This window comes from Pseudomonas sp. yb_9 (assembly GCF_043103635.1).
GTDB classification, from domain to species: Bacteria; Pseudomonadota; Gammaproteobacteria; order Pseudomonadales; family Pseudomonadaceae; genus Aquipseudomonas; species Aquipseudomonas monteilii.
Map to the genome: position 1 here is coordinate 114372 of NZ_JBICKA010000067.1, position 57076 is coordinate 171447.

The window sequence follows — 57076 nt, forward strand, 5'->3', positions numbered from 1 at the left end:
GTCACCACGGTGAAGAATCACCTGATCAAGGCCATGACCCGCTGCCTGCTGGCAGTCGAAGGCTGAACGGCATGGACGTCAAAACCCTGGAAGCCGCTGCCACCTGGTACGTGCAGCTCAACGATGGCGACAGCAATGAAGCCCGCACCCACGCCTGGCGCCAGTGGCTAAAGGCCAGCCCTCAGCATGCCGCTGCCTGGGCGCGCGTTGAAAAACTTCAGCAACAATGGGCCATGGTGCCGCCACACGCGGCGCTGTCCAGCCTGGGCGCGGCGCAGACGCAGCGGCGCGATGTGCTGAAAGTGCTGAGCCTGCTGCTGGCCATGGGCGGCGGTGGCTGGCTGGCAACAGGGCAGGTGCCCTATCGCGCCTTGATGGCGCAACAACGTACCGGTACCGGCGAGCGGCGCGCTGTAGAGCTGGCGGATGGCTCGCAGCTGGAACTGAACGTGGGTACCGCGCTGGATGTGCGCTTTGACAGGAAAGTGCGGGCAATCCAGCTGTACCAGGGGGAGATCCTCGTGCGCCCGGCCAGCGACATTCAGCAGCGCCCGTTCATCGTGCACACCGACGACGGCAGCGTGCTGGCCCGCAGTACCGAGTTCAGCGTTCGCAAACTGGCACAGCAGACACGCGTGGGCGTGTTGCAGGCCAGCGTCGATGTACGCCCGCAGCGCCATCCTGACCGGGTGCTGCACGTGCAGGCCGGGCAGCAAACGCGCTTTGACCAGCAAGACTTCACCCTTGCCCATGCCCTGCCCGCCGACTCCACGGCCTGGCTACAGGGCATGCTGAGCGTGAACGACTGGCGCCTGGGCGACTTCATCGAAGAGCTGGGCCGCTATCGGCCGGGCGTGCTGCGCTGCGCCTCATCAATCCGGGCCATGAGCATTTCCGGCGCATTCCGTGTCGACAATACCGATATTGCGCTGGCCAACCTGCCGAAAACCCTGCCTGTAAGGGTGCGCTACCTCAGCCGCTACTGGGTGAATGTGGAGCCTGCCTGAACGGCTGGTGAAAAAACTTTCGCTCAAATCTTGCTGATTTTTATTCTCGTCCGTCCCTGACAAAAGCCGCGACGACAGCGACTTTCTGCCATGACACGGAAGGATCACCCAATGCCTCACCTGCACCCCACCCCTACCACGCTGAGCCAGGCCGTGCGCCTGGTGCTGTTCGGCATGTCCCTGGCCAGCGCGCCAGGCCTGCTGCTGATGCCTGCCCAGGCAATGGCCCAGAGTCAGACCGCCTACCATGTTGCCGCAGGCCCTCTGGGCAACGCCATCACCCAGTTTGGCGTGCAGGCGGGCGTCACCATTTCGTTCGACACCGAACAAACGCGCAACCTGAACAGCGCAGGCCTGGAAGGCAGCTACAGCATCGAGGAAGCGCTGGTGCGGCTGCTGAACAACAGTGGCTTGCAGGCACAACGCCAGGGTAATGGCGGCTATGTGCTGGTGCCTTCAGACAACGGTTCGGTGATGGAACTGGGGCCACTGAACATCGATGCCAACCGGCTGGATGCGACCAGCGAAGGCACTGAGTCTTACACCGCCCGCGCCGTGACCATCGGCAAGGGTGTGCACACGCTGAAGGAAACCCCGCAGTCGGTCACCGTGATGACCCGCAAGATGCTCGACGACCAGAACCTCAACACCCTGGAACAGGTGCTGGACAAGACCCCGGGCATCACCGTGTACGACTCGCCCATGGGCGGCAAGTATTTCTATTCCCGCGGCTTCAACCTGGACGGCCAGTACCAGTACGACGGCGTGCCGCTGGACGTGGGTGGCAACTACGTGCAGGCCAACAGCTTTTCCAGCGACATGGCGTTCTACGACCGTGTCGAAATCCTGAAGGGCGCAGCCGGCATGATGAAGGGCTCCGGCTCCTCCGCCGGCGGCGTCAACTTCGTGCGCAAGCGTGGCCAGGAAAAGGCCGCCACCACCGTCACCCTGTCTGCCGGCAGCTGGGACAACTACCGCGGCCAGGTGGATGTGGGCGGCCCGCTCAACGAGTCCGGCACGGTGCGTGGTCGGGCCGTGGCAGCGCTGCAGGACCGTCAGTACTTCTATGACATTGCCAAGCGCCAGGACCAGATTCTGTACGGCGCCATCGACTGGGATGTCAGCCCCGACACTACCCTGGGCTTCGGCCTGGCCTACGAGGATGTGGATGCCACCCCGTGCTACCACGGCCTGCCACGCTATGCCGATGGCAGCGACCTGAAGCTGTCTCGCTCCACCTGCCTGGGCGCTAGCTGGAACGACCTGCAAAGCCAGCGCATTACCGGCTTTGCCGACCTCAAGCACCGTTTCAACGATGACTGGACGCTGAACTTCGCCTCGGTCTACACCCACAACAACCAGAACATCGAATATGGCTATTCCGAAGGTTCGGTACCGGTCGGCGCCACCAGCGCCAGCATCGGCCGCTATGCCGGCCGTTTCGACTACGACCAGGACGACTATGGCTTCGATAGCTACGTCGATGGCAAGTTCGAAGCCTTCGGCCTGCAGCACGAGCTGATCATCGGTGCCAACGCCAGCCGGCAGAAAACCCATGACTACTTCGCGCTGATGGGGTTGAGCGGTAGCCAGAACCCGTTCGCCCCGTCGGCGGACTTCCCGCACCCGTCCAAGGACGACTATCTGGTCCTCCCCCTGCGAGGCGGTAGCATTCCCACCGACTCCACCACGACCCAATATGGCACCTACGCCAACCTGCGCCTGAAGCTGGCAGAACCACTGACCCTGGTACTGGGCACCCGCGTCAGCTGGTACCGCAACAAGAGCGATGCTTACACCCAGCGCTATGAGTACTGGGTAAACAATCGCAGCCAGGAAAACGGCCAGGTCACGCCGTTCGCCGCCGTGCTGTATGACCTGAACGACCAGTGGACCGCCTACGCCAGCTACGCCGACATCTTCCAGCCGCAAAGCGACAAGGTGAATGCCGAGCGGCAGTCGCTTCAGCCCAAGACCGGTGCCAACTACGAGGTTGGCATCAAAGGCGAGCTGCTCAATGGCGCGCTGAACACCTCGTTCAACCTGTTCCGCACTGTCGAGAAGCACCGCGCAGAAAGCGACTACAACGAAGCCTGCCCTTCAGGCGACGGCTACTGCTACACCGACAGCGGAAAGGTGCGTGCCCAGGGTTTCGAAGCAGAGATCAGCGGCTCGCCACTCGAGCGCTTGCAATTGCTGGCGGGCTACACCTACACCCAGACCAAGTACCTGAATACCATCGAAGACACCGACCCGACCGAGCTGACCTTCACCTCCAGCTTCATCCCGCGGCACATGCTCAAGGTGTGGGGTGACTACCAACTGGGCGGTGCACTGGAGCGTTTCACCGTCGGCGCCGGCCTGAACAGCCAGAGCGAAAACTTCCGCACTACAGGCACTACCCGTGTCGAGCAGGCCGGCTACACCGTGTGGAACGGCCGCGTGCAGTACCGCGTCGACCCGAACTGGACTGTTGCGCTCAACGGCAACAACCTGTTCGACAAGAAGTACTACGCCACCATCGGTGCGCCGGCCTGGGGCAACTTCTATGGCGAACCGCGCAACTTCATGGTGACCTTGCAAGGGGCGTTCTGAAGTACTTCACAACGTGCGGTCGGGCCGCTCTGCGGCCCGACCGCAGGGCGGTGAAACACCAGCCAAAATCAACATCACCGCATTTTCAGAAAGGCGTGAAATGCAGGCGAAGTTGGACATCCCCTCCCGCTTCATCATCCACGAAACCGTGCACTGGGTGCTGAACCACCGCATGAACAGCGCACTGCCCGGCTACCTGATACTCAGCGCACGGGCGCCGTTCAACTCACTGGCCGCCTTGCCCGTAGAGGCCCAAGCCGAGCTGGGCATTCTCATGGCGCGCACGCAGCAGGTGATGGAAGCGCAGCTGCAACCGGCGCGGTTGTACATGCACACCTCGACGAACTGCCTTACAAAGATTGCCACCCGGTCTTTCAGCGAGCCTTGGCTCACTTGTGCGAAACGCTCGAAAGCAACTTGCGCACCCACTGAACTGCTGCGCAACACCTCCAGCAGCATCAGAAAGCTCGGCACCGACAGGCATACCCGCCGCGCCCTGCCGATACGCGCCAGCGCTTCATCGCTGACACCGTGAAAGGCACCGCTGCCCAGCGAGACGATTGCGTGCGCCAGCGTACAGAAGGTGTCGAGGTCCAGGTACCCGGTGGCTGGGCGCCCAACGCGCATGGCGCAGACGTACTGCTCATCGTGCCCGGCACCACCGAGAACTTTGCCTCGAACAAAATCATCATCGCCGGCCTCACTGCCGAAGCCGTCTGGCAACAACTGGATGACACGCGGGCGTTGCCAACGTACTACCGCAATGCAGCGGACATCCGTTTTCATGATGGCTCCGGCCCGTACCTGAGCAACGGCGCACGCTTTCGCTTCACCACGTTCGGTTTCCCGGTCGAGGCGCAGGTTACCGAGCATATGCCACCTGTTCCAGGCCAACCCGCACGCGTGGCTTGGCATGGCTGGGGGCTGACTTGTCGGCCCGCACTACCCTGCCCTGCAGGGTGCGCAGCACCTTGCGCTTGGCGTTGGCTGGCAGCCCTCTGGTCTGGCTGATGCCAACCGTCACATCGCCTGCTGCCAGCAAATCCGGTATGCGCCAGTAATCCACATGCTGCACAACCACCACCACGTTCGGCGCCTCCACCCGCAGGGCCCGCAGCAGTGGCGGCAGCAAGCCCGACTCCACGTCATCGGACAAACCGATGCGGAACGTCATGTTGCTGGTTGCCGGGTCGAAGTCATGGGACAGACTGAGGGCGATGGACATCGCATCCAGCGCCGGGGTGAGGTACTTGATCACCTCTTCGGCCCTGGCCGACGGTTCCATGCGGTTACCCACACGGAGCAGCAACGGGTCGTTGAACATCGCCCGCAACCTGGCCAGCGCGGCGCTGACCGTGGGTTGGGCGATGAACAGTTTTTCTGCCGCACGGGTGAGGTTGCGCTCTTGCATCAGGGCTTCGAACACCACCATCAGGTTGATATCGGCTTTGCGCAGTTCGTTTCGGTTCATTGGCGCTCCCGGGGCCATGCTTGTTTTGCGGGTCAATTGCAGCATTGACAGTAATCCTGACCGAGTCAAAGGTGCAGACTTGTATCCCCGGTGCTGGCTCAGACAACCCAATCCGGGTACCCTCCTCACTTCCCTTCCGGCCTCCCCTGCCGTGCACCGCCCAGGCGTTGATTCGCGAAGCGGTCATTCATGATGCCGACCCTTGCATGGCCGCCAATCACCGGTGCGCCCACCCGCCATCAATCCACTCAGGATGACCTCATGATCATTCGCCAAGGAAATGCTGCCGACTACCCGCAGCTGCTCGACATCTGGCTGCGCGCCGTGCGCGCTACACACCGTTTTCTGCAACCCGCCGACATCGACGCGTTGCTGCCACAGCTGCGCGATATCTACTTCCCGGCCGTCGAGCTGTGGGTAGCAGTCGACACGGATGACCAGCCGCTGGGCTTCATCGGCTTCAACGAGCAGCATGTGGAAATGCTGTTCGTCGACCCCGACCTTCATGGGCAAGGCATTGGCCGCGCGCTGCTGGACTTCGGCCGCCAATCGCGCCATTCAATGAGTGTCGACGTCAACGAGCAAAACCCGCAGGCTGTGGGCTTCTACCGGCATTACGGTTTCATCCAGACAGGCCGTTCGCCGCTGGATGGCGAGGGCCGGCCATTTCCCTTGCTGCATATGAGCTTGCCCCTAGGGAGTGATTGAGAGGCATACATTGCAAGGGGCGGCCCCTTGTGTCGCAAAAGGGCCGCCATGCGGCCCCGGCAAGGTTGCGGCCATGAGAGAAGCCGTTTAGCGGGTCAGTTCTATTTCGTTCATCAATGCCCTGGCCAACGCTGTGAAGTATTCGGCGGCGCGTGCGCGATGCCGCCGCATCACATACGTCGGACTCGCTGATACGAAAACTCGCATCTCCCTACGCTTCAGCAATTTTATGTCTTATTTAACGCAAAAATAGCAACATAAGAACAATCTAATTCCAATGTGCGGCAACCCTTAGCAATCGAGCATCGCTCAACCACCGTATACTCGGATCCACTATCGAGGATGCCCACATGCAAGCACTGGGAATGGATTACCGGCACGGCGATGAAGTCGCCAGCCACTGCCACGCCGAAGACCAGCTGATCTACGCCGCCAGCGGTGTGATGCGGGTCAGCAGCGAGGGCGGTAGTTGGGTGATCCCCGGCGGGCACGCGTTATGGATGCCCGCCGGAGTCAGCCATGCCATTCGCATGGAGGGCGCGGTCAGCATGCGCACCTTGTTGCTTGAGGCACGCGTCGCGCATTGCCAGGTGATCGTTGTGTCCGGCCTGCTGCACGAGCTGATCCTGGCTGCAGCGCGCCTGCTCGACCTGCGAGACGGCGAACACGTGCGGGCGTTGATTCAGTGTGAGTTGGCCACTGCCAGGCGCATCGATGCCTTTGTGCCACTGCCGCACCAGGCGCGTTTGCGTGCCTGGTGCGAGCGCTTCTTGCAGGACCCGGCTCAGGACCTGACCCTGGAACAATGCGGCGCACAGCTGAACATGAGTGCCCGCAGCGTGGCGCGGCTGTTCCAGCGCGAGGTGGGCATGTCGTATGGCGAATGGCGCGCCCGGGCCCGGGTGATGCTCAGCCAGCAGTGCCTGGCCAACGGCCAGCCCATCCTGAATGTGGCACTGGAACATGGCTACCAGAGCGCCAGCGCCTTTGCCGCCATGTTCAAGCGCATCCTCGGCTACGCCCCCAGCGACTGGCAGAACGGCTGCGCGCGCGGGTACTGACTGACAGGTTGTCCCACTTACGCGCAGGGTTGTCCTGCTTGCGGCAGCGAGGCCTGGCTCGCCATCGTTAACCTCGCATCACCACCCCTGAAGCGACGTGTGTGATGCCTCTACTGCAATCATTCCCTTTTCCTGCCCGGCTTGGCGCCGCCATCGGCATGCTGAGCGTGCTGGCGGCTTGCGCCCGGCACCCCACACCGGCCGAGCCACCCACCGCACTGCAAGCGGACCCGCTGGCCAGCCTGCCGGCTGGCACCCGCAAGCAACCTCTGCCGGAGCGCTGGTGGGCACTGTTCCGGGACCCACAGCTCAACCACTGGGTGCAGCAAGCCCTGGCGCACAATCAGGACCTGAAGCAGGCCGAAGCGAATGTGCAGGCCATGCTGGCGGGCATAGGGGAATTCGATGCCAGGCGCTGGCCGTCCACCTCCGTGGGCCTTGCCGCGACGTACGGCAAGAGCGCCGATGACCAGACCCTGGCCGAAGCGACTGACAGCCACGCGCCATCACAATGGCAATTCAACCCGGGCATCGAGTTGGCGTACCAGGTGGACGTCTGGGGCCAGGTACGCGCCGCCATTGCGCGTGCACAGGTGCAGGCTGAAGCCACCCAGGCCGCGCTGGACCTGGTGCGCCTGCAGGTGGTGGCCCAGACCAGCCGGGCCTATATCGACCAGTGCATCTACACGGCTCGCCTGGACGAAGCCCGCCAGTCGCTGCAAACCCTCGACCACAGCGTGCACCTCAGCGAGCGCCAGCACCAGGCCGGCGTTGCCACGGCCCTGGACAGCGAACGCCTGCTGGGCCTGCGCGAACAGATGCGGGCGCGGTTGCCGATGCTGGAGGCCCGACGGCAGATGGCGCTGTACGAGCTGGGCATGCTCAGCGGCCAGGCCTCTTTGGCCGAGGCCAGCACCTGCACGTCCATCCCTTCGCTGTCGGCGCCCTTGCCGGTTGGCGACGGCTGGCAGTTACTCGCACGCCGCCCGGATGTACGCCAGGCCGAACGGGAACTGCAAGCTGCCACGCTCGAGACCGAAATCGTCCGGGCCGACCTGTACCCGAAGGTCAGCTTCGGCGCATCGCTGACGTCCTCGGACCACCACCTTGCCAACCTGGGCGACAGCCGTGCGGTGATGTTCGGCATCGGCCCGCTGATCCGCTGGGAGTTCCCCAACGTCAAAGCCAACCGCGCTCGGGTCGGCAAAGCCGAAGCATTGCAGCAAGCGCAGGTGGCCCATTACCAAGGTGTGGCGTTGCGGGCACTGAAAGACGTGCGCCAGACGCTGGCTCGTTACGACGGCGAGCGACAGCGGTTGCAGGCACTGGACGCGGCCCTGGCGCACAGCCAGCGCGGCTTTGCCCTGGCCCAAAGCAACTACCGGGCCGGCACCGTGGACGGGTTGGCGTTGCTCGACAGCGAGCGTGAACTGATCCGCTTGCGGGGTAGCCATGTCCAGGCCCAAGGGCGCCTGGCACAAGCACAGGTCAACCTGTTTCGCGCTTTGGGCGGGCGGTGGTAGTTCCAAACATCAAGAATGGATAGAGATCATGAATGTTGCTGTAGAACAAACCGCGTCAACCGCCGTTGAGCAAAAGGGCATGGCCGTATCTCGCCGTCTGGCATACATCGCAGGTGGCAGCCTGGCAGCCATCGCCCTGTTGGCCTTCACCAGCTACTGGCTCACCACCGGCCGCTACCTGGAAACCACCGACGACGCCTACATCCGTGCCGACTGGGTGGCCATGAGCCCTCGTGTGGCCGGCTACGTGGCCAAGGTCGAGGTCGATGACGACCAACCGGTAAAAGCCGGCGATGTACTGGTACGCCTGCAAGCCCGCGACTATCAGGCCCGCCTCGACCAGGCCCAGGCCGGCGTGGCCGAAGCCCAGGCGGCGCTGACCGCCACCCAGGCCAGCCAGCAGGTGGCGGCCGAGCGCATCAACCAACAGCAGCAAGCCATCCTGCAGGCAGAAGCCGCCGTGCAGGGCGCTGCAGCCGAACATCGGCGCAGCGAGCTGGACATGCAACGCTACCGTGGCCTGGTGCGTGACGATGCCGCAACGGTACAGCGCCTGGAAAGCGCCAGTGCCGCTGCCTCGCAGGCCCAGGCCGCACTGCAGGGCGCGCAGGCCGCATTGCGCGAACAGCGCGCGCAGTTGGCCATGGCCAAGGCACGATCCGCCCAGGCCGACGCCACGTTGAAACAGAAAGAAGCAGCGCTGGCCCACGCGCTGGCCCGCCAGCGACTGGCCGAACAGGATGAGCAGGACACCATGCTCCGCGCGCCCATCGACGGTGTGGTTGGCCAGCGCCGCGTGCGCGCCGGCCAGTATGTGGTGCCGGGCCAGCCACTGCTGGCCGTGGTGCCCCTGCAGCAGGCCTATGTGGTGGCCAACTACAAGGAAACCCAACTGGCCCACATGCGCGCTGGGCAACCGGTAGAAATACGCGTAGACACCTTCGCCAGCCAGCCACTGCACGGTCATGTGGCCAGTTTCTCGCCAGCCTCCGGCAATGTCTTCGCCCTCCTGCCGTCCGACAATGCCACCGGCAACTTCACCAAGATCGTCCAGCGCTTCCCGGTGCGCATCCTGCTCGACAAACCGCTGGATGGCCCACAAGTGCTGCCCGGCATGTCGGTGGTCACCACCGTCGACACCCGCCCCGCAGAGGTTATCGATGCGCACTGAGCAACCTGTATCGCTGCGTGCCTGGGTGGCAGTGCTGGGTGGCCTGTTCGGCTGCTTCATGGCCGGCATGAACGTGCACGTCACCAGCGCTGCCCTGCCGGAAATCCGCGGCTCGCTGGGCGCCAGCTTCGAGGAAGGCTCGTGGATTTCCACCGCCTACCTGGTGGCAGAAATCGTGATGATTCCGCTGACCGCCTGGCTGGTGGAGGTGTTCTCGCTGCGCCGGGTCATGTGGACCGGCTCGTTCATCTTCCTGGTGGCTTCGGTGGCCTGTTCCTGGGCTCCAAGCCTGGAGGCGATGATCGTGATCCGGGTAGTCCAGGGGGCTGCCGGTGCAGTGCTGATCCCGCTGTCGTTCCAGTTGATCATCACCGAACTGCCGGCCAGCAAGATGGCCATGGGCATGGCGCTGTTCAGCCTGGCCAACAGCGTGGCGCAAGCGGCCGGGCCGTCGATTGGTGGCTGGCTGACCGATGCGTATTCATGGCGCTGGATCTTTTACCTGCAACTGTTCCCCGGCATTGCGCTGCTGTGCGCCATCGCCTGGTCGATCGAGGCCAAGCCGATGAGGCTCGAACTGTTGCGCAAGGGTGACTGGCTGGGTATCGCGGCCATGGTGGTCGGCCTGGGCGGCCTGCAGATCGTGCTGGAAGAAGGCGGCCGGCTGGACTGGTTTGGCTCGCCATTCATTGTCGGCATGAGCGTGCTCGCCGGTATCGCACTGGTGGTGTTCGTGGTGACCCAACTGTTCGGCCAGCGTACGTTCATCAACCTGCGGCTGCTTGGCCGTTACAACTTCGGTGTCGCCAGCGTGGCGATGTTCATCTTTGGCGCCGCCACATTCGGCCTGGTGTTCCTGGTGCCCAACTACCTGTCGCAGTTGCAAGGTTTCAGTGCGCACGACGTAGGCGTGGCGCTGATTGCCTATGGTGTGGTGCAGCTGCTGCTGGCACCGTTGATACCACGCCTGATGGGCTGGACCAGCGCCAAGTTCATGGTCGCCAGTGGCTTTCTGATCATGGCGCTGGGTTGCTGGCTGGGGGCGAGCCTGAGCGCCGACAGTGCCGACAACGTGATCATCCCGTCCACGGTGGTGCGAGGCATTGGCCAGCCGTTCATCATGGTGGCGTTGTCGGTGCTGGCGGTGGCCGGGCTGGACAAGCGCGAGGCCGGCTCGGCCTCGGCGGTGTTCTCCATGCTGCGCAACCTGGGGGGCGCCATTGGCACGGCCGGGTTGACGCAACTGGTGGCGACCCGGGAGCGCTTTCACAGTGAGCGAATTCACGAACAGGTGACGGTGTTCGAGCCCGCGGTGCAGGAGCGTGTCAACCAGACAGTGCAAAGCTGGCTACCGCACCAGCAGCAGGTGCTGGAAGGGTTGGCAGCCACTGTTCGGCGAGAGGCGTACCTGATGGCCTACAGCGATGCGTTCTACCTTGCGTGCCTGGCATTGCTGGGCTGTGCGGTGGCGGCGTTGCTGCTGCGCGCCCAGCGGGCCGCGTGAGGGGGCTGGTACACTGTGCCTCCACACACTGTGCCCGACAGACCAACCGTATGAACCCGACGCGCTACACCACCGTGGCAAAGGACTTGATGGAAGGCATCGCCAGCGGCCGTTACCCGGTGGGCAGCCTGCTGCCGACCGAGTTCGAGCTGTGCGACCTTTACGATGTGAGCCGGCACACGGTGCGCGCGGCCATCAACCAGTTGCTCAACCAGGGGCTGGTATCGCGGCGCAAGCGCGTGGGTACCCGGGTGGAGGCCAGCAGCCCGCGCGGTGGCTACTCGCAATCGCTGGCCAGCGTGGCCGACCTTGCGCACCTGGCCGAAACCCAGCAGCGGGAAATTCAGGACGTGCGGCACTTCGTTGCCGATTTGAGCGAAGCGGCGCGGCTGGGGCTGGTACCGGGTGAGCACTACTTCTGCGTGTCCAGTATCCGCGTCGACCGCCTGCACAATGCGGCGCCCCTTTGCTGGACCGACGTGTATGCGCAGCGCGACTATGCCGAGGTCATCGAACTGGCCCGCGAACACCCCGACCAGCTGATTGCCGGGTTGATCGAACAGCACTATGGCCGGGCGATCGCGGTGGTCGACCAGCAAGTGCGGGCGGTGTTGCTGACAGCGGAAATGGCCCGGGCGCTGAAGGCCGAGGCGGGTTCACCGGGGTTGAAGATCATTCGCCATTACCGCGAGGAAAACGGCGATTTGATGGCGGTTTCCGAGACGGTGCATCCGGATGACCGCTTTACACTGGTCACCCAGATGCGCCGGGATCGCTCGCCTGTCTGATCTCAGGCACACAAGGCCGCTCCTAGAGGGGCCGCAATTGCTGTTCGGCCTCGATCAATTGCTTGCTGCGCACCGACACCACCCGATGATCCCGCGCCAGCCACCCATACACCGTCGGCAGCACGAACAACGTGAACAAGGTGCCCACCAGCATCCCGCACACAATCACCACCCCCAGCCCGAAGCGGCTGTTGGCCCCGGCACCACTGGCGAACAGCAGCGGAAGCACGCCAAATGTCATCGCCGCCGTGGTCATCAGCACAGGCCGCAAACGTATCTGCGCAGCACGGACGATAGCCGCCGCACGATCAAGGTTGTCGCGCACCTGGATCTCGTTGGCGAACTCCACCATCAGGATGCCGTGCTTGCTGATGAGGCCAATCAACGTCACCAGTCCGATCTGCGTGTAGATGTTCAACGTGGCCCAGCCCAGCGCCAGCGGCAGCAGTGCACCGCAGATCGACAGCGGCACGGTCACCAGGATGATCAGCGGATCCACCAGGCTTTCGTACTGCGCCGCCAGCACCAGATAGATCACCACCAACGCGGCAAGAAACGCCCACATCAGGGCAAAGCCCTCCTGCACGTACTGACGTGATTCCGATTGCCAGTCGTGGTTGAAGCCAGGCGGCAACTCACTGGCCAGTTGCTCAAGCAATGCCACGGCATTGCCCATCGACACACCCGGCGCCGGTATCGCCTGCAAGGTGCTGGCATTCTGCTGATCGAATTGTAGCAGGCGATTAGGCGCAACCTCGATATTCAGGTGCACCACCGTGGCCAGCGGCACCAGGCTGTTGTCCTCGGCGCGCACATACTGGCGGTTGAGCGCCGCAGGCGTCAGGCGCTGGTCCTGAATGCTCTGCGGAATCACGTCGTAGGAGCGCCCGAACAGGGCGAAGCGATTGAGGTACTGCTCGCCCACCAGCACACCCAGCGACTCGCCGATGGCCTGCATGCTGATGCCCAGGCTGGCTGCCTTGGCCCGGTCGATGCGCACCTTCACCACCGGGTTGTTGTAGTCCAGGTCACTGTCCACCACGGCGAACAAACCACTGTCGCGGGCACGCTGCTTGAGGGCTTCCATGGTCTGATAGAGCTCGGGGTAGTCATGGGCACTGCGCAGCACCATCTGCACCGGCAAGCCTCCGCTGGAACCCGGTAGCGAGGCCACCTGGAAGGCGAAAATGCTGCTGCCTTCGATGTCCGCAACTGCCTGTTGAAGCTGCGCCTGCACCTGTCCAGCAGAGCGCTCGCGAGCCTGCCAGGCACTGAGGTTGATGCCGCCGAAACTGGCGGCCGGGCCGTCGGTGCCGTTGATGATCCAGGTGTCGGTGGTTTCGGCAATGGACTTCATCACCTGGTCGAGCTTCAGCGCAAAGCGTTCCGCATACTCCAGGCTGGCATGCTGCGGCGACTTGATGGCCGTAAGCACCGCCGCCTGGTCCTCGGGGGGTGCCAGTTCGCGCTGTGGCAGCAGGTACAGCCAGGGCAGGCTCAGGCACACCAGCAGTGCCACGCCGCCACTGATCCAGCGATGAGACAGGGTGTAAGCCAGCACCCGCCCGTAAGCCCCGGTCAGCGCCCCGAACAACCGGTCCGCCAGGTTGGCCATTGCGCCGTGCTGCTGACCGGGTTGCAGCAGCAGCGAGCTCATCACCGGCGACAAGGTAAGCGCTACCACGCCAGACACGATCACCGCCCCCGCCAGGGTCAGGGCGAACTCGCGGAACAGCGTGCCGGTCAGCCCGCCCATCAGCCCGATGGGTGCATAAACCGCCGCCAGTGTGAGGGTCATGGCAATCACCGGCCCGGCAATTTCCCGTGCCCCGGCCAATGCCGCAGCAACCGGCGACTTGCCCTCCTCGATATGGCGGTGCACGTTCTCCACCACCACGATGGCATCATCCACCACCAGGCCGATGGCCAATACCATCGCCAGCAAGGTCAGCAGGTTGAGGCTGAAGCCGAACAGCAGCATCAGGCCCGCAGCGCCGAGCATCGACAACGGGATGGCCACCACCGCAATCAACACACTGCGCAGCGAACCCAGGCACAGCCAGATCACCAGCACCACGATCAGCATCGCTTCTACCAGGGTGCGCAGCACCTCGTGGATGGAGGCGTCGATGAAGCGTGCGGTCTCGTAGGCCAACGCCACATGCACACCCGGTGGCAGGGTCTGCTGAATCTGCGGCAGCAGCTGGCGAATGCCCTCGACAATCACCAGCGGGTTGCCGGTTGGCGTGGGGAACAAGCCCAGGTGCACGGCCGGTTTGCCATCCATGGTGGCACTGGTCTGGGTGGCCGCCGCACTCAGCTCGACGGTGCCGACATCGCGCAGGCGTACCAGGTCGGTGCCCGCGTTACGGATGATCAGCTCGCGAAAGTCCTCGACCCGGGTGAGGTCGGTGTCCACCTGGATGTCGGCCAGCACGTACTGGCCGCGCACCTGGCCGGGCGTTGCCTGGTAGTTGTTGGCACGCACTGCCTGCGCCACATCGGCTGCCGTCACCCCGCGCCCGGCCATGCGCTCGCTGTCCAGCCACAGGCGCATCGCCAGGCGCTGCCCGCCGAACGACTGCACCTTCGCCACGCCGTCGATGCCGGAGAACTGCGGTTCCACCACCCGCGACAGGTAATCGCTCAGCTCGGGTATCGACAAGGTATCGCTGGCAAAGCCTACGTAGGCGACGGCAGTGGAGTCACCTGCCGACAGCTCCACCACCGGGTCGTAGGCTTTTTCCGGCAGGCGATAGCGCACCTGGTTGACCTTGGCCATGGTCTCGGCCAGTGCCTGGGTCGAGTCGCGGTTCAGCACCATGCGCAGGGTAATCAGGCTGCGTCCCTGCTGCGAGGACGAGGACAGGTAGTCGATGCCCTCCACCGATGACACCGCCTGGGTAATCGGTTGGGTCACGAAGCCTTGCATCAGCTCGGCAGAGGCCCCGGGGTACTCGGTGCTGATGGTGATAGTCGAGCTTTCCAGCAACGGGTACTGGCGGATCGGCAGTTTGCCCATGGCAAACAGCCCCAGCAGGATGATCAGGCTGCTGACCACCAGCGCCAGCACCGGGCGGCGCACGAAGACGTCAGTGAACTTCACGATTGCCGCCCTCCCTGGCTGGCCTGCAGGCTGTCCTGGGCCACCGGCTCGACAGACATGCCATCGTTCAGTTTCAGCTGGCCAGAGACCACCACCTGATCACCCGGCGCAAGACCAGAGGTCACCTCCACCCGCCCCTGCCAGCGCTCACCGGTGGTGACCTGCACCCGTTTCACACGGGTGCCGTGTTCCGCGTCCCGGGTGGCGACGAACACCGTCTGCCCATAGGCGGTGTAGGTAATTGCGGTTTCCGGCACGGCCAGCACGGTCGATGGCTGCGCCGCGTCCAGGCGCACGCTGGCGTACATGCCCGGTTGCAACTGCCCGTCCGGGTTCGCCAAGGCGGCCTGCACCTGCACCAGGCGCGCCTTGCTGACAACCGGGTCGACCGCCACTACCTGGGCCTGAAAGCCTTGGCCGCGCACGGCATCCACACCCAGTGCCAGCACCTGCCCCACCTGCACCTCGGGCGCGGCCTGCTCGCCCAGGGAAAAGTTGACGTGCAACAGGCGGGTATCTGCCAGGCTGACGATGGTCTCGCCAGCGCCCAGGTATTGGCCCTGATGCACCCGGCGAATACCCAGCTTGCCGGCGAACGGCGCACGGATTGCCTTCTGCGCGATCAACGCCTCGACGTGCTGCAACTCGCCGCTGGCCACATCCACGGCAGTGGCGGCGTTATCGAACAGCTCCTGCGAAACGGCATGCATTGCCAGCAGTTTGCGGCTGCGCTGCAACACCACTTCGGCGTTGCGCAGTTTGGCCCGCAACTGCACGCGCTGTGCCTGCTCCGGGGCGTCATTGAGCTGCACCAGCACCTGCCCGGCCGTGACGGTCTGCCCCGACTCGAACGCGATACCGGTAATGCGCCCCGCCACCTCGGCCGCCACCTGCACCTGGTTGACCGCCTCCAGCTCCCCCGAGGCAAAGTTCTGCCGCGCCACCTGCACCTGCTCGGCCGTGGCCAGCGCCACCTTGGTTGCCGGCCATGCGGCGGCAGCGGGCTGCGTCGAGCTGTTGCCCACCAGCGCATAGGCGCCCGCCAGCACACCTGCCACAGCGCCGGCACAGGCCAGTAACGTCCTTTTGTTCATGCAGTGCTCCGATCAATCAGGAAAGCGGTTGCGGGGAAGATCGGGCAGGACTATAAGAGCTCAACTTAACTTGAGGTCAACAGGTATGGCAGTGGACAACACGCGGATGCTCACGGTAGGCGAAGTGGCCAAACGCAGCGGCGTGGCAGTCTCTGCGCTGCACTTCTACGAGTCCAAGGGGCTGATCGCCAGTGTCCGCACCGCCGGCAACCAGCGCCGCTTTCCCGCGCTGGTGCTGCGTACGCTGGCGATCATCAAGGTGGCGCAGCGCACCGGTATTCCGCTGGAGGAAATCAAGCAGGCGTTCAGCCGTTATGCGCCCAACAGCAAGCTCACGGCAGCGCAATGGGGCGAGATGTCCACGGCCTGGCGCGAAGACCTGAACGCCCGCATCCGCACGCTGGAGGCGCTGCGCGACAGCCTGGACAACTGCATTGGTTGCGGTTGCCTGTCGCTGGAAGACTGCCCGCTGCGTAACCCCGAGGATGTGCTGAGCAAGGAGGGTAGCGGGGCGCGGATTCTCGAAAAGAAGGCCCGCTAGCCGCTCCCGTGTCAGTCGGCCTTGCCCAGCACAAAACGATCAAAGTGCTCGATATGCTCATCCAGGTTGTCTTCGAGCATCATCCGGTACTGTTCGCAGAAGTACTTCAGAATCTCTTCCCGGGCGGCCGCCAGCTCCGCGCCGCTCTTGAAGCTGCGGGCACTCATCCAGGCGCTGAAACGGGTTGCGCCGAAGGTGAGCGAGGCGCTGACCTTGCCCAGGTCTTCGAATTTTTCGATCTGCTGGTTGGCCAGGTCGATGTGCGCATCGGCGCGGTCGTAAAAGGCCTGATCGGTAGCTTGGGTCATTGCGGTTCACCTGGTAACGGAAGCCCAAGCCTTGCATGGCGGCGCGCATACGTGCAAGGCTGAAAAAGGATCACCCGCAACGACAAAGGAAGCAAAACACCTTATGCCAGGAACCACACGTATCCATCGCTACTTGCGCCCACTGCCTGCAAACCGCACTGCAGCCAGTGGGCGTGACCTCACAGGCAAACGCGTCATCCGCCTCGCCTCCAAACTCGCAACACTGCTCTGCACGCCCCGCTCTGCACCGCCTTACCTCTGTGTCACGCCCGAGCGTGCACCTGCCAAACGCCTGCCCCCGACCTGACTGCCAACGCTGCAGCGCACAACGCCGTTCTCGCTTGCTACAGGCGGGATGTCTGACGCACTTACAGGGGCAACACGCAATGCTTTTATTTCAAGGCAAACAAATTCACAGCGCCATCTTCGACATGGATGGCACCCTCTTCGACACCGAGCGCTTGCGTTTCAGAACGCTCAAGCAAGCCTCGCTGGAAATCTTCGGCAAGGCACTGGGCGAACACACACTGATCGGCTCGCTGGGCCTGAGCGCGAAAAAAGCCGAAGCCCTCGCCAAGGCGCACAACGGTGAAGACTTCCCGTACGCCGAAATCCGCAAACGCGCGGATGAACTTGAGCTGGAGTACGTGCGCAATCACGGCGTACCGATCAAGGCCGGTCTGCTGGAAGTGCTAGAGCGCCTGCGCAAGTCGGGCCTGACCATGGCGGTAGCCACGTCCAGCCGCCGTGCCATCGCCGAGGAATACCTGATCAACGCCAACGTGCTGAAGTATTTCGATATCACCGTCTGCGGCGATGAAGTCAGCCAGGGTAAACCCCACCCCGAGATTTTCCTGAAAGCCGCCCGCGCGCTCAATTGCGAGCCGGACCAATGCTTCATGGTCGAGGACTCAGAGAACGGCATGCGCTCGGCAATGCGCGCTCAAGGGCAGGCGATTCTTATCGAAGACATCAAGCCGCCGGCCCCCGAGATCAAGGCAGGCGCGCTCAAGGCCTACCGCAGCATGACCGAGTTCCTGGCCGATTTGAGCGAGTGCGTTCCCGACCTGGGCATGCCCGAACTGTACGAAAACTTCCCGGCCTCCATGAACCAGTTCCGCGTGGGCATCCATGGTTTCGGCGCCATCGGGGGTGGCTACCTGACGCAGGTCTTTTCCCATTGGGATGGCTACACCCGGCCTTGTGAGATCATTGCCGCGACCCGCTCGCGCATGTTGCGTGAAAGCGTCAATGCCTTCGGCCGTTACAGCGTGCGCTACGGGGCCACTTCGTTCGACCAGACCATCGACAATGTGCGCATGATCGACATGGACGATGATGATGCACTGATCCAGATGTACACCGCTGCCGAAATTATCGGCCTCAGCCTGCCCGAGCAGGCCATCCGCAACCAGGCGCAGGTGATTGCCAAAGGCCTGTTGAAGCGCTTCGAACGCCGTGGCCGTGAGCTGACGTTGCTGATCGTGCTGAACAAGGTGGGCGGCGCTGCGTTTGTGCGCCGCCATGTGCAAGCGGAGCTGGCATTGCTGTGCCCGCCAGCAATCGGCGAGCAAGTGCTGGAAAAGACCCACTTCGCCGAAACGGTGGTCAGCCGCATCGTCTCCAAGCTCAGCAACGACGCACTGGTACGGCAACTGCGCATCAAGTCGCAGATGTTCCAGAACAGCCTGGAAGACGAGCCGGCAGTCGCCACAAAGGCATCGACGCCAGTGCCTGAATACGAACGGCTGATCGGGCGCTTCAGGCCCTTTGCCCAGCCCAGCAGTGCGATGAGCCAGTTGCACCTGATCCTGTTCAACAGCGAACCCGACATGCCGCTGTATGTAGAGCACGGCAGCGACCTGCTCGAACGCCTGCGCCAGGTAAAAACGGTGCCTGACATCACCCAGATCCAGGTCATCAAGAACCGCTTGTGGAATGGCCCGCATGCCATCGTTGCCTGGTACGCCAGCCTGCTGGGCCATGACTCGGTAGGCCAAGGTATGGGCGATGCACAGGTGAGCGAACTGGCCGAGCGCCTGATTCGCCAGGAAGTCGGCCCCGCACTGGTGGCGGAATACCCACAGATGGCGGAAGTGGTCAGCCGTTTTGCCGAGACCTTCCTGGAACGCTGCAAAACCTCGTTCAAAGACCCTTGTGCCCGGGTGGGGCGCGACCCGTTGCGCAAGCTTCAGCGCAACGAACGCATTTTCAGCAGCATCGAGCTGGCCCACAAGCATGGTATTGAAACCCCGGCCCTGGTGTTTGGCGCGGCACTGGCCATTCACCATGCCCTGCGCTGCACAGATGACAAAGCGCTGGAGGCCCAGGCCATCAGGCAGGCCTATCGTGAAAACGACGCCAGTGTCGAGGCCGTGCTTACCCTCGGGGTTGACGGTAATGGCAAGCGCTTTCCAGGGCTGGACCCGATCACGGATGCACAGCTGATCAGCGCCATTTCAGAGGCTTTCCGGCAGTACCCGCAAAGGGCTGTGGCAAACCGACCGGGCGTCCTTTGCATAGGCGCATGAACCATAGACGCAAGAACAGCGGTCTATCCCCTGTTCCGAGGGTAATCAGGTAAGAGTCGCGAATGGCCTCGGCCATGCACTCAAGGCATCAAGCTGCATCAGCGCCTGCAACAGCATCAGCTGGCGTGCGGCAGAGGGGGCTTCGGCTTCGGGCAGTTGTGCCAGCGCGTGCAAGTAGGCGGCCTCAAGCTTCCTGCGGCGGAAACGGTCGATCAACAGGCCCTTCGCCCTGCTCCTCAATCAGGCCCTGGGTTACTACAAGGTTTCATCGCCTTGCCTCAAGCGTGGCGCACGCAAGGGCGGCTCAGATGGAGCAAATTCGGATGACTTGTAGGACGCTTCTGATTCTCTGTGCCAAGCGCTTGAGGCCGCCCCGTGGGTGTTAGGTTTCTAACCCTATCCACCCACAGGGAGCTTGAGGATGCGCGTCAGTCTAGAGGGAAAAGGCCAGGCGGTAGATGGCGATGTGACCACCACGGGAGCTATCTGTATCGCGACGGGGGCCGGCTATCTCGACGAGGGCCGAATGGTGCTCCGTGAAGGCGACCAGACCACGCCATGCCCTCTTTGTGGGCAGGTGGGAATGGTCGCCGAAGGTGTGGACCACTTCATTTCCGATGGACAGCGCGTGGCCATGGATGGTGCGCTGGTTGTCTGTGGCTGTTCGCCGGGCAGCAATCGGGTGGTCGCACCGCTGTATCAAGCACCGCCACCCATGCAACCCGTAGCAGGGCTTGCCAATGCTCACTTTGCCGAGCCGTCAAACGCGGTCTACCCGGAGCGTTTCTCCCAGCCTGTAATAGGTGCACTGCCCGGTACGCTGGAGCCTGGCTTCTATGTGGTTCCCCGGCGCATGTCGTTCCCCGAGGTGCTGCTGCACTTGGCCGAGCATGATGCCACGTTACCGATTTCCCGATTGCAGCGGCTCAATCCAACGTTTGAACAAGGGTTCAAAGCAGGGGAAATTTTCGTCATCGGTGATCCTGACAACGGTGACGCCTGCACACGCGAAGAGGGAGAACTGATGGCCGCAGCGCAGCATGCGCGGCGTGCGCTGGCAGTGCTCGACTACGCCGAAGCGGATTTCATGATGGAGCACCAGGCCGAAATCGCAGGTTTGCTCAGCAACGCCAGCCTGTCCATGGGCGTGGGCAAGGACATGCTGGACCAAGGCTTGAAACAGGTCAGTCATACATTGACGAGTATCGAGCAACTGCACCAGCGGGAGTTCATGCGCCACGGCCACCTGAACAGCCCAGGCTTCTTCGCCGAACGGCGGCGCCTTCTGCAGCAACTGGATGGACAGCTGAAAACAGCATTTTTGAACAAGCAACTGAACCTTGGAAATTATGAGCGCTTGAGGAAGAGCTTGAATATTTCGACCAAGAGCCTGGTGCATCATTGGTCGAAAGCGGGTGGGCCGGGGCAGATTCCGGGGTATGCAACGCATCTGGATAAGGTGGCGAAGCTCGGCAGGTATCTTAAACATGGCGGGCATGTTGCGATTGGGCTCGGCGGTACTTCTTCCTATTTGAAAGTAAAGGAGGCATGTCAAGCAGGAGAAACCGAAGCTTGTAAGGTTGTGCGCCTCAAGGAAGCTGGAAGTTTCAGTGGCGGTGTTGTTGGTGGGGCTGCGGGTGGCTTTATCACAGGATTAGCAGCCACTTCAATTTGCGGTGTTTTCGCTATTGGAACCGCAGGAATTGGAGCACCAATATGTGGTATTGCCGTTGTTGGAACGGGCTCTCTGGCGGGAAGCGTGGCTGGCGAGGCTGTGGGGGAAATGGTGGGAGAAAAGATCTATGAGTCTATCGCTGATTGATATAAATACCTGGCCACTGAAAATTCAATTGATTTTTCTCGTTGCGCCATTTGCCTTAAGTTCAGCCGGCCTTGTAATTAGTGGTTTTGTGGCTTGGTCTCGTGAATTTGACGTTATCAACAGCTCCATACGAAGCAATGCCTATTTAGAGCAAATGAAGCGATTGCTGGGGACTACTACCTACCGGGCACGATGGATGCTGACTTGTGCTGCCTGCGGCCTACTCACTTTTCCTCGGCTTCACTCAAGAATAGGTCTGGTGAGCCCTGATGAGCTTAAGAATTTTCCGTCAAAGTTAAAGCTCAAGCTGGTTTCTTCGAGTTGGCTCATCATCATTGGCTCGGCCTGGCTATTGATTGCTTTTGCGATGGTAAGGCATTAGAAAATTGAGTGATAAGACCCGCAATTGCGGGTCTCCACCCTTCTGAACGGCCTTGTCGTCGAACCGAAACCTGTCCCGCCTGTAAACCCTCGACTGCCGCCTTCACCATCCGCATTTTGCCCCACGCCCCGAGCACCAACCCGAGCGTCACCACGCAGCAGGTTTTCGCGCATGCTTGTTTTTCCGAAAAGCGATGACACATCGCTTGCATATGACACTTTGTGTCATTAAGATCGCACTGTGTCCTGATGACAGTCACCTGTCCATCAGCAACCCATTGCCCTTTCCCATGCAGGTACCGCCCATGACGACCACCATGCAGGTTCCCAAGGACCAGTTGGTCAAACTCGCCCAGCAACAAATGCTGACCGCGCTGGCCGACAACACCTACACCGCCCGGCAAAAGCTCGCCCTCACCTGCCGCATCCTCTTCGACGGCGGCCACGACTCAGGCCTGGCCGGGCAGATCACCGCCCGCGCGCAGGAGCCCGGCACCTACTACACCCAACAACTGGGCCTGGGCTTCGACGAAATCGCCGCCTCCAACCTGCTGGTGGTGGACGAGGACCTCACCGTGCTGCAAGGCCGCGGCATGGCCAACCCGGCCAACCGCTTCCACAGCTGGCTGTACCGCGCCCGCCCCGACGTCAACTGCATCATCCACACCCACCCGCTGCACAGCGCCGCGCTGTCAATGCTGGAAGTGCCGCTGGCCATCTCGCACATGGACCTGTGCCCACTGTTCGACGACTGTGCCTTCCTCAAGGAGTGGCCCGGCGTGCCAGTAGGCAACGAAGAAGGCGAAATCATCGCGAAGGCGATTGGCGACAAACGCGCCATCCTGCTTTCCCACCACGGCCTGCTGATTGCCGGTGGCTCGATTGAAGAAGCCTGCGTGCTCGCCCTGCTGTTCGAACGCGCGGCAAAGATGCAACTGCTGGCCATGGGCGCCGGTGACATACGCCCCATCCCAGAAGCACTGGGCAAAGAGGCCCACGACTGGATCTCCACCCCCAAACGTCATGGCGCCGCGTTCAGCTACTACGCGCGCCGTGCCTTGCGTGCCCATGGCGACTGCCTGGGCTGATCGAAGCTGTACGCTTTCCTCAACAACGGCAAAGGTGCCTGGTCATGTCTACACCTGTAATTCGCGGCGTTATCGGCTACACCATCACTCCCTTCACGGCAGACGGCTCGCTCGATCTGGAGGCCCTGGGCACATCCATCGACAGCCTGATTGCAGGCGGCGTGCACGCCATCGCACCGCTGGGCAGCACCGGCGAAGGGGCCTACCTGTCCGACAGCGAATGGGAAACCGTGGTGCGCTTTAGCCAGGCACGCATCGCCGGGCGTGTGCCCAGCGTGGTCAGCGTCTCTGACCTGACCACTGCCCGCACCGTGCAGCGTGCCCGCCTGGCACAGGCCTGCGGCGCCACGGCAGTGATGGTGCTGCCCATCTCGTACTGGAAGCTCACCGAAGCCGAAGTGGTCGCCCACTACAAGGCGGTCGGCGCCGCCATCGACATCCCGATCATGCTGTACAACAACCCGGGCACCAGTGGCACCGACCTGTCGGTGGAGCTGATCCTGCGCATACTCGACGAGGTGCCCAATGTGACCATGGTCAAGGAAAGCACCGGTGACATTCAGCGCATGCACCGCCTGTTCACCACTACCGAAGGCCAAGTGGCGTTCTATAACGGTTGCAACCCGCTGACCCTGGAAGCCCTGGTGGCCGGCGCCACCGGCTGGTGCACCGCCGCCCCCAACCTGATCCCGGCACTGAACCTGGCGCTGTGGGACGCCGTGCAGCAAGGCCAGCTGGCCGAAGCCCGCACGCTGTTCTACCGCCAGTATGAGCTGCTGGAGTACATCACCCGCCGAGGCCTGCCCACCACCATCAAGGCCGGTTTGAAACTGCTCGGCCAGGATGTCGGCGCCCCGCGCCTGCCCCTGCAGCCGCTGGATGCGCAAGGCAACGCTTACCTGAAAAACCTGCTGGTAGCGTTGGCCAGCTGACCCTGAAACCTGCCCGTCAGCCTTCCGCTGGCGGGCAGCGCATTTCTATAGAAGCAGCCTTGCGCTGCTCTACCTGATCTTTACCAGAGGCAACCATGGACGCGCCTGTAGAAAGCTCTTCAACCCCTTTTCGGCTGGCAGACATCCTTCACCCCGTTGTGGCAGGGATCGTTTCGGTCATCGTCAACTACGGTGGCACCTTCATCCTGGTGTTCCAGGCGGCCAAGGTTGCCGGGCTGAGCCCCGAGCTGACGTCTTCGTGGGTATGGGCCGTGTCGATCGGCGTCGGCCTCAGCGGCGTTGCGCTGTCCTGGTACAGCCGCGCGCCGGTGATCACGGCCTGGTCCACGCCAGCCGCTGCGTTCCTGGTCACCGCCCTGGCCAATGTGCCCTACAGTGAAGCCATCGGTGCCTACCTGCTGTCGGCCGCCGGCTTCGTGGTGCTGGGGATTACCGGGTGCTTCGAGCGCCTGGTGCGGGTCGTCCCTGGCGGTATTGCAGCCGGGCTTCTGGCCGGCATCCTGTTGCAGTTCGGTATCGGTGCCTTTGCCAGCCTGTCGGTGGACCCGGCCCTGGCCGGGCTGCTGATTGCGGCCTATGTGGCATTCAAGCGTTTTACCGCCCGCTACGCCGTGGTCGGCATTCTGCTACTGGGCCTCGGCTACTTATTGCTGCAAGGGCAAGTGGGCCTGACCACACTCAAGCTGGAGTTCGCCTCTCCGGTATTCACCGCGCCCACCTTCTCCCTCAACGCTGCCCTCAGCGTGGCCCTGCCATTGTTCCTGATCACCCTCACCGGCCAGTACATGCCCGGCATGCTGGTACTGCGCAACGATGGCTTCACGACCAGCGCCAACCCGATCGTCGCGGTCACGGGCCTGGGGTCATTGCTGCTGGCGCCGTTCGGTTCGCATGCCTTCAACATCGCCGCCATCACCGCAGCCATCTGCACCGGCAAGGAAGCCCATGAAGACCCAGGCAAACGCTGGGTGGCAGGGATCGCCGCCGGTGTCTGCTACATCCTCGTGGGGGTGTTCGGGGTCACCCTGGCAAGTGTGTTCATGGCCCTCCCGGGCACGTTCATCACCACCCTGGCCGGCCTCGCCTTACTGGGCACCATCGGTGCCAGCCTGGCCAGCGCAATGGCCGATGCCCGCGCCCGCGAGGCGGCACTGATCACCTTTCTGGCGGCAGCCGCCAACATCAGCCTGTTCGGCATTGGCGGGGCCTTCTGGGGCCTGGTCATTGGTCTGCTGGCCCATGCCGCGCTGAACGGCCGCCTCCCCGCTTTCAGCGGCAACTCCCGCTGAGCGGGCTTCCTTTCACCTTGCCGTGCGCCAGCGGCGCACGCCGTACAACAGGTATCGACATGCCCCAAGCTGGCCCCAAGTTGCTTACCCAAGTGGCTGCCGTGCACTTCGTCAGCCATGTACACATCATGCTGATCCCGGCGTTATTGCCCGTGCTTCCCGGCCTGCTGGGGGTGGGCTTCGTCGAGCTCGGGGTGGCCTTGGCAGTATTCAACATCGTCTCCGCCCTGGTGCAGGCCCCGCTGGGTTACGCTGTCGACCACTATGGGGCGCGTAACGTGCTCAAGGCCGGGCTGTTGCTGGGCAGCCTCAGTTTCCTGCTGCTGGCGGCCAGCCCGGGGTATGCGGTATTGCTGGTGGCGATGGCCATGGCTGGCCTGGCCAATGGTGTGTACCACCCGGCCGACTACGCACTGCTGGCCAACGGCATCGAGCCCGCACGCCTGGGGCGGTCGTTCTCGATTCATACCTTTGCCGGATTTCTTGGCTCGGCGGTCACGCCGGCCGTATTCCTCGGTATCGCCGCTGTGTTCGGCACGCGGGCGGCCCTGACCGCAGGCGCCGTATTCGGAGTAGCGGCATTGCTGCTGATCTCGATACCAGGCAGCGGCGTGTACCGGGTCGCAGGGCCAGGCAAGCAAACAGGCGCTGGCCCGGTCGCAGCAACAGGCCGCGTGTGTTTGTTCACACCCATGATCGGCGTGCTGACGGTGTTGTTCATCCTGCTCAACCTGAGCACCAGCGCCATTGAAAAGTTTTCCGTCGCCGCACTCGTACAAGGCCAAGGCCTGACCCTGGCCTGGGCCAACACCGCGCTCACCGCCTTCCTGCTGTGCAGCGCAGCGGGCGTGCTGTGCGGTGGTGCCTTGGCCGACCGTACCCGGCGCCATGGCCTGGTGGCGGCACTGGCTTTCGCGGCAGCGGCCGCGTTGACCGCGCTGGTGGCCCTGGGGCTGCTGCACGGCTGGGCGCTGGTGATAGTGCTGGGTGCCATCGGCTTGCTGACCGGGATCATCGCCCCATCGCGGGACATGCTGGTCAAAGCGGCTGCACCGAAAGGCGCCGAGGGCAAAACGTTCGGGCTGGTGTCGACCGGGTTCAACATTGGTGGCGCCATCGGGCCGGTGGCGTTCGGCTGGATGCTCGACCAGCGCCTGCCAAACGGGATTTTCATTGCATCGGTCGTGTTCATGTTGCTGACGGTGCTGCTGACCCTGGCGCAAGAGGCGTACCTGGCCAGGGCCCGCAACGCAGAACGACTGGCGCGCGCCGTGTAGGTGCGGCCTTGGCCTGTCATTTGGGTCGTTCAGGATGCCGGGTTGGCATATACCACGCGCCCGCCTGCGCCCGGCCGATTGACGAACAACACATCCAGCACGCTGTTGCGCAAGCCCTTCAGCGCATTCCAGTTCGCCGAGGCATGCACGTACTTCTCGCACAGCAGCCGCTGTTCAGCCTCGCTCAACCCCGGCTGGTCCGTTTCACCCAAGGCAAACGCATGCAACTTGCGGCTGATCTCCAGCAAATCCTCCGGCAGCCTGTGCTCAGGCTGCTCGCCCAACGGCGCAAATGGCACGCCAGCCCGCACCGCCAGCGCTCGCATCACGCTCAAGTACACCCGGGACAACTGCCCCGCCACTTCCCGTTCACGGTACAACGCCGCATACACCTGCTTTTGCGCCTCATTTGGCCGGCCGCCGGCAAGGGGCGCCTCCCAGCTCACAACCTGCGGCCTGGGCTCGCGCCTGTCGGCATACGCCGACGCCAACAAGGCGCTTACCGTGGCATACACACGGCTTTGCTCGACACGCATGCCCACCGGTACACGCTGGGACTGCGGCTTGCACAGCAGCACCTGCTCCAGCATGGTTTCCGGATAACCGCCCCCGATATTCGAATGCACCCCCGGCAACACAATGTCGTGACCACTGCCCACCAGCGGAAAGTTATGCCGCTGCTCATCCCCCGCCACCAGCTGCACCACCTGCCGGGCAATGCCTGCCCCAAGGCCCAGGCGCAGGCCGCCCTGGCGGCTATCGGCAGGGTCGAAATCGCCCTGCAACGGCGCAATGATCGCTGCCACGGTGTCGAACAGGCCGATAAAGTTGATGGACGTGTCGCACGCTATCGGCAACAACCCACCCGCGCCATCCTGTAGCAGATTGGCCAGATGCCGTGCCGCCGCCGCCCCGCGGCTGAAACCGAACAGGTCGAACTCGACCCGCGTCACGGCTGCCTGCGGATGCGCCCGGCACCAGCCACGCAGTTGTTCGGCCATCCCCTGCAAAGTCTCGGCGACCCTCGCCTCAACACCCGTGCGCCCACGACCGGTGGCCGCGGCATAGGCATGGTCCGCCTCACCTGCCAGGGTACCCACGCCTTCCACGTAGCGTTTCAGAAACACCCGGGTGCCATCGGCATCAGCCTCACCCGCCGGATACAGGGCATGCAACAGGGCCACATTGCTCAGGGCATTGCCATAGCTGCCGCGCGGTTCATCCACGGCCATGGCATTGTGCCGATTGTTACCGGTGCCATCGAAAAACACGCCAAAACGCAGGGTGGCGGGTTTGGGGATTGGCGTGCTGCCGCTGCTCATTTTCATCATCGTGCCTTCTGCTTGCCTGAAAAGCACAAGCAGGCGCCAGCACGCCTTCACCGACCATCAGACAATGGCCAGCCCTACCTGGGACATTTCTGTACCGGCGAGCCCCCGTAACGATAAATTTACCCGCCGCCATTGGTCGCCGCCCCCCCGGATAGATTAAAGTATCAGCCCTTGCCAGGGCCGCTACCGTCAGCCGCCTCAGGCCCCACACCAGGAACCGTCGCCGATGGAACACCGTGAAGCGCTGATCGCGCTGCGCACCTTTCTTTCTTCCCAGATCCTAGGCCAGGAAAAACTGGTCGAGCGGCTGTTGATCGTGCTGCTGGCCGACGGCCACATGCTGGTGGAAGGCGCACCGGGCCTGGCCAAGACCAAGGCCATCAAAGAACTCGCCGAAGGCATCGAAGCACAGTTCCATCGCATCCAGTTCACCCCCGACCTGCTCCCTGCCGACATCACCGGCACCGAAATCTATCGCCCGGAAACCGGCAGCTTCGTGTTCCAGCAGGGGCCGATCTTCCATAACCTGGTACTGGCCGACGAAATCAACCGCGCCCCGGCCAAGGTGCAATCGGCACTGCTCGAAGCCATGGCCGAGCGCCAGGTCAGCGTGGGCCGCAGCACCTACGACCTGTCGCCGCTGTTCCTGGTCATGGCCACGCAGAACCCCATCGAGCAGGAAGGCACCTACCCGCTGCCCGAAGCCCAGCTCGACCGGTTTCTGATGCATGTAAAAATCGGCTTCCCCGACGCTGCGGTGGAGCGGCGCATCCTGGCGCAAGCCCGTGGCGAAGCCCTGGGCGGCGAGACCAAGCCCGAGCGCCGGGTCAGCCAGCAGGCCATCTTCGCCGCGCGCAAGGAAATCCTCGGCCTGTACATGGCCGACGCGGTGGAGGAATACCTGGTGCAGCTGGTCATGGCCACCCGCACCCCGGCCAAGTTCGACGCCGAGCTGGCCGACTGGATCGCCTACGGCGCCAGCCCGCGCGGTTCCATCTCGCTGGACCGCTGCGCGCGTGCCCATGCCTGGCTGGCCGGGCGCGACTTTGTCAGCCCTGAAGACATCCAGGCGGTGCTGTTCGACGTGCTGCGCCACCGCATCATCCTTTCGTTCGAGGCCGAGGCGGCAGGGATCGACCAGGACCGCGTGGTCCAGCGCATCCTCGACGTCGTCGCCGTTGCCTGAGCCCATGCCCACCGCGCAGCTGGCCGAGCCCGGCATCCGCATCGGCCTTGCCGAGCTGATCGACATGCGTCACCGCGTGCGCGAAATCCAGCTGTTTTCCAAGCCCGGCCAGCGCAGCCCGCTGGTGGGCCTGCACCATTCCAAGCTGCGCGGGCGCGGGGTGGACTTCGACCAGGTGCGCGTGTACCAGGCCGGCGACGATGTGCGCAACATCGACTGGCGGGTGACCGCGCGCACCCAGGAGCCGCACACCAAGCTGTTCCACGAAGAGCGCGAGCGGCCGATCTTCATCCTCGTCGAGCAAAGCCAGCGGCTGTTTTTCGGCTCGGGGCTGATGTTCAAGTCGGTATTGGCGGCACAGGCCGCTGCCCTGTTCGGTTGGGCCGCGCTCGGCCACAACGACCGCATCGGCGGGTTGGTGTTCGGCGACAACGAACACCACGAAATCAAACCTCGGCGCAGCAAGCAAAGCCTGCTGCAACTGCTCAACCGCCTGGCCAAGGTCAACCAGGCACTGCACACCGAAGCCACGCCCGGGGCCGACAGCCTCGGCCTGGCCCTGCGCCGCGCCCGCGAAGTGCTGCGCCCCGGCAGCCTGGCCATCGTGATTTGCGATGAACGCTCGCTTAGCGCCCAGGTGGAGCAGCACCTGGCCAGGCTCTCGCGCCATTGCGACCTGCTGTTGCTACCGGTGTCCGATCCACTCGACCATGCCCTGCCGGCCGCCGGCCTGCTGCGCTTCGCCCAGCGTAGCGCCCAGCTGGAGCTCGACACCCTCGACGCCAACCTCCGCCAGGCCTACCGCCAGCAGGCCGAAGCACGCATCGAGCGCTGGGAGCTGATGGCGCAGAAGCTGCGTGTGGTCCTGATGCCACTGAGCACGCAAAGCGAAATGATCGAGCAACTGCGCGAGTACCTGAACGCTCAGCGGCCACGGAGCGCGTCATGAACCCTCTCGACCAGTTGCACCCACTGATCGACCCGGCACCTATCGGTTTATGGCCACCGGCACCGGGCTGGTGGCTGTTGCTGGCCCTACTGCCGCTACTGGGCTGGGGCCTGTGGCGGCTGCGCCGCTGGCGCCCGGGCAAACGCCGCATCGTGCGTGCCGAGCAACCGCTCGACCCGGTGCGCGTGGCCGCCCTGGCCGAACTGGCCCTCCTGCCACGCCCCTACGATGGCGCACCGGCCGGCGCCTGGCTGCAACAGATCAACGCCCTGCTCAAGCGCCTGTGCCGCAACCACTATCCCGGTGCCAACAGCCACACCCTCAATGGCCGCCAATGGCTGGCGTTTCTCGACAACCGCTGCCCGGCCGCCGGCCTGACCCGCTGGATGGTGCTGGTCGAAGGCGCCTACAAACCCGAGTGCAAGCTCGACGACAAAGCCATCGCCGGGCTCAGCCAGGCCGTGGAAACCTGGATCCGCAAGCATGTTTGAACTGGCCTGGCCGTGGGTCTTCGCGCTGCTACCGCTGCCATGGCTGGCACGCCTGCTGCTGCCTGCAGCCGACAGCGGCGAGCCGGTGCTCAAGGTGGGCTTCCTCAACGAACTGGAAGGCCTGGCCGGGCGCCGCGCACGGCTCAACCTGCCAACCTGGCGCCAGCAGGCACCGTTCGTGGTCATCTGGCTGTTGCTGCTGTGCGCGGCTGCCCGCCCGCAGTGGCTGGGCGATCCGGTGCCGGTGGCCGCCAGCGGCCGCGACCTGCTGGTGGCGGTGGACGTGTCCGGGTCGATGGACTTCCCCGACATGCAGTGGAAGAACGAAGACATCAGCCGCCTCGACCTGGTCAAGGCGCTGATGGGCGACTTTCTGCAGGACCGCGAAGGTGACCGCGTGGGCCTGATCCTGTTCGGCAGCCAGGCCTACCTGCAGGCGCCGCTCACCTTCGACCGACGCACCGTGCGCACCTTCCTCGACGAAGCACAAATCGGCATCGCCGGTAAAAACACCGCCATCGGCGACGCCATCGGCCTTGCGGTCAAACGCCTGCGCCAGCGGCCGGCACAAAGCCGGGTGCTGATACTGATTACGGACGGTGCCAACAACGGCGGGCAAATCCACCCGCTGACCGCCGCCCGCCTGGCAGCCCAGGAAGGCGTGCGCATCTATACCATCGGCATCGGTGCCAACCCCGAAGCCAGTGGCACCCCCGGCCTGCTCGGCCTCAACCCAAGCCTGGACCTGGACGAAGCCTCGCTCAAGGAAATCGCCGACATCAGCCACGGTGCCTATTTCCGTGCCCACGACGGCGCCGAACTGGACGCCATCGGCGACACACTCGACCAGTTGGAACCGGTCGCCCAGCAACCCACCCAGGCACGTACGGCCCAGGCGCTGTACGCCTGGCCATTGGCCCTGGCGCTGTTGCTCAGCGTGCTGCTGGTGGTGGCCGTGCAATGGCCCGACAACCTGCTGCAACGCCTGCTGCGCAAACCGCGCTTCCTGCAGCCGCACCCGGAATGGCGCCAACGCCTGAAGCGCTTGCGCCTGAGGAGGCGGCGATGATCGAACTGTGGCCCCAATGGCTGCGCCCACTCTGGCTGCTGGCCTTGCCCCTGCTCGGCTGGCTGCTGTTCAAGCTGTGGCACCGGCGTAAGCGCGCCGGGCGCTGGCAGATGATTCTGCCGCCAGCATTCCATGGCGTATTGCTGGGCGGCGGCAACGGTAGCACCAGCAAACTGCCATGGGTGGCGCTGGGGCTGGCGTGGGCACTGGTGATCCTGGCCCTGCTCGGGCCCAGCTGGCAGCGCGTGGAAGAAAACCGCCAACGCCCGGCAGACCCACTGGTGATCCTGCTGGAACTTACCCCGCAAATGCTGGCCGAGGACAGCCCGCCCAACCGCCTGGAGCAGGCCCGGCGCAAAATACTCGACCTGCTTGAACACCGCCGCGACAGCCAGACCGCGCTGGTGGTGTATGCCGGTTCCGCACACACACTGGTGCCGCTGTCCGATGACCTGGCCACCACCCGCAACCTGCTGGAGGCCATCGACCCGTCGATCATGCCGCAAGCTGGCCAACGCGCCGACCTGGCCGTGCAAAAAGGCCTGGCGCTACTGGCCCAGAGCGGCCTGGGCCAAGGCCGTTTGCTGCTGATCGGCTCGTCGCTCAGTGCCCCGGAGCGCCAAGGCATCAGCCAGGCCCTCGGCCGCCAGGGCCCCAGCCTGTTGATGCTGGGCATCGGCAGCCGCGAAGGCGCCCCGGTGCGCCAGGCCAATGGCGAATACCTCAAGGATGAGCAAGGCGGCATCCTGCTGCCGCGCCTGGACAGTGCCGGCCTCAAGGGCTTTATCAGCGGCACCGGGGGGCGCTACCGGCATGCCCGCGTCGACGACCTGGACCTGCGCGGCCTGGGCTTGTTCGATAACCCGCGCACTGCGCGCAATGACGGCCAGACCCTGCAACTGGACAGTTGGGCTGACCAGGGTTACTGGCTGCTGATCCCGCTGTTGCTGCTGGCTGCCTGCGCAGGCCGGCGGGGCTGGCTGTTCTGCCTGCCGCTGCTGCTGGCCCTGCCACAGCCCAGCCAGGCCTTCGAGTTCAACGACCTGTGGCTGCGTCCCGACCAGCAAGGCCAGCGCCTGCTGGAACAGAACCGCCCGGCCAGCGCCGCACGTCACTTCCAAAACCCGCAGTGGCGCGGCATGGCCCTGTACCAGGCCGGCGACTATGCCGGTGCCGCCGAGGCGTTTTCCCATGGCGACACGGCAGCTGCCCACTACAATCGAGGCAATGCCCTGGCCCGCAGCGGCGAACTGGAGGCCGCCCTGGACGCCTACGAGCAAGCCCTGGAGCGCCAACCCGACCTGCAAGCGGCGCTGGACAACCAGGCGCTGGTGCAGCAACTGTTGCAACAGCGCGAGGCCAAGGCCGAAGAACAGCCAGCCAGCAGCGACGCCCAAGGCACACCCGGCAGCGAAACCGAGGGCAACAGTAGCTCGGCCAGCAGCCCCACCCAGGGCACACCCGGCAACGACGAACAAGCCAGCGCCGAACAACCCGGCGAAGACAGCAACAACAGCCAGGCAGCGCCCGGTAACCAGGCGGGCGCCGATGACAGCGTGATCCAGCCGCCGCAGCGCCCGGTATCGACCAATCTCGATGCCGAACAACGCCAGGCCCTGGAACAATGGCTGCGGGAGATCCCCGACAACCCGGCGGAGCTGCTGCGGCGCAAATTCTGGTATGAACAGCAATTGCATCAGGAAACCCCACGATGAGTCGCTTCGGCGTCTTGCTTCTCACCCTGCTGTGGGCCGTGCTGGCCCAGGCTGAACCGCTGCTGCAAGCCAGCGTAGACCGTACCCGCCTGGAAGCTGGCGAAAGCCTGGAACTGACCCTGGAAAGCCAGGACGTGACCCAGTTCGGCAAGCCCGACCTGCGCGCCCTGGAAGGTGACTTCGAGGTACGCGGCACGCGCCAGCTGAACAGCCTGCACACCCTCGATGGCGAAACCCGCGCCAGCACCCGCTGGATCATTACCCTGCTGCCGCGGCGCAGCGGCAGCCTGCGCATTCCTGAGCTGCAACTGGGCCAGTCGCACAGCCAGGCCATCGAGCTGCAAGTGCTGCAGGCCGATGCCAGCCGGCCAGACAGCGCCTCTCAGGTATTCATCGAGGCAACCCTCGACAGTACCGACGTCTACGTCCAGGCCCAGGCCATGCTGACCCTGCGCATCTACCACTCGGTAGCGCTGTACGACGACAGCAGCCTGAGCCCGTTGCAACTGGATAACGCCAAGGTCGAGCCGCTGGGCGAATCGCGCACCTATGAAAAGGAAATCAACGGCGTACGCCACGGCGTGATCGAAACCCGCTATGCCGTGTATGCCCAGCAAAGCGGCACCCTCGACATCCCGCCGTTGACCTTCACCGCCACAGCCGCCGCCAGCAGCGACGAAAACGCGCAGGCCAATGCCACGGCCCGCGCCGGCCACCAGGTGCAGGTGAGTTCACTGCCGCTGCGCCTGACCGTGCGCCCCATTCCGGCCACATGGCCCGCAGGCGTACCTTGGTTGCCGGCGCGCAGCCTGACGCTGGAGGAACACTGGAACCCCGACCCCGGCAACCAGCAAGTGCAGATTGGCGACTCGCTGACCCGCAACATCACCCTGCGTGCCGAAGGTTTGTCCAGCACCCAGCTGCCGCCACTGCCGGCCACCGAAATCACCGGTTTGCGCCGCTACCCCGACCAGCCACTGCTACGCAACGAAATCAGCGACCGTGGCATGACCGCCAACCGCGAAGAGCGCGAAGCCTTGGTGCCCACCCACGCCGGCACGCTGGCCCTGCCGGCGCTGGAAGTGGCCTGGTGGAACACCCGCGAAGACCACCTGGAGCACACCAGCCTGCCAGCGCGCACCCTGAACGTGCAGGACAACCCGGCATTGAGCGCCGACACCCCGGTAGGTGACAACAGCAGCGCCAGTACCCTGCTGTGGCCCTGGCAGCTGGCCACCTTGGTGTTCGCCCTCACCACCGTGCTGGGCTTCGCCCTGTGGTGGCGCGCCCGCTCACAACCGGCGGTGCTGCGCGCCGCGCAGAACGGGCCAAGCCCACGCACCCTGCTGGACGACCTCAAGCGCGCCTGCCAGGCCAACGACCCTCAGGCCACCCGCCAGGCGCTGGACGCCTGGGCCCGGCAACAGCCGGAAACCCTGGCCGAGATGGCGGCGCGGTTCGTGCCATTGTCGAATGCGCTGGATGGGTTGAACGGGGCGCTGTACAGCGAGAGTGGCCAGTATTGGCAGGGTGAGGAATTGTGGCGGGCGATTGGTACCATTCCGCCGGCTGAGCAGGTGTTGCTGCCGGCCGGGGAGAATGGCGGGCTGCCGCCGCTTTATCCCAAGTAATTGGCGACCTGAGCCGGCCTCTTCGCAGGTAAACCCGCGCCTACAAATGCGCGCCTATCTTGAACAACGTCTCCAGCACCTCTCAGTCGTGCAGTCGTTTGAACAGGCGGGGCCGGATTCCGTACTCCATCAACGTTATCAACAGATTCCAACATTGGCGGGAAGGGATCAGCAGGATTCTGGAGTGCATCGATCATTGGCGTCTCAGGTACACGCAGATTTCCCAACGCTATCTTTTGTCTTTTAGGTAGGTGCTGAAATGCAGAGCTTGCCAAGGATCTAGCTATGGCTAATTGCTGCTGGTGCAGCGTCTGGTTAGCCCCGCTATTGTTGGCAATCGTGTTTGCGACTATTTGGTTACCCAGCTTGTTGTACTGTTTCATGAGCCTCTGTGGGGAAGGCGGATTTTTTGATGGTTTTCTAAATGCAATCCGTGTAGGGGCGTTTCGTATGAATGCCTCCCCTGCATGTCCATCAGGGTCGCGCTGATTAACAGGATCATTCAGACAGTACACATAGCTATTACTCCCACCCTCTCCAAACGGGCTGAAGTTGTCCGGTGACAGAAAGCGCATGAGCACAGGGCTGAACGCACGATACCCATTGCCCAGCAGATAACTCGCCAACTCAACGGCAAGCCGCTCGCCATTGAAACCAAGCACTGTCCTTCTCGATGACCGTTCGGAATATCCGTATGCCATATAGACCTGTACCAAAATCATCGCCTCGCTTCAGGTAGGTGAGCCAGTTGCAGGCTCCTCAAACACAATTTTTCAGCCACAAGCAACTGCAACGCAACTGACAAAAATGCCAGCCAAGCGCGATGCATGTGCGAGCTGGCTTGCCAGCGATGGGCTGCGCAGCAGCCCCACGCTTGGGTTACCATACCGCCCTTTCCCCGCTTGCCCGACTCGACACCCACAGGTCATCCATGCGTCTGTTTCATACCTCCGACTGGCACCTGGGCCAAAGCCTGCACGGCCAGGAACGCGACTTCGAACACGCCTGCTTCCTCGACTGGTTGCTCGGCCAGCTGCGCCTGCGCCAGCCGGATGCGCTGCTGATCGCGGGCGATATCTTCGACACGGTCAACCCGCCGGTCAAAGCCCAGGAACGCCTCTACGACTTCATCGTCCGAGCCCACGAACAGCAGCCCAAGCTGGATATCGTGATGATCGCCGGCAACCACGACTCGGGCTCGCGCATCGAGTTGCCCGCCGCCTTGATGCGCCGCCTGCGTACCCATGCGCTGGGCCGTGTGCATTGGCTGGACGAAGGCCAGCTGGATGCCGAGCGCCTGTTGATTCCGCTGACCAATGGCCGTGGCAAGGTCGCGGCCTGGTGCCTGGCCCTGCCCTTCCTGCGCCCGGCCGAAGTGACTGGCCCGCACCTGGGTGACGACTACCTGCAAGGCATTACTCAGGTACACCAGCAACTGATCGCCGCCGCGCAAAAAAAACGCAAGAAAGACCAGGCGCTGATAGCCATCAGCCATGCGCACATGGCCGGTGGGGCGGTGTCGGAGGACTCCGAGCGCAGCCTGATCATCGGCAACGCCGAGGCGCTGCCGGCCAAGCTGTTCGACAAGGCCATCAGCTACGTTGCCCTGGGCCACCTGCACAAGCCGCAGAAGGTCAACCGCGAAGAACGTATCCGCTACAGCGGCTCGCCGATCCCGCTGTCGTTTGCCGAAATCAACTACCCGCACCAGGTGCTGGAAGTGGAGCTGGACGGCAGCGGCCTGGTCAGCGTCGAGCCGCGCCCGGTACCGCGCGCCGTGGCCCTGCAACGGGTTGGCCCGGCACCGTTGGGCGAACTGCTGCAGCAACTGGCTGACCTGCCGGTAGTCGACCTGCTCGAAGACCCCAACCGCCAGCCCTGGCTAGAAGTGCGGGTGATACTGGACGAGCCGCAACCCGACCTGCGCCAGCAGATCGAAACCGCCCTGGAAGGCAAAGCCGTGCGACTGATCCGCATCAGCGCCGAATACGCCGGCCGTACCCACGCCGAAGACGATGACCTGGCCTTTGTCGAACTGGCCCAGATGACCCCGCAAGACCTGTTCAGCCGCGCCTGGGAACAGGCCTACGGCAACCCCGCCGACGAACAGGCCCTGGCCGACTTTGCCCTGCTGTTGCAGGACGTGCAGCAGGAAGAAGAGCAGCCATGAAGATTCTCGCCATCCGCCTGAAAAACCTGGCATCGCTGGCCGGCCCGATAGACATCGATTTCACCGCAGAACCCTTGGCCAGTGCCGGCCTGTTCGCCATCACCGGGCCGACCGGGGCCGGCAAAAGCACCCTACTCGACGCCCTGTGCCTGGCGCTGTTCGGCACCGTGCCCCGGCTCAATGACATCGGCCGCGAGGCCAAGGTGCCGGACGCCGAGGGCGAAATACCCACGTCCGACCCACGCAACCTGCTGCGCCGCGGCACCGGCAGCGGCTTTGCCGAAGTTGATTTCGTCGGCATCGATGGCCGCCGCTACCGCGCCCGCTGGGAAGCCAACCGCGCCCGCGACAAAGCCAACGGCAAACTTCAGCTGAGCCGTCAGAGTTTCTATGACCTGGACAGCGAGCAAGTGCTGGCTAGCGCCAAGAACGAGTACAAGCAACTCATCGAAGCCCGCCTCGGACTGAACTTCGAGCAGTTCACCCGCGCCGTGATGCTGGCCCAGAGCGAGTTCGGGGCCTTCCTCAAGGCTGACGACAAAGAGCGCAGCGAACTGCTGGAAAAGCTCACCAACACCGCCATCTACACCCGCTTGGGCCAACGCGCCTTCAGCAAGGCCCGTGAAGCCGGTGAAGCCCACAACGCCCTGAAGGACCGTGCCAGCCACCTGCTGCCAATGGCCGCTGAAGCCCGCGCCGAGCTAGACCAGCGCCTGGTGCAAGCGCAGCAGCAGTTCAAGGCCGACCAGGCCGACGAGCGTCAGCTGGAGCAGCAGCGCAACTGGTTGAATGAACAACGCCAACTGCAGGCCCAGTACACCGAAGCCGGCACCGCGCTGCAGGCCGCCGAGCAGGACTGGCAGCAACTGGCCGAACCTCGCCTGGACCTCGTTCGCCTGGAGCGTTTGGCGCCGCAGCGTCACCAGTTCCATCGCCAGCAAACGCTGACCGCTCAACTGGCGCCAGTCGCAGCGACGATCGCTGAACAGCAACAGCAACAAACTGAGTTGCTACGGCGTACCCGTGAACTTGAACAGGCACTGGACAATGCCCGCCAAGCGCTGGCCGACAACCAGGCCCGGCACGGTGAAAACGCCCCGCGCCTGCGCCAGGCCTTTGCCGCCCAGGACAACCTGGCCCGCCTGGACCAGGAACTGGCCGCGCAGCGCAGCAGCAGCGAACAGGCCGCACAGCACGTTGCCGACGGCCAGCAACAGTTACAGCAGCTGGAGCACAACCAGCAACGCAGCGTGCAGCAACTGGCCCAGATCGACACCGCGCTCGCCGACAGCCAGCACCTGGCGGGCCTGGCCGATGCCTGGCATGCCTACCTGCCGCAACTGAAGCAGGTGATGCTGATCGGCGGCCGTCTGGCCAAGGGCCGTGAGGAACTGCCTGGCCTGCAAGCTTTGGCCAGCCAGGCCAATGCGCACTTGCAGGCCGAACGCGACACCTACGACCTGCTGTTCCGCGAAGCCAAGGCCGAACCGCACGCCCTGGCGGAACAGATCGACCTGCTGGGCGGCATGCTGCAGGACAACCGCAAGCAGCATCGCGCCGTTGAACAGCTGTCGCGCCTACATGGCCGCGAAATGGAGCTGCGCCAGCACCTGGACGCCGTGCGCGAGCGGCAACAGCAAGCCATGCAGCAGCGCCAGCAGCTGATTACCGAGGGCACCGCCGCCAAGGCCAAGCTGGAAGCCGCCGGACAGGCACTTGACCTTACCCGTCAGCTGCTGGAGCGCCAGCGTCTGGCGCGCAATACCAGCGTTGAAGAACTGCGTGGCCAGTTGCGCGATGGCGAACCCTGCCCGGTATGCGGCAGCGCCGAGCACCCGTTCCATCAACCCGAAGCACTGCTGCAAAGCCTGGGACGTCACGACCAGGCCGAGGTGGCCGCCGCGCAGAAGCAGGTGGAAACCCTCAACAGCAAACTGGTGGAGCTGCGCACCCAGTTGGGTGTGGTCAACGCCCAGCTCAAAGACTATCAGCAGCAACAACTGCAACTGGGCGAGCAACTGCAGACTCAAGTAGCCGAGGTGCAGGCACATAGCCTGTGGCCTGCTCTCGCCCCGCAGGACGACAAGGCCCGCAGCACCTGGCTCGACAGCCAGTTGCGACGCCTGGACGAAGAAATCGGCAAGGACGAGAAGCGTCAGAGCGCCCTGCTCGCCCTGCAAAAAGAGGCAGCCCGCCTCAATCAGCAACTGCAGGCCGCCCACGAAGCGCAACAGCAGGCCCAGCGCCACCTGGAGCAACAGCACCAGGCTCTGGCCAACGACGAGCAGCAACTGCAGCAAGGCCTCGGCGACCTGGCCGGCGTATTGCCCGAAGAAGCCGTCAAGGCCTTGAGCGACGACCCGGCCAATGCCTTCCTTGCCCTGGACCAACAGATCGCCCAGCGCCTGCAACAACTGGAGCAACGCAAGGACGAACTGGAGGAACAGCAAGCCCGTCAGGCCCAACTGGACAAGCTGCGCGACCAGCAACAGGCACGTATACAAGGCCAGCAGCAGTTGCTGCAGACACTGACCGCCCTCGACGAGCAACGCCAGCAGGCCCAGGCCTGCCTCGGCGAACTGCTTGGCGAACACACCAGTGCCGAAGCCTGGCAGCAGCACATGGACACCACGCTGGAACAGGCCCGCGCCCTCGACGCCGACACCGCCCAACGCCTGCAAGCGTTGCGCACCCAGGGCGTGCAGCTGGCCAGCGAACTCAAAGCCAACATCCAGCAGCAACAGGCACTGGACACCGAGTGCCAGCAGTTGCAGGGCCAGATCAGCCAGTGGCGCAGCGAGCACCCGGAGCTGGATGACGACGGGCTGGATCGCCTGCTGGCCATGGATGACACGCACGTCCATGAATTGCGCCAACGCCTGCAAGGCGCGGAAAAGGCCATCGAACAAGGCCGCGTACTGCTGCAGGAACGTGCGCAACGCCTGCAACAGCACGCCGCGCACATGACCGTGGACACTTCGGCCGAAGCTCTGGAGCAAGCCCTGACCGCGCTGCGCGAACGCCTGGCCAACCACGAACAGCAGTGCGCCGAACTGCGCGCCCAGCAGGCCGACGACCACCGTCGCCAGCAGGCCCATCAGGCACTGGCGGCCGAAATCGAACAGGCTCATCAGCAGTGGCAACGCTGGGCTCGCCTGAACGCGTTGATCGGTTCGGCCTCGGGCGATGTGTTCCGCAAGATTGCCCAAGGCTACAACCTCGACTTGCTGCTGCACCACGCCAACGCCCAGCTGCGTCAGCTAGCCCGCCGTTACCGCCTCAAGCGTGGCGGCAGCGCCCTCGGCCTGCTGGTGCTGGACACCGAGATGGGCGATGAGCTGCGCTCGGTACACTCGCTGTCGGGCGGGGAAACCTTCCTGGTGTCGCTGGCCCTGGCCTTGGGCCTGGCATCGATGGCCTCCAGTACCCTGCGCATCGAATCGCTGTTCATCGACGAAGGCTTCGGCAGCCTGGACCCCGAGTCGCTGCAACTGGCGATGGACGCGCTCGACGGCCTGCAGGCCCAAGGCCGCAAGGTGGCAGTGATCTCCCATGTGCAGGAAATGCACGAGCGCATTCCGGTACAGATCCAGGTGCGTCGCCAGGGCAATGGCCTGAGTGACGTGGAGGTGTGCGGGTGATCCTCTACTCGTTCCGCCGCTGCCCTTGGGCCATGCGTGCGCGCCTGGCCCTGCGCTATGCCGGCTGCGAGTTAGAAATCTGCGAGGTGGCGATGAAGAACAAGCCGGCAGAGCTGCTGGCCTTGTCGCCCAAGGGCACGGTGCCGGTGCTGGATACCGGTGCCGGGGTGCTCGAAGAGAGCCTGGACATCATGCGCTGGGCGCTGGCACAAAACGACCCGCAGGACTGGCGCTTGCAGGCAGCCCCTGCGGCGGCGCAGGTGGCTGACGGGCTGATTGCGCGGAACGACAGCACGTTCAAGGCGCAGGTAAACCTGTACAAGTATGCCGAACGTTACCCGGAGCATTCCCGCGAGCATTACCGTCAGCAGGCCGAAGCCTGGCTGGCGGAGCTTGAAGGCTTGCTTGAACGCCGGCCTTATCTGTTGGCTGATCACCCGAGCCTTGCCGATGCCGCGTTGCTGCCCCTGATGCGCCAGTTTGCCGGGGTCGAACCGCAGTGGTTCGCCGAGGCGGCTTATCCGCGGGTGCGGAGCTGGCTGGAGGGGTGGCTGGCTTCGGAGTTGTTCAAGGCAATCATGGTTCGCTGAACAACCAATCGGCTGAAAATGGGGTTGCTGTGGGAGCGGGCTTGCCCGCGAAGCAGGCACCGCGGTGGATGGCACCGGCTTTGCCGGTATTCACGGGCAAGCCCGCTCCCACAGAGACCTCACATAGGCCGAATCAGTGATACTGCTTGCTGCTGAGGGCCGCATGGAAGTTCGCGCTCTGGCGCAGGTACTGCTCGGTGTAGCTGTGAGTGACAGCAGCCTTGCCGCTGCTGTCGGCATGGGCATGGGCCGGCAGTACGACCGAAGCGGAAATGGCGGATGCGGCAATGACCGGGAAGAGATTGAAGTTCATCTGGGCTGACCTCGACGGCGGTGGTTTGACGGTGGCCCGTTTGGGCCTTGGGTCAAACTTACGCCGCCGAGGCCGAACGCAAAAATTCATTGCGGCAGTATCGATTATCACGCCGATCGATATCACTCGATGAACTTGAGGTCCGATGGGGCATCCTGTTTCAACGTCTGCACCGTCTCCAGCAGCTTGCCACTGCGCGGATCGCGACGTATCACCACGATCTGGTTGCTCTTCTGGTTGGCCACCAGCAGGAAGTTGTCACTCGGAGCGAGGGCAAATTCCCTGGGGTGATCGCCTTCCACAGAACGACGTTGCAGGAAGGTCAGCTGACCGTCCTGCTTGCCTACGCTGAACACCACGATCTCGTTGGCGGTGCCGCGGTTGCTGACGTACAGGAAACGACCGTCCGCCGAAAGGTGCAGGCCGCCCGCCGCCTTGGCCGCAGCTTCTTGCTGTTCGGTCAGCGGCAGGCGCTGGCGTTCGAGTAGGGCATCGTCCTTGACGTCGAACATCACCACTTCACCGCTCATTTCCAGCGTCAGGTAGGCATGCCGGCCCTTGGCGTCGAACAGCAGGTGGCGTGGCCCGCTGCCGGGTGGCAGGTCTACCGAGGCCGGAATGGCTGGGCTCAACGGCTGGTCCGGGCTGGCACCGTCGTAGCGGTAGATGAACACCTTGTCTGCGCCCAGGTCGCTGGCATACAGATGCTGGCCGTTGGGCGACAACACCAGCGAATGCACATGGGCCCCTGCCTGGCGTTCGGGGTTGACGCCACTTGGCTTGTGCCGTAGTTGCTGCACAACCTGCTTGAGCTTACCGTCCTTGGCCACCGAGATTACCACCAGGCTGCCACCCGGGTCGGGGTTGACCGCATAGTTGGCTACAAACAGGAAACGCTGGTCACGGCTGATACTGGCGTGCGTCGGCTCGTCGCCTTTGCTGGCCACCTGATTGAGCGGTTTGATCTCGCCCTTGGCACTGACAGTGAAACTGCTAGCGTGGCCACCCGGGGTTTCATTGACCGCGAACAGCAGGCGCTGATCGGCGGACAGCACCAGCCATGAGGGGCTGACGCTTTTCACCACCTGCTGCGGCGTGGGGTCGATGTGGCCGCGCTTGTCGTCGAACTGGTAGCGGTAGATACCCTGGCTGGCGCCATCGGTGTAACTGCCCACCAGCAAGGTAGCGGCGTGGGCGTGAATAGTCAGGCTCATCAGGCTAGCGGTCAGCAGGCTCGTCCAGATCCGGTTCATCTTGGTCGTCGTCCGGGGCACGAAAGGCACTCATACAGACTAGCCGATGCTCGCCATCGGCATCGTTGAGTTGCCATTCATCACCCGTCGCGATGGCGGCGGCGACTTGCTCGGGAGTGAAGGACCAGCGGCGCAGCTGACGGCCGTCCATGCATTCGACGGTGAGGCCGGATTCGTCGGCGGTGAAGTCGAAGGCGTGCAGGCCATCGATCAGGAGCATGTCGCAGGTTTGCAGGGCGGTGGCGAGGGGGGACATGGGGGTACCTGTGAGAGATGTGGCGCCATTATAACCCCGGGGCTGCTTTGCAGCCCATCGCAGGCAAGCCAGCTCCCACAGGGATCGCATCGACCTCAAGGCCTGTGCAGTCCCTGTGGGAGCTGGCTTGCCTGCGATGGGCCGCAAAGCGGCCCCGTTCAATCAATGGGCGAAAATCGAGCCACCCTCCTTGCCCACCATTTTCTCCGGCTTGATCAGGAACCGCGCCAGCGCCGGCAGCAGCCACAACGCGCCAAACATGTTCCACAGCAACATGAAGGTCAGCATCAGCCCCATGTCCGCCTGGAACTTGATCGCCGAGAAGATCCAGGTGCACACGCCAATGGCCAGGCACAAGCCGGTGAACAACACGGCTTTACCGGTCGAACGCAGGGTCTGGTAATAGGCCTCCTGCAACGGCAGCCCGGCACGCAGGAAGCTTTCCAGGCGGCTGTAGATGTAGATGCCGTAGTCCACGCCAATACCCACACCCAGCGCCACCACCGGCAGGGTCGCCACTTTCACCCCGATGCCCATGTAGGCCATCAGCGCGTTGCCCAGCACCGAGGTCAACACCAAGGGCAACACAATGCACAGGGTGGCGGCAAACGAGCGGAAGGTGATCAGGCACATCACCGCCACACAGATGTAAACCAGGATCAGGATGGTCAGCTCGGCCGACTTGATCACTTCGTTGGTCGCCGCTTCAATCCCGGCGTTACCCGCCGCCAGCAGGAACTGAAGGCCTTCCTTGTTGTGGCTGTCGGCAAACGCCTTTGCTACGGCAGTGACCCGCTCCAGGGTCTCGGCCTTGTGGTCGTTGAGGAACACCAGCACCGGCGCCAGCGAGCAGTCGCCGTTGTACAGGCCATCGGCACGGGCAATGGAGTTGTTGAGGATGTCCGGGTTGCGCGACAGGGTCTCCCATTTCAGGCTGCCCTCGTTCATGCCCTTGATCACCTGCTTGGACACGGTCACCAGGGAAATCGCCGACTGCACGCCCGGGGTGTTCTGCATGGTCCACATCAGCTCGTCGATCGGTGCCATGGTCGAGTGGATCGAGCACTGCTCCGGCGGGGTCTTGACCATGATCACCAGCACGTCGGAGCTGGTGGAATAGTTGCTGATGATGAAGCTGTTGTCCTGGTTGTAGCGCGAATCGGGGCGAAGCTCTGGCGCGCCCTGGTCGAGGTCACCGATTTTCAGGTTCTGGCTGTACCACAGGCCACCGGCAAAGGCGACCAGCGCCAGCACCACCGACACCGGCGCCACCTTGGCACTGGCAAAGTTCGACAGCAGACGCCAGAACGGGTGTTCGCGGGTGGCGTCCTTCTTGCTGCGTTCGATGGCCTTCTTGCTGATGCCAACGTAGGAAATGGCCACCGGCAGCAGGATCAGGTTGGTGAACACGATCACCGCCACGCCGATGGAGGCGCCGATGGCCAGCTCGCGGATCACGCCAATGTCGATGATCAGCAGGGTGATGAAGCCTACGGCGTCGGCGAGGATGGCGATCATCCCCGGCAGGAACAGCTGGCGGAAGGTGCGACGCGCCGCCGTGAGGGCGTTATCCGCGTCGCTCGACTGCAAGGCAATGCCATTGATCTTCTGCACCCCGTGGGAAATGCCGATGGCGAAAATCAGGAACGGCACCAGCATCGAGTACGGGTCCAGGCCAAAGCCCACCGCATGCATCAGCCCCAGCTGCCACACCACTGCCACCAGGGTGGTGATGAGCACGGCGATGGTGCTGCGGATGCACCAGGTGAACCAGTACAACAGCACCCAAGTGATCGCCAGAGCAACGCCGAAGAACATTGCCACCATCACCAGGCCGTCGATCAGGTCGCCAACTTTCTTGGCGAAGCCGACGATGTGCACCTTCACGTTGGGGTTCTGGGCCTGGAACTTGTCACGGATCTTTTCTTCCAGCAGGTGCGAGAACTGCTGGTAGTCCAGCTTCACCTGCTTGCCCGGGTCTTGCGGGTCGGGGTAGCTCTCCAGCAGTGGCACGTCGACGATGCTGGACTTGAAGTTGTTGCCCACCAGCCGCCCCACCTGGCCGGACTTGAGCACGTTGTCGCGCAGGGTGTCGAGGCTGTCCTGCGAACCGTTGTAGGTGTTGGGGATCACCTCGCCACCGGAAAAGCCCTCTTCGGTAACCTCGCTCCAGCGCACGCTGGGGCTCCACAGCGATTTGAGCCCGGCACGGTCGACACCCGGGATGTAGAACACCTCGTCATGGACCTGGCGCAGGGTCTCCATGTAGTCCTTGTCGAAGATGTCGCCGTTCACTGCCTCGACCGAGATGCGCACGGTGTTGCCGAGGTTGGCCAGGTCGTTGCGGTGCTCCATCATCTGCTCGATGAACGGGTGCTGCAGCGGGATCATCTTCTCGAAGCTGGTGGAGGGGCGAATCTGCGTGGCCTGCCAGAACAGGAAAATGCTCACCAGTACGCACAGGGCGATGACCACGGGGCGGTGGTTGAAGATCAAGCGTTCAAGCAGCGTGGCCTTGTCCTGGTGGTGCGGGTGCATGGTAATGCTCTCCCTGCTGGTCATCGGCTTGCCCCCTCGGCCCCTTGGGCATCCGCCAGGTGTACACCGCCCTGCCCTACCAGCAGCAGGCCACCGTTGGCCAGGCCGCTGACGCCGGCCAGGGCGATACGGTCGGCACGGTTGTACACGCTGAAGGTCTGGCCGCCATCGGTGCTGCGCAGCACGCTGCCGCCGTTGCCGACCAGCACCAAGGTGCCATCATCGAGAAGCGTAGCGCTTGCCAGGCCGAATTCGAGGTTGCCGCGCGCGGCCTTGAGTTCGATCGGCTGCCAGCTGTCACCAAAATCGGTGGAACGGAACAGGTTGCCGCGCAGGCCGTAGGCCAGCAGGGTGTGCGGCTGAGCGGTGCCAATCACGCCGAACAGCGAGCCCTCGTACGGGCCTTCGACCTTGGCCCAGGTCTGGCCGTAGTCAGCGGAGCGGAACATGCCGCCCTGCTCGCCCACGATGAACAGGCCGGCATCACGCACTCGGGTAATGCCGTTCAGGTGAAGCTGGTCGGGGTTGTCCAGGCGCTCGGCCACGTCCTGCCAGTGCTGTCCGCCGTCGGTGGTTTCCAGCAAGGCGCCGTAGGCCCCCACGGCAAAGCCGTGCCGGGCGTCGAGGAAAGCGATATCGAGCAAGGGCGCTTCGCGGGCGAGGTCTTCAAACTGCTTGTTCCAGGTGGCCCCGCCGTCGCTGCTGGCGAGGATTTGCGAATCGTGGCCGACGGCCCAGCCGCGTTTGTCGTCGAGGAAGAACACGGCGGTGAGCAGTTGCCGGGTGGGCACGCGGGCCTGGGTCCAGGTGCTGCCCTGGTCGTCGGAGAACAGGATGTGACCCCGATCGCCCACCACCACCAGGCGTTTGCCGGCATGGGTGGCGCCGATCAACAGGCTTTGGCTAGCCTTGGCAGATTCGGTGGAGTATTCGTCGGCGGCGGCGGCCTGGACGCTGTCGGCCCACACCCCCAATGCCAGTGCCAGCACTGCGCTGGCTGCCCATGGCCAGGCACCGCGCCTGGCTGGCGCCTGTAGCTGTTCCCTCATGACTGCCCCCTGTTGTGTTCTTCTTGGTGGGTCAATGCACTGCAGGCACTGCGAAAAGCCTGATCTAGAGGCCTGCAATAGCTTGAGGGGATCGTAGCGGGGATGTTTGCGGGATTACAACGGGCGGGGTGTTATGTTTTGTTGTCGGCTTTGAACAGCTGGGGCCGCTGTGCGGCCCCAGGATCAACCAGGCTTACGCCAGGCTCTTGCTCACCACTTCATACACATCACTGGACAGCTCACCGGAAGCCAGAATCCGCTCTAGCTCACCCTTCATCAGGGCCTGACGCGCAGCGTCATACTTGCACCAGCGGGTCAGCGGTGCCAGTTGCCGCGAAGCAATCTGCGGGTTCAGTGCATTCAGCTCGATCACCAGGTCCGCCAGGAAGCGATACCCCGAGCCATCCGCCGCATGGAAGTTGACCAGGTTCTGCCCGGCAAAGGCACCCACCAGCGCACGGACCTTATTTGGGTTCTTCAGGGTGAACGCCGGGTGCTGCATCAGCGCCTTGACCCGCGCCAGCCCGCCCGGCAGCGCGCTGGCCGCCTGCACGCTGAACCACTGGTCCATGACCAGCGGGTTGTCCTTGAAGTGCTCGGCGAAGGTGTCCAGCGCCTTGGCGCGTTCGGCCTCGAACGGTGAGTTGACCAGCACCGCCAACGCCGTCAGGCGCTCGGTCATGTTGTCGCACTGGTCGAACTGCTCCAGGGTCGCTTCCAGCACTTGCGGCTTGCCACTCTGCATCAGGTACGACAGGGCGATGTTCTGCAGGCTGCGGCGTGCAAAGTGTTCGGCAGAGGCCACGTAAGCGGTGCTGCGCGATACTTCACGGTTGGCCTGGTAACGCGCCCACAGGGCGTCGAACAGCTGATCGGCGATCTGCTGGCGGGCGAACTCGCGGGCAGCGTGGATGGCGTCCACGTCGGCGACCTGGCTGATCTCGGTAAGGTACGCCTCACCCGGCAGCGAAAGCATTTCGGCCACCATGGCCGGGTCCAGCGCTTCGTTGCCCAACACGGTGCCCAGGGCGGTGATCAGTCGCTGGTCGAGCTTGAGCGCTTCACCACGCTGGTGCTGGCCAATCAGCTCTTGCAGCACCTGCACCGACAGCTGCTGGCCCGCCTCCCAGCGGTTGAAGCCGTCGCTGTCGTGCTGCATCAGGAACATCAACTGGTCGCGGTCATACGGGAAGCTCAGCTTCACCGGGGCGCTGAAGCCACGCAGCAGCGAGGGCAGCGGCTTGGCCGGAATGCCCTGGAAGGTGAAGGTTTGCTCGGCCTCGATCACCGACAGCACACGGCTGGTACCGCCAGCAGCCGCTTCACCGACAAGGCGCAGCGGCAGGTCATTGCCTTCGGCGTCCAACAGGCCCAGCTCCACCGGGATCACGAACGGCAGTTTTTCGGCCTTGTCCGGGGTTTGCGGGCAGCTCTGGCGGAAGGTCAGGCTGTAGGTCTGCGCAGCAGCGTCATAGGCTTCACTGACCTCCAGGCGAGGAGTGCCGGCCTGGCTGTACCAACGCTTGAACTGGGTGAAGTCGACACCATTGGCGTCTTCCATGGCCTTGATGAAGTCGTCGGTGGTCACCGCCTGGCCATCATGGCGTTCGAAGTACAGGTCGCTGCCCTTGCGGAAACCTTCGGCGCCCAGCAGGGTGCGGACCATGCGCACGACTTCGGCGCCCTTCTCGTACACGGTCAGGGTGTAGAAGTTGGAGATTTCGATGAAGCTGTCCGGGCGCACCGGGTGGGCCATGGGACCGGCGTCTTCGGCGAACTGGTGGGTACGCAGGTAGGCGACGTCTTCGATACGCTTGACCGTGCGCGAGTTCATGTCGGCACTGAACTCGGCATCGCGGAACACCGTGAAGCCTTCTTTGAGCGACAGCTGGAACCAGTCACGGCAGGTGACGCGGTTGCCCGACCAGTTGTGGAAGTACTCGTGGGCGACCACGCCTTCGACGCGCTGGTGCGCGGCATCGGTGGCGGTTTCGGCACGGGCCAGCACACAGCTGGAGTTGAAGATGTTCAGGCCCTTGTTTTCCATGGCGCCCATGTTGAAGTCGTTGACCGCAACAATCATGAAGATGTCCAGGTCGTACTCGCGGCCATAGACTTCTTCGTCCCAGCGCATGGACTTTTTCAGGCTGACCATGGCGTGGTCGCACTTGTCGATGTTCTCGGGCTCGACGTAGATGCGCAGGGTCACGTCCCGGCCAGACTGGCGGGTGAAGGTGTCCTCGACGCACCACAGGTCACCGGCTACCAGCGCGAACAGGTAGGCAGGCTTCATGAACGGGTCTTCCCAGGTCGCCCAGTGGCGGCCATCTTCTGCCGGCCCGCTGCCGATCGGGTTACCGTTGGACAACAGCACCGGGTAACGATGCTGCTCGGCGATCACCGTGGTGGTGAAGGTGCTCATGACGTCCGGGCGGTCGAGGTAGTAGGTGATCTTGCGGAAGCCCTCGGCCTCGCACTGGGTGCAGAACATCTTGCCCGACTTGTACAGGCCTTCCAGCGCGGTGTTGCTTTCGGGGTGGATCTTCACCGTGGTGTCGAGGGTGAAGCGCTCGGCCTTGGGGTGCACGGTCAGGCTGTCGACGTCCAGCTGATAGTCAGCCGCGTGCAGTTCCTGGTCATCCAGCGAAGCGCGCAGCAACTCCAGTTGCTGGCCATCAAGCACCAGTGGCGGCAGCCCGGCACCACGCGCCGGGTTGCGGCGCATCACCAGTTGCGCGTGAACCAGGGTGTGGTCCTCGAACAGCTCGAAGGTCAGGTGCGTCTCGTCGATCAGGTACTCGGGCGCCTGGTAATCCTTCAGGTAGATCACTTGCGGTTGTTCGGTACGCATGTAGAGGTCCTTTTACTGGAGCACGGCCAGCTGGTAGGCCGTGTACTTGCGAATATTGATCACACCGGTATCGAAGATCAGGTACTGGCCCTTGATGCCCAGCAGCGTGCCTTCGGCCACCGGGTCTTTGTCGAGGTTGAAGCTGACGATCTTTTTCGGGTAGGCCTCGACCGGGTAGTTCATCTGCACCACTTCGGCGTCGGGTAGCGACTGAATCGCCTGCAAGCCGAAACGCGCTTGCAGCTCACTCAAACCGTCGGCACAGGCATCGAAAATCTGGTCCCGAATGGCCGGCAGGTCGAGCACTTCGGCATCGCCCTTGAGCAGCGCACGCCAGTTGGTGCGGTCCGGCACCTGGCTGCGCAGCACGTCTTCGACCAGGCCGGATTGCTGGCGGGTGGCCACGCGCATGATCGGCAGGGCCTGGCTGGCACCCTGGTCGAGCCAGCGGGTGGGCAACTGGGTGGCACGGGTGATGCCGACCTTGATCCCCGACGAGTTGGCCAGGTAGACCACGTGGTCGGTCATGCAGAACTGTTCGCCCCAGGACGGTTCGCGGCAGGTGCCGGCGTCGTAGTGGCATTTTTCCGGGGCCATGATGCACACGTCACACTGGGCCAGCTTGGTCATGCACGGGTAGCAGTAACCCTGGCTGAAGCTGGTCTTGGTGCGCTTGCCGCAATGGCTGCAATGAATGGCGCCGAGGTATTCCAGGCGCAGGCGCTGGCCGATCAACGGGTTGACCGCCACCTGCGTGTCATCCAGGCGGAAGCTGTATTGCACCACCGGTGCCTGCAGGCTTACCGCCATTTTGCTCAACGAGCCACGAGCGAGTTCGATCAATGTACCGAGTCCGACTTGAACAGAATGTTGGGGATCGGCGCGGACTTGGACGCACACTCCTGCGGGCCCATGTAGCCGGTGCGCTGGTCTTCAGGCAGGTTCTTGATCTCCCAGGCGATAACGGCCTGCAGCGACAGCTCTTTCTGCTCGGCAGTGAGCTTGCGGCCATCCGACCATTTGCCGATTTCCACGGCCAGTTTCAGGCTTTCGTAGATTTCCGGGGTAATGTTTTCGATCATTTGCGCGAAAGTGGACATAGTGTCTCCTGATTCAAGCCGACAGTTTACGCCGGGCCAGCGCCCCACCCAAGAGCCCGGTCAGGCATCCGATGAGCAGCCCGCCCACGTGGGCGGCGTTGGCGATCTGGCCAAGGCCAAGGGTGCCGACCACGCCGGTAAGGCATACCACCAGCCAGATCAGCATCATCACCAGCACGCCCTTGGGTAGGTTGAAGTAACGGTTTGGCGCCAGCCACTGGAACAGCCACACATGCCCGAGCAGGCCATACAGCACGCCGGACAGGCCGCCGAACAGGCTCGGCCCGCTGGTGTAGTGCTGGGCCAGGTTGGACACCAGGCTGAACAGCAGGGTCAGGCCCAGCAACATCCACGGGCCCTGGCGCAGTTCGATGCGTTTGCCCAGCTCCCAGTACCACAGGCTGTTCATGGCCAGGTGCAGCACGCCGAAGTGCAGCAGCATGGGCGAGACCAGGCGCCACCACTGGCCTGCGTCCAGGGTTTGCGCCAGCGGGCTGAAGTACAGGTAATCGCCCTGAACGCGGAAGTCGAGGAAGGTGAACCAGCTGATGGTCGTGAAGTTGTCGCCCAGGCTGGTCAGGCCGGCGACGATGAAGCACAGCAGCAAGGTGATCGTCGTGACTTTGCAAGCTTTGGCCTGTTCCGTCAGGGAGGGCTGTGGTGGGGCATTCGCGGCGGTTCGGCGCCCCGACAAGCCCGCTCCCACAGGTTCCTCTGCTGCCTGGATGTCGGCGTTGCCATCCGGGTAGCGCTGGTAGAGTTGCAGCACGTCTTCGGCGAGGGTGTCGGGGGCCCAGAGCACCTGGGCATCACCCTCCTCGCTCACCCGATGCGGCACCTGCAGGCGCTGCAACAGGTGGACGAAGCCGCTGAGGTCGACCGACAGCGGCAGGCGCATCACTTCGATAATGTTCATTGGTTGGCCTGTGGGCGGTCGACGTCGACCCAGACGAACTTGTGCGGGTCGATGCGGGTTTCATCATCCAGCCGGTAGGCGACCAGCTTGCCGTAGAGCACAGCGCTGTAGTCCAGGCAGGCCAGGTTGGCGCGGATTGGCGCCGGGCGGCCGCTGCGCCAGTAGTGGCCGACGAACAGCAGGGGCTCGTCTTCGTCGTAGCGCAACAAGGCGTTCTTCTGACTGTGGCTGAGCGGGGTGCTGGCCACCTCTTCGGGCAGGGCATCGGGCTGGAACACGATGTCACCGTAGGTTTGCGGGTCTTCCTCCCAGAACTTGGTGCGGAAGAAGGCGCGGGTCAGGCCATCGCCGCCCGTCAGGGTCAGGCCGTCCGGCAGGCGCATGTCGGTGCCGCGCAGCAGGCGGTTGCACACGGTAGCGGCAAAGCTGTTGCTCACCGCCGAGGCCTGGATGAAGTGTTCATCGATGCGCCCGTCGGGGTACTGCTGGTGCAACGGCTCGATCAGTCGCGGGTCCCAGCAGGCATGCACCAGGCGGAAGCGCCCGGCATCGACGAACAGTGGAAGCGCGTAGAACCAGTTGACGAAGTCGTGCCAGTCGCCGGGGTGGTGGGCGAACTGGGTGAGGGTTTCGTCGATCAGCCGTGCGTGGCGTGGCGTGTGCTCGCGTACATAAGCCTTGCCGCTGCCGGGCAGCGCCGGGGTCACCCAGCCCAGGGCGTTGTACTCGTGGTTGCCCATGATGCACAACGCCTGGCCGGCCTCGACCATGTCGTGGACGATATGCAGCGCCTCGCGGATGCGTGGCCCACGGTCGACGATATCGCCCAGGAACAGCGCCATGCGCCGCGGGTGGCGCCACACGCCGGCCACGCGCTTGTAACCGAGGGCGTCGAGCAGGCGTTCAAGGGTCAGCGCACAACCGTGCACGTCACCGATGATGTCGAAACTTCGCGCCGGATCGAACATCAGTCGTCCCTGCTCCCCAGGCGGCTGCCCCAACCGAGCTTGGTGCGGCAGACCTCGTAGTAGTTGTGGTCCAGCGGGTGGATCAGGCGCAGCTTCTGCGGCTTCTTGCTGACCGTGATGGTGTCGCCGGGGGCGCAGGTGAAGTGGTTCTGGCCGTCACAGGACACTTGTGGGTAGATCTGCAGGTCCTTCGACACCACGATCTTCAGCTCGCTGTTGCCATCGACCACGATCGGCCGGCCCGATAGGGTGTGCGGGTACATCGGCACGATGACGATGGCATCGAGCTTGGGGTGCATAATCGGGCCGCCGGCCGACAGCGCATAGGCGGTGGAGCCGGTGGGGGTGGCGACGATCAGGCCGTCGGCCTTCTGGCTGCAGACGAACTGACCGTCGATGTAGATCTCGAACTCGATCATGCGCGTGGACTTGCCCGGGTGCAGCACCACGTCGTTCAGCGCATCGCCCTGGCCAATGGCTTCGTGGTGGCGGCGCACTTCGGCCTGCAGCAGGAAGCGGTTTTCCACCAGGTAGTGGCCGTCGAGCACCTCGGCGACTTTGTCTTCCAGTTCGTCGGGGCGGATGTCGGTGAGAAAGCCCAGGTTGCCACGGTTGATGCCCAGCACCGGAATGTTGTGACGGGCCAGGGCGCGGGCAGCGCCCAGCAGGCTGCCGTCGCCGCCGACCACGATGACCAGATCGCAGACTTCGCCCAGCAGCTTGCGGGTGGAGGTTTGCAGGCCATGGCCGGGCAGCACTTCGGCGATGGTGTCCTCGAGGATCACGTGCAGGTGGCGCTCGAGGAGGAATTTTTTCAGTCGGCGAATGGTGTCGAGCACCTGCGAGCTGCCAAGGCGACCGATGATACCGATATTGCGAAATTGCTCCATGGGGCTCCTGCGAGGCTCTGCGGCGGGTGACGATGGGCCGATTATGGGCGAAACCACCGGGTAGCGGCAAACCGGCTATGCTCGCTGGATGATGCCATTCGCCCTGCTCCACGACCTGCCCCGGCAATTGCGCCGCCCTGCCGTGCGCGACCTGGCCTGGGCCATGCTGTCGCCGCCCCTGCTCAGCGCCCCGCCCTGCCCCCAGCGCCACCCGCTGGCGGGCAGCCTGTGGGCGCAGCAGCCGCAGCACCTTGAACAATGGTTGCGCGCGCTGGATGAAGATGACCGGCCATTGCAAGACTGGCTGGCGAAGCTGAGCAGCCGGCGGCTGGGGCATTACTACGAACGCCTGTGGCAATTCGCCCTGGCCCAGGCGCCGGGCATCGAGCTGCTGGCAGCCAACCTGGCGGTCCGAGATGCCGGGCGCACGCTGGGTGAACTGGATATGGTGTTGCGCGACCGTGACGGCGTGCACCACCTGGAACTGGCGATCAAGCTGTACCTGGGGCCGGAAGGCGCCGGGCACGACCCGCATGCCTGGCTGGGGCCTGGGTGCCATGACCGGCTGGGGAGCAAGCTTGCGCACCTGGCGGGGCATCAGCTGCCCATGTCGAACGGAGCGCACAGCCGCGAGCTGTTGACCGGGTTGGGGGTTGGCCAGGTGCAGGCCCATATTTGGCTGGGAGGCTATCTGTTCTACCCATGGCCGGGGCATGCCGAGCCACCGACGGGCGCCAACCCGCAACACTTGCGTGGGCGCTGGGTACGGAGGCGGGACTGGGTCATGGGTGAGGGTGAGTATTGGCAACCATTGCAGCGGCATGCCTGGTTGGCACCGGCGCGGGTCGAGGTAGGTGAGTGCTGGGCGGTGGAGCAGTTTGCCGCGTGGTTGCATGTGCTGGAGCGCCAGGCTCCGGCGCAGTTGCTGGTGAGGTTGGAGCCTGATGCAGATGGCGCCTGGCAGGAAATGGAGCGGGTGTTTCTGGTGGCTGAAAGTTGGCCATTTTCACCCGAAGATTAAAGTCGCCTGTTCCGGCCTCTTCGCGGGCAAGCCCGCGCCCACAGGTACTGCACAGCCTTTGAAATCTGCGCAGTACCTGTGAAGGGCCGGCACAGGCAACACAATTTTCACAGACCTAGCGCAAAGATTTGTTCCCGGTAGCCATTAAAGTGATACCTGAGCGCCAGCAAGAGCGCCATTCCGACCTGATGACGAGGACCGATCATGGTTTCATCCACCCCCGCGACCCACTACACTCGCCTGTCCATCGCCCTGCATTGGCTGATGCTGGTGCTGCTGGCCGCTGTCTACGCCCTTATCGAACTGCGCGGCCTGTTCCCTAAAGACAGCGTTGAACGCAACCTAATGAAAGACCTGCACTTCATGCTCGGGCTCAGCGTGTTCGTGCTGGTCTGGCTGCGCCTGGCCGTGCGCCTGAGCCGCCCGACCCCGCCGATCGTACCCAAGCCGCCGGCCTGGCAAACCGGACTTGCGCACCTGATGCACCTGGCGCTGTACTTGCTGATGATCGGCCTGCCGCTGGCCGGCTGGCTGATCCTCAGCGCCGCCGACAAACCGGTACCGTTCTTCGGCCTGGAACTGCCACACCTGATCGGCCCGGACCCGGACCAGGCCAAGTTCATCAAGGGCTGGCATGAACGGGTTGGCAGCTGGGGTTACTGGCTGATCGGCCTGCACGCGCTGGCCGGGCTGTACCACCACTATGTGCAGCGGGACAACACGCTGCTGCGCATGCTGCCGTACAAGTAACCGCGCCGGCCCTGCAGGCCACCGGTGTGCACGACGATCAGGCGGGTGCCGGGCGCGAACAGCCCAGCCCTGACCTGCTCACGCAAGGCCAGCAGGGCCTTGCCGGTGTACAGGGCTTCGAACGGTACGCCGCTGCATTGCTCGCACTCGGCGATAAAGGCCAGCAGGTCATCGTCGAACGTGCCGAAGCCGCCACGGCAGGCGTCGTGAAGCTGGTAGCCGTGGCCGCCGGCCAAGGCTGCCATTGTCGCGGGTACACCGTGGTCCCGGGGTACGGCCAATGCGCCATGTACGGCATGCGCGCCCCCCTCGGCCAGTACCAGGCCGGCCAACGTGGTACCGGTGCCAGCGGCCAGCCACCAGGCGTCGTAATCCGACCAGCCAAGTAGCGCGATTTGTGAGCGCGCCTGCTCCATGATCAGGGCACATCCTTGTGCGCCGGCCAGCCCGCCGCCGCCTTCCGGGATGCAGTGCCAGCCGGGATAGCGGGCCTGCCACGGGGTCCAGAAGTCTGGTTCGTTGCGCGCGCGGTAGCCACCATAGCCCAGCCAGTGCAGTTCCATGCCCAATGCCTGAAGGTCACGCACAGTGGGTGTGTCCTGGGCGTGCCCCCGTAGCAGGCCGGCGGTGGCGAAGCCGAAGCGCTTGCCGGCGGCGGCCAGGGCGTGCAGGTGATTGGAATGGTTGCCACCCAGGCTGATAAGACCCGGGGCTTTGCTGGTTCGCGCTTGCTGCAGGTGATGGCGCAGCTTGAACCACTTGTTGCCGCTGATCAGTGGGTCGATCAGGTCCAGGCGCAGGATGGCGGCTTCGACATTGGCTTGTTGCAGCCAAGGCAGGCTCAGAGGATGTAGGGGGGCTTGGGGGAGGTCTAAAAGCATCGTGCGAGTTTATCAGTGAAATCCTGGGGCCGCTGTGCGGCCCCGGCAATTTCAGAGTTCAGCCGCTAATCTCGACCCCTGGTTGATTGCCCGCTTGGCATCCAACTCAGCCGCTACATCCGCACCACCAATCAGGTGCACCGACTGCCCCGCCGCCACCAGCCCGTCCTGCAACTCGCGAAGCGGATCCTGCCCGGCACAGATCACCACGTTGTCCACCGGCAACACCTGCGGCTCGCCATCCGCCACACGAATGTGCAGGCCGGCATCGTCGATACCCAGGTACTCGACACTGTTCAGCATCTGCACCTGCTTGTTCTTCAGCCCGGTGCGGTGAATCCAGCCGGTGGTCTTGCCCAGGCCATCACCCACCTTGGACTTCTTGCGCTGCAACAGGTACACCTGCCGCGCCGGGGCATGCGGCTCGGCCTTGACTCCCGCCACGCCACCGCGTGCTTCCAGGTGGGTATCGATGCCCCATTCTTTCCAGAACGCCTCACGGTCCTGGCTGGTGGCCACGCCCTGATGCACCAGGTACTCGGACACATCGAAGCCGATGCCACCCGCGCCAATCACCGCAACCGATTGGCCCACCGGCTTGCGCTCAAGCAGTACGTCAAGATAGCTGAGCACCTTGGCATGTTCGACACCGGGAATGGCCGGGATACGTGGGGCAATACCGGTGGCCAGGATGATGTCATCGTAGCCGCCACTCACCAGCGCCTGTACATCGACACGGGTATTCAGGCGCAAGTCCACGCCCGTGCTTTTCACCTTGTTGCGGAAGTAGCGCAGGGTTTCAACGAACTCCTCCTTGCCCGGCACCCGCTTGGCGACGTTGAACTGCCCGCCAATCTCGCTGGCAGCGTCGAACAGGGTGACCGAATGGCCACGCTCAGCCGCCACGGTGGCCGCTGCCAGGCCCGCCGGGCCGGCCCCCACCACGGCAATGCGCTTCACGTCCCGTACAGGCAGGTAATTGAGCTCGGTTTCGTGGCAAGCACGGGGGTTGACCAGGCAACTGGTCAGCTTGCCACCGAAGGTGTGGTCCAGGCAGGCCTGGTTGCAGCCGATGCAGGTGTTGATCTCGTCGGCACGCCCGGCTGCCGCCTTGTTGACGAAATCCGGGTCGGCCAGGAATGGCCGGGCCATCGAGACCATGTCGGCATCGCCCTCGGCCAATACGGCCTCGGCCACCTCCGGGGTATTGATACGGTTGGTGGTGATCAGCGGAATGCTCACCGCGCCACGCAGCTTGGCGGTGACCTTGCTGAAGGCTGCACGCGGCACTTTGGTGGC

48 protein-coding genes and 1 pseudogene (2 of these 49 only partly in view) are annotated in these 57076 nt (G+C 63.8%); 28 read left to right on the forward strand and 21 right to left on the reverse strand.

Going from position 1 to position 57076, the window contains the following annotated elements; genetic code table 11:
• The 3 genes from ACF8MI_RS18805 to ACF8MI_RS18815 form a co-directional block, all read left to right on the forward strand.
• Positions 1 to 66, forward strand: the final stretch of a protein-coding gene (locus ACF8MI_RS18805) for a sigma-70 family RNA polymerase sigma factor (RefSeq protein WP_060498830.1). The gene continues 435 nt to the left of window position 1, outside the view; 66 of the gene's 501 nt are visible here — the last part of the coding sequence; the start codon falls outside the window, past its left edge; it ends in the stop codon at positions 64 to 66.
• A 5-nt stretch (positions 67 to 71) separates the two neighbouring features.
• Positions 72 to 1007, forward strand: a complete 936-nt coding sequence (locus ACF8MI_RS18810) for a FecR domain-containing protein (RefSeq protein ID WP_200929203.1) — start codon at positions 72 to 74, stop codon at positions 1005 to 1007.
• 111 nt (positions 1008 to 1118) lie between these two features.
• Positions 1119 to 3602: a TonB-dependent receptor gene (locus ACF8MI_RS18815; RefSeq protein WP_060498828.1), complete on the forward strand. Its 2484-nt coding sequence runs from the start codon at positions 1119 to 1121 to the stop codon at positions 3600 to 3602.
• Between the two features lie 192 nt (positions 3603 to 3794).
• On the opposite strand, the gene ACF8MI_RS18820 is transcribed toward ACF8MI_RS18815, so the two are convergent.
• Both ACF8MI_RS18820 and ACF8MI_RS18825 read right to left on the reverse strand, forming a co-directional pair.
• Positions 3795 to 4388: a hypothetical protein gene (locus ACF8MI_RS18820; protein WP_156867068.1), complete on the reverse strand. Its 594-nt coding sequence runs from the start codon at positions 4386 to 4388 to the stop codon at positions 3795 to 3797.
• A gap of 139 nt (positions 4389 to 4527) precedes the next feature.
• Positions 4528 to 5073: pseudogene (locus ACF8MI_RS18825) on the reverse strand (LysR family transcriptional regulator); the annotation flags it as partial.
• A 261-nt stretch (positions 5074 to 5334) separates the two neighbouring features.
• Here ACF8MI_RS18825 and ACF8MI_RS18830 point away from each other — a divergent pair.
• From ACF8MI_RS18830 to ACF8MI_RS18855, 6 genes are all read left to right on the forward strand, one after another.
• A complete protein-coding gene (locus tag ACF8MI_RS18830; protein ID WP_156867067.1) occupies positions 5335 to 5781 on the forward strand; it encodes an acetyltransferase in 447 nt (148 codons plus the stop codon).
• A 350-nt stretch (positions 5782 to 6131) separates the two neighbouring features.
• On the forward strand, positions 6132 to 6842 hold the full coding sequence (locus ACF8MI_RS18835; protein WP_060498825.1) for a helix-turn-helix transcriptional regulator: 711 nt from the start codon (positions 6132 to 6134) through the stop codon (positions 6840 to 6842).
• Between the two features lie 104 nt (positions 6843 to 6946).
• Positions 6947 to 8365, forward strand: a complete 1419-nt coding sequence (locus tag ACF8MI_RS18840; RefSeq protein ID WP_200929202.1) for an efflux transporter outer membrane subunit — start codon at positions 6947 to 6949, stop codon at positions 8363 to 8365.
• A gap of 28 nt (positions 8366 to 8393) precedes the next feature.
• Entirely contained in the window at positions 8394 to 9536 is a 1143-nt protein-coding gene (locus ACF8MI_RS18845) for an HlyD family secretion protein (protein ID WP_156867065.1), read from the forward strand.
• The gene (locus ACF8MI_RS18850; RefSeq protein WP_200929200.1) at positions 9526 to 11040 is read left to right on the forward strand and encodes a DHA2 family efflux MFS transporter permease subunit; all 1515 of its coding nucleotides are present in this window, start codon (positions 9526 to 9528) and stop codon (positions 11038 to 11040) included. Before ACF8MI_RS18845 ends, ACF8MI_RS18850 begins: the two co-directional genes overlap by 11 nt.
• A 50-nt stretch (positions 11041 to 11090) precedes the next feature.
• Positions 11091 to 11828, forward strand: a complete 738-nt coding sequence (locus ACF8MI_RS18855) for a GntR family transcriptional regulator (protein WP_060498822.1) — start codon at positions 11091 to 11093, stop codon at positions 11826 to 11828.
• 22 nt (positions 11829 to 11850) lie between these two features.
• Here ACF8MI_RS18855 and ACF8MI_RS18860 read toward each other — a convergent pair whose 3' ends face one another.
• Entirely contained in the window at positions 11851 to 14934 is a 3084-nt protein-coding gene (locus ACF8MI_RS18860) for a MexW/MexI family multidrug efflux RND transporter permease subunit (RefSeq protein WP_200929199.1), read from the reverse strand.
• Positions 14931 to 16028: an efflux RND transporter periplasmic adaptor subunit gene (locus ACF8MI_RS18865; protein ID WP_060498820.1), complete on the reverse strand. Its 1098-nt coding sequence runs from the start codon at positions 16026 to 16028 to the stop codon at positions 14931 to 14933. The genes ACF8MI_RS18860 and ACF8MI_RS18865 overlap by 4 nt, the downstream gene beginning before the upstream one ends.
• 85 nt (positions 16029 to 16113) lie before the next feature.
• Here ACF8MI_RS18865 and soxR point away from each other — a divergent pair, with 85 nt between their 5' ends.
• Positions 16114 to 16569: a redox-sensitive transcriptional activator SoxR gene (soxR, locus tag ACF8MI_RS18870; protein ID WP_060498819.1), complete on the forward strand. Its 456-nt coding sequence runs from the start codon at positions 16114 to 16116 to the stop codon at positions 16567 to 16569.
• Positions 16570 to 16580: 11 nt separating this feature from the next.
• On the opposite strand, the gene ACF8MI_RS18875 is transcribed toward soxR, so the two are convergent.
• Positions 16581 to 16877, reverse strand: coding sequence for a DUF3144 domain-containing protein (locus ACF8MI_RS18875; protein WP_060498818.1), 297 nt, complete (start codon positions 16875 to 16877; stop codon positions 16581 to 16583).
• Between the two features lie 386 nt (positions 16878 to 17263).
• On the opposite strand from ACF8MI_RS18875, the gene mtlD reads away from it, so the two are divergent.
• The gene (mtlD, locus tag ACF8MI_RS18880) at positions 17264 to 19408 is read left to right on the forward strand and encodes a bifunctional mannitol-1-phosphate dehydrogenase/phosphatase (protein ID WP_156867061.1); all 2145 of its coding nucleotides are present in this window, start codon (positions 17264 to 17266) and stop codon (positions 19406 to 19408) included.
• Positions 19409 to 19453: 45 nt separating this feature from the next.
• Here the strand turns inward: mtlD and ACF8MI_RS18885 are convergent, their stop codons facing one another.
• The gene (locus tag ACF8MI_RS18885) at positions 19454 to 19624 is read right to left on the reverse strand and encodes a hypothetical protein (protein ID WP_156342128.1); all 171 of its coding nucleotides are present in this window, start codon (positions 19622 to 19624) and stop codon (positions 19454 to 19456) included.
• A gap of 205 nt (positions 19625 to 19829) precedes the next feature.
• Here ACF8MI_RS18885 and ACF8MI_RS18890 point away from each other — a divergent pair, with 205 nt between their 5' ends.
• The 6 genes from ACF8MI_RS18890 to ACF8MI_RS18915 all read left to right on the forward strand — a co-directional run bounded on the left by ACF8MI_RS18890 (position 19830) and on the right by ACF8MI_RS18915 (position 26218).
• Positions 19830 to 21230 carry a PAAR domain-containing protein gene (locus ACF8MI_RS18890; RefSeq protein WP_156867060.1) on the forward strand — a complete coding sequence of 467 codons (1401 nt, stop codon included), beginning with the start codon at positions 19830 to 19832 and terminating at the stop codon, positions 21228 to 21230.
• On the forward strand, positions 21211 to 21612 hold the full coding sequence (locus ACF8MI_RS18895; protein WP_164524253.1) for a hypothetical protein: 402 nt from the start codon (positions 21211 to 21213) through the stop codon (positions 21610 to 21612). The genes ACF8MI_RS18890 and ACF8MI_RS18895 overlap by 20 nt, the downstream gene beginning before the upstream one ends.
• A 304-nt stretch (positions 21613 to 21916) precedes the next feature.
• Positions 21917 to 22699, forward strand: a complete 783-nt coding sequence (locus ACF8MI_RS18900) for an aldolase (RefSeq protein WP_060498816.1) — start codon at positions 21917 to 21919, stop codon at positions 22697 to 22699.
• 44 nt (positions 22700 to 22743) lie between these two features.
• Positions 22744 to 23631, forward strand: a complete 888-nt coding sequence (locus tag ACF8MI_RS18905) for a dihydrodipicolinate synthase family protein (RefSeq protein WP_200929197.1) — start codon at positions 22744 to 22746, stop codon at positions 23629 to 23631.
• 95 nt (positions 23632 to 23726) lie between these two features.
• A complete protein-coding gene (locus ACF8MI_RS18910; protein WP_060498814.1) occupies positions 23727 to 24941 on the forward strand; it encodes a benzoate/H(+) symporter BenE family transporter in 1215 nt (404 codons plus the stop codon).
• A 59-nt stretch (positions 24942 to 25000) separates the two neighbouring features.
• Positions 25001 to 26218, forward strand: a complete 1218-nt coding sequence (locus ACF8MI_RS18915) for an MFS transporter (RefSeq protein WP_200929196.1) — start codon at positions 25001 to 25003, stop codon at positions 26216 to 26218.
• A gap of 29 nt (positions 26219 to 26247) precedes the next feature.
• Here the strand turns inward: ACF8MI_RS18915 and ACF8MI_RS18920 are convergent, their stop codons facing one another.
• Positions 26248 to 27549 (reverse strand): DUF2235 domain-containing protein, encoded by a 1302-nt coding sequence (locus tag ACF8MI_RS18920; RefSeq protein WP_200929195.1) that lies wholly within the window; start codon positions 27547 to 27549, stop codon positions 26248 to 26250.
• Positions 27550 to 27775: 226 nt separating this feature from the next.
• On the opposite strand from ACF8MI_RS18920, the gene ACF8MI_RS18925 reads away from it, so the two are divergent.
• Genes ACF8MI_RS18925 through ACF8MI_RS18950 form a run of 6 tightly spaced genes read left to right on the forward strand, consistent with a single transcriptional unit; the run spans position 27776 to position 34590 of the window.
• Positions 27776 to 28735, forward strand: a complete 960-nt coding sequence (locus ACF8MI_RS18925) for a MoxR family ATPase (RefSeq protein ID WP_016714824.1) — start codon at positions 27776 to 27778, stop codon at positions 28733 to 28735.
• 4 nt (positions 28736 to 28739) lie between these two features.
• Positions 28740 to 29684, forward strand: a complete 945-nt coding sequence (locus tag ACF8MI_RS18930; RefSeq protein ID WP_392517713.1) for a DUF58 domain-containing protein — start codon at positions 28740 to 28742, stop codon at positions 29682 to 29684.
• Complete coding sequence (locus tag ACF8MI_RS18935) at positions 29681 to 30175, forward strand: DUF4381 domain-containing protein (RefSeq protein ID WP_016714822.1); 495 nt, start codon at positions 29681 to 29683, stop codon at positions 30173 to 30175. Before ACF8MI_RS18930 ends, ACF8MI_RS18935 begins: the two co-directional genes overlap by 4 nt.
• Positions 30168 to 31244 carry a VWA domain-containing protein gene (locus ACF8MI_RS18940; protein ID WP_200929194.1) on the forward strand — a complete coding sequence of 359 codons (1077 nt, stop codon included), beginning with the start codon at positions 30168 to 30170 and terminating at the stop codon, positions 31242 to 31244. Before ACF8MI_RS18935 ends, ACF8MI_RS18940 begins: the two co-directional genes overlap by 8 nt.
• Complete coding sequence (locus ACF8MI_RS18945; protein WP_060498810.1) at positions 31241 to 32959, forward strand: tetratricopeptide repeat protein; 1719 nt, start codon at positions 31241 to 31243, stop codon at positions 32957 to 32959. The genes ACF8MI_RS18940 and ACF8MI_RS18945 overlap by 4 nt, the downstream gene beginning before the upstream one ends.
• Positions 32956 to 34590, forward strand: a complete 1635-nt coding sequence (locus ACF8MI_RS18950) for a BatD family protein (protein ID WP_060498809.1) — start codon at positions 32956 to 32958, stop codon at positions 34588 to 34590. Before ACF8MI_RS18945 ends, ACF8MI_RS18950 begins: the two co-directional genes overlap by 4 nt.
• Here ACF8MI_RS18950 and ACF8MI_RS18955 read toward each other — a convergent pair.
• Entirely contained in the window at positions 34578 to 35312 is a 735-nt protein-coding gene (locus tag ACF8MI_RS18955; RefSeq protein ID WP_200929192.1) for an RHS repeat-associated core domain-containing protein, read from the reverse strand. The genes ACF8MI_RS18950 and ACF8MI_RS18955 overlap by 13 nt on opposite strands.
• A gap of 209 nt (positions 35313 to 35521) precedes the next feature.
• On the opposite strand from ACF8MI_RS18955, the gene ACF8MI_RS18960 reads away from it, so the two are divergent.
• From ACF8MI_RS18960 to ACF8MI_RS18970, 3 genes are read left to right on the forward strand one after another with little or no spacing between them, the layout of a single operon-like run.
• The gene (locus tag ACF8MI_RS18960; protein ID WP_060498808.1) at positions 35522 to 36760 is read left to right on the forward strand and encodes an exonuclease SbcCD subunit D C-terminal domain-containing protein; all 1239 of its coding nucleotides are present in this window, start codon (positions 35522 to 35524) and stop codon (positions 36758 to 36760) included.
• Positions 36757 to 40401: an AAA family ATPase gene (locus ACF8MI_RS18965; RefSeq protein WP_200929191.1), complete on the forward strand. Its 3645-nt coding sequence runs from the start codon at positions 36757 to 36759 to the stop codon at positions 40399 to 40401. Before ACF8MI_RS18960 ends, ACF8MI_RS18965 begins: the two co-directional genes overlap by 4 nt.
• Positions 40398 to 40991, forward strand: a complete 594-nt coding sequence (locus ACF8MI_RS18970) for a glutathione S-transferase (RefSeq protein ID WP_060498806.1) — start codon at positions 40398 to 40400, stop codon at positions 40989 to 40991. The genes ACF8MI_RS18965 and ACF8MI_RS18970 overlap by 4 nt, the downstream gene beginning before the upstream one ends.
• 133 nt (positions 40992 to 41124) lie before the next feature.
• On the opposite strand, the gene ACF8MI_RS18975 is transcribed toward ACF8MI_RS18970, so the two are convergent.
• The 11 genes from ACF8MI_RS18975 to ACF8MI_RS19025 all read right to left on the reverse strand — a co-directional run bounded on the left by ACF8MI_RS18975 (position 41125) and on the right by ACF8MI_RS19025 (position 53125).
• Positions 41125 to 41304 (reverse strand): hypothetical protein, encoded by a 180-nt coding sequence (locus ACF8MI_RS18975; protein WP_104835278.1) that lies wholly within the window; start codon positions 41302 to 41304, stop codon positions 41125 to 41127.
• 122 nt (positions 41305 to 41426) lie between these two features.
• Positions 41427 to 42557, reverse strand: coding sequence for a lactonase family protein (locus ACF8MI_RS18980; protein WP_104835279.1), 1131 nt, complete (start codon positions 42555 to 42557; stop codon positions 41427 to 41429).
• On the reverse strand, positions 42523 to 42813 hold the full coding sequence (locus ACF8MI_RS18985) for a DUF5629 family protein (protein ID WP_016714876.1): 291 nt from the start codon (positions 42811 to 42813) through the stop codon (positions 42523 to 42525). The genes ACF8MI_RS18980 and ACF8MI_RS18985 overlap by 35 nt, the downstream gene beginning before the upstream one ends.
• Positions 42814 to 42975: 162 nt before the next feature.
• Positions 42976 to 45351 (reverse strand): RND family transporter, encoded by a 2376-nt coding sequence (locus ACF8MI_RS18990; protein WP_060498803.1) that lies wholly within the window; start codon positions 45349 to 45351, stop codon positions 42976 to 42978.
• A gap of 20 nt (positions 45352 to 45371) precedes the next feature.
• Entirely contained in the window at positions 45372 to 46400 is a 1029-nt protein-coding gene (locus ACF8MI_RS18995) for a YCF48-related protein (protein WP_060498802.1), read from the reverse strand.
• A 193-nt stretch (positions 46401 to 46593) separates the two neighbouring features.
• Positions 46594 to 49251, reverse strand: a complete 2658-nt coding sequence (gene pepN / locus ACF8MI_RS19000; protein ID WP_104835282.1) for an aminopeptidase N — start codon at positions 49249 to 49251, stop codon at positions 46594 to 46596.
• A 12-nt stretch (positions 49252 to 49263) separates the two neighbouring features.
• Complete coding sequence (locus ACF8MI_RS19005) at positions 49264 to 50094, reverse strand: DUF2797 domain-containing protein (RefSeq protein WP_104835283.1); 831 nt, start codon at positions 50092 to 50094, stop codon at positions 49264 to 49266.
• On the reverse strand, positions 50091 to 50351 hold the full coding sequence (locus ACF8MI_RS19010) for a YeaC family protein (protein WP_016714809.1): 261 nt from the start codon (positions 50349 to 50351) through the stop codon (positions 50091 to 50093). The genes ACF8MI_RS19005 and ACF8MI_RS19010 overlap by 4 nt, the downstream gene beginning before the upstream one ends.
• A 13-nt stretch (positions 50352 to 50364) precedes the next feature.
• Positions 50365 to 51267 (reverse strand): rhomboid family intramembrane serine protease, encoded by a 903-nt coding sequence (locus ACF8MI_RS19015; protein WP_060498799.1) that lies wholly within the window; start codon positions 51265 to 51267, stop codon positions 50365 to 50367.
• Positions 51264 to 52235 (reverse strand): metallophosphoesterase, encoded by a 972-nt coding sequence (locus ACF8MI_RS19020; protein ID WP_060498798.1) that lies wholly within the window; start codon positions 52233 to 52235, stop codon positions 51264 to 51266. Before ACF8MI_RS19020 ends, ACF8MI_RS19015 begins: the two co-directional genes overlap by 4 nt.
• Positions 52235 to 53125, reverse strand: a complete 891-nt coding sequence (locus tag ACF8MI_RS19025) for an NAD(+) kinase (RefSeq protein ID WP_060498797.1) — start codon at positions 53123 to 53125, stop codon at positions 52235 to 52237. The genes ACF8MI_RS19020 and ACF8MI_RS19025 overlap by 1 nt, the downstream gene beginning before the upstream one ends.
• 88 nt (positions 53126 to 53213) lie before the next feature.
• Here ACF8MI_RS19025 and ACF8MI_RS19030 point away from each other — a divergent pair, with 88 nt between their 5' ends.
• Both ACF8MI_RS19030 and ACF8MI_RS19035 read left to right on the forward strand, forming a co-directional pair.
• Positions 53214 to 54146, forward strand: coding sequence for a DUF1853 family protein (locus tag ACF8MI_RS19030; protein WP_200929189.1), 933 nt, complete (start codon positions 53214 to 53216; stop codon positions 54144 to 54146).
• Between the two features lie 204 nt (positions 54147 to 54350).
• Entirely contained in the window at positions 54351 to 54896 is a 546-nt protein-coding gene (locus ACF8MI_RS19035; RefSeq protein ID WP_200929188.1) for a cytochrome b, read from the forward strand.
• On the opposite strand, the gene ACF8MI_RS19040 is transcribed toward ACF8MI_RS19035, so the two are convergent.
• Together ACF8MI_RS19040 and ACF8MI_RS19045 are read right to left on the reverse strand one after the other, a co-directional pair.
• Positions 54848 to 55777, reverse strand: coding sequence for a 1-aminocyclopropane-1-carboxylate deaminase/D-cysteine desulfhydrase (locus ACF8MI_RS19040; RefSeq protein WP_104835284.1), 930 nt, complete (start codon positions 55775 to 55777; stop codon positions 54848 to 54850). The genes ACF8MI_RS19035 and ACF8MI_RS19040 overlap by 49 nt on opposite strands.
• A gap of 51 nt (positions 55778 to 55828) precedes the next feature.
• Positions 55829 to 57076 carry the 3' portion of an NADPH-dependent 2,4-dienoyl-CoA reductase gene (locus ACF8MI_RS19045; protein WP_200929187.1) on the reverse strand. Its footprint extends 789 nt past the window's final position, so only the last 1248 of its 2037 coding nucleotides appear in the window; its start codon lies beyond the right edge, outside the window — the gene reads right to left on this strand; its stop codon occupies positions 55829 to 55831.

What these genes read in the sequence shown, in the direction of transcription:
- ACF8MI_RS18810 (WP_200929203.1), top strand. Translation starts at nt 72, where the DNA reads ATGGACGTCAAAACCCTGGAAGCCGCTGCCACCTGGTACGTGCAGCTC.
- ACF8MI_RS18815 (WP_060498828.1), top strand. Translation starts at nt 1,119, where the DNA reads ATGCCTCACCTGCACCCCACCCCTACCACGCTGAGCCAGGCCGTGCGC.
- ACF8MI_RS18820 (WP_156867068.1), bottom strand. Translation starts at nt 4,388, where the DNA reads ATGAAAACGGATGTCCGCTGCATTGCGGTAGTACGTTGGCAACGCCCG.
- ACF8MI_RS18830 (WP_156867067.1), top strand. Translation starts at nt 5,335, where the DNA reads ATGATCATTCGCCAAGGAAATGCTGCCGACTACCCGCAGCTGCTCGAC.
- ACF8MI_RS18835 (WP_060498825.1), top strand. Translation starts at nt 6,132, where the DNA reads ATGCAAGCACTGGGAATGGATTACCGGCACGGCGATGAAGTCGCCAGC.
- ACF8MI_RS18840 (WP_200929202.1), top strand. Translation starts at nt 6,947, where the DNA reads ATGCCTCTACTGCAATCATTCCCTTTTCCTGCCCGGCTTGGCGCCGCC.
- ACF8MI_RS18845 (WP_156867065.1), top strand. Translation starts at nt 8,394, where the DNA reads ATGAATGTTGCTGTAGAACAAACCGCGTCAACCGCCGTTGAGCAAAAG.
- ACF8MI_RS18850 (WP_200929200.1), top strand. Translation starts at nt 9,526, where the DNA reads ATGCGCACTGAGCAACCTGTATCGCTGCGTGCCTGGGTGGCAGTGCTG.
- ACF8MI_RS18855 (WP_060498822.1), top strand. Translation starts at nt 11,091, where the DNA reads ATGAACCCGACGCGCTACACCACCGTGGCAAAGGACTTGATGGAAGGC.
- ACF8MI_RS18865 (WP_060498820.1), bottom strand. Translation starts at nt 16,028, where the DNA reads ATGAACAAAAGGACGTTACTGGCCTGTGCCGGCGCTGTGGCAGGTGTG.
- soxR (WP_060498819.1), top strand. Translation starts at nt 16,114, where the DNA reads ATGGCAGTGGACAACACGCGGATGCTCACGGTAGGCGAAGTGGCCAAA.
- ACF8MI_RS18875 (WP_060498818.1), bottom strand. Translation starts at nt 16,877, where the DNA reads ATGACCCAAGCTACCGATCAGGCCTTTTACGACCGCGCCGATGCGCAC.
- mtlD (WP_156867061.1), top strand. Translation starts at nt 17,264, where the DNA reads ATGCTTTTATTTCAAGGCAAACAAATTCACAGCGCCATCTTCGACATG.
- ACF8MI_RS18890 (WP_156867060.1), top strand. Translation starts at nt 19,830, where the DNA reads ATGCGCGTCAGTCTAGAGGGAAAAGGCCAGGCGGTAGATGGCGATGTG.
- ACF8MI_RS18895 (WP_164524253.1), top strand. Translation starts at nt 21,211, where the DNA reads ATGAGTCTATCGCTGATTGATATAAATACCTGGCCACTGAAAATTCAA.
- ACF8MI_RS18900 (WP_060498816.1), top strand. Translation starts at nt 21,917, where the DNA reads ATGACGACCACCATGCAGGTTCCCAAGGACCAGTTGGTCAAACTCGCC.
- ACF8MI_RS18905 (WP_200929197.1), top strand. Translation starts at nt 22,744, where the DNA reads ATGTCTACACCTGTAATTCGCGGCGTTATCGGCTACACCATCACTCCC.
- ACF8MI_RS18910 (WP_060498814.1), top strand. Translation starts at nt 23,727, where the DNA reads ATGGACGCGCCTGTAGAAAGCTCTTCAACCCCTTTTCGGCTGGCAGAC.
- ACF8MI_RS18915 (WP_200929196.1), top strand. Translation starts at nt 25,001, where the DNA reads ATGCCCCAAGCTGGCCCCAAGTTGCTTACCCAAGTGGCTGCCGTGCAC.
- ACF8MI_RS18920 (WP_200929195.1), bottom strand. Translation starts at nt 27,549, where the DNA reads ATGATGAAAATGAGCAGCGGCAGCACGCCAATCCCCAAACCCGCCACC.
- ACF8MI_RS18925 (WP_016714824.1), top strand. Translation starts at nt 27,776, where the DNA reads ATGGAACACCGTGAAGCGCTGATCGCGCTGCGCACCTTTCTTTCTTCC.
- ACF8MI_RS18930 (WP_392517713.1), top strand. Translation starts at nt 28,740, where the DNA reads ATGCCCACCGCGCAGCTGGCCGAGCCCGGCATCCGCATCGGCCTTGCC.
- ACF8MI_RS18935 (WP_016714822.1), top strand. Translation starts at nt 29,681, where the DNA reads ATGAACCCTCTCGACCAGTTGCACCCACTGATCGACCCGGCACCTATC.
- ACF8MI_RS18940 (WP_200929194.1), top strand. Translation starts at nt 30,168, where the DNA reads ATGTTTGAACTGGCCTGGCCGTGGGTCTTCGCGCTGCTACCGCTGCCA.
- ACF8MI_RS18945 (WP_060498810.1), top strand. Translation starts at nt 31,241, where the DNA reads ATGATCGAACTGTGGCCCCAATGGCTGCGCCCACTCTGGCTGCTGGCC.
- ACF8MI_RS18950 (WP_060498809.1), top strand. Translation starts at nt 32,956, where the DNA reads ATGAGTCGCTTCGGCGTCTTGCTTCTCACCCTGCTGTGGGCCGTGCTG.
- ACF8MI_RS18955 (WP_200929192.1), bottom strand. Translation starts at nt 35,312, where the DNA reads ATGATTTTGGTACAGGTCTATATGGCATACGGATATTCCGAACGGTCA.
- ACF8MI_RS18960 (WP_060498808.1), top strand. Translation starts at nt 35,522, where the DNA reads ATGCGTCTGTTTCATACCTCCGACTGGCACCTGGGCCAAAGCCTGCAC.
- ACF8MI_RS18965 (WP_200929191.1), top strand. Translation starts at nt 36,757, where the DNA reads ATGAAGATTCTCGCCATCCGCCTGAAAAACCTGGCATCGCTGGCCGGC.
- ACF8MI_RS18975 (WP_104835278.1), bottom strand. Translation starts at nt 41,304, where the DNA reads ATGAACTTCAATCTCTTCCCGGTCATTGCCGCATCCGCCATTTCCGCT.
- ACF8MI_RS18980 (WP_104835279.1), bottom strand. Translation starts at nt 42,557, where the DNA reads ATGAACCGGATCTGGACGAGCCTGCTGACCGCTAGCCTGATGAGCCTG.
- ACF8MI_RS18985 (WP_016714876.1), bottom strand. Translation starts at nt 42,813, where the DNA reads ATGTCCCCCCTCGCCACCGCCCTGCAAACCTGCGACATGCTCCTGATC.
- ACF8MI_RS18990 (WP_060498803.1), bottom strand. Translation starts at nt 45,351, where the DNA reads ATGCACCCGCACCACCAGGACAAGGCCACGCTGCTTGAACGCTTGATC.
- ACF8MI_RS18995 (WP_060498802.1), bottom strand. Translation starts at nt 46,400, where the DNA reads ATGAGGGAACAGCTACAGGCGCCAGCCAGGCGCGGTGCCTGGCCATGG.
- pepN (WP_104835282.1), bottom strand. Translation starts at nt 49,251, where the DNA reads ATGCGTACCGAACAACCGCAAGTGATCTACCTGAAGGATTACCAGGCG.
- ACF8MI_RS19010 (WP_016714809.1), bottom strand. Translation starts at nt 50,351, where the DNA reads ATGTCCACTTTCGCGCAAATGATCGAAAACATTACCCCGGAAATCTAC.
- ACF8MI_RS19015 (WP_060498799.1), bottom strand. Translation starts at nt 51,267, where the DNA reads ATGAACATTATCGAAGTGATGCGCCTGCCGCTGTCGGTCGACCTCAGC.
- ACF8MI_RS19020 (WP_060498798.1), bottom strand. Translation starts at nt 52,235, where the DNA reads ATGTTCGATCCGGCGCGAAGTTTCGACATCATCGGTGACGTGCACGGT.
- ACF8MI_RS19025 (WP_060498797.1), bottom strand. Translation starts at nt 53,125, where the DNA reads ATGGAGCAATTTCGCAATATCGGTATCATCGGTCGCCTTGGCAGCTCG.
- ACF8MI_RS19030 (WP_200929189.1), top strand. Translation starts at nt 53,214, where the DNA reads ATGATGCCATTCGCCCTGCTCCACGACCTGCCCCGGCAATTGCGCCGC.
- ACF8MI_RS19035 (WP_200929188.1), top strand. Translation starts at nt 54,351, where the DNA reads ATGGTTTCATCCACCCCCGCGACCCACTACACTCGCCTGTCCATCGCC.
- ACF8MI_RS19040 (WP_104835284.1), bottom strand. Translation starts at nt 55,777, where the DNA reads ATGCTTTTAGACCTCCCCCAAGCCCCCCTACATCCTCTGAGCCTGCCT.